Origin of the sequence: Pantoea sp. SM3, from assembly GCF_000963995.1 — a bacterium.
GTDB lineage: Bacteria > Pseudomonadota > Gammaproteobacteria > Enterobacterales > Enterobacteriaceae > Pantoea > Pantoea rwandensis_B.
Genome location: NZ_JZRD01000031.1, coordinates 1 through 57,671 on the forward strand (window position 1 = coordinate 1; position 57,671 = coordinate 57,671).

At 52.4% G+C, this 57,671-nt stretch carries 47 protein-coding genes; 26 read left to right on the forward strand and 21 right to left on the reverse strand.

What is annotated here, in order from left to right:
• Positions 1–49 precede the first annotated feature (49 nt).
• Positions 50–2,179: a helix-turn-helix transcriptional regulator gene (locus VI01_RS17050; protein ID WP_045816012.1), complete on the reverse strand. Its 2,130-nt coding sequence runs from the start codon at positions 2,177–2,179 to the stop codon at positions 50–52.
• Between the two features lie 345 nt (positions 2,180–2,524).
• Here VI01_RS17050 and VI01_RS17055 point away from each other — a divergent pair, with 345 nt between their 5' ends.
• The 4 genes from VI01_RS17055 to VI01_RS17070 are packed head-to-tail and all read left to right on the forward strand — an operon-like array spanning position 2,525 to position 8,140.
• Positions 2,525–4,060 (forward strand): N-6 DNA methylase, encoded by a 1,536-nt coding sequence (locus tag VI01_RS17055; protein ID WP_045816013.1) that lies wholly within the window; start codon positions 2,525–2,527, stop codon positions 4,058–4,060.
• Entirely contained in the window at positions 4,060–5,673 is a 1,614-nt protein-coding gene (locus tag VI01_RS17060) for a restriction endonuclease subunit S (protein ID WP_045816014.1), read from the forward strand. Before VI01_RS17055 ends, VI01_RS17060 begins: the two co-directional genes overlap by 1 nt.
• A gap of 20 nt (positions 5,674–5,693) precedes the next feature.
• Positions 5,694–7,301 carry an AAA family ATPase gene (locus VI01_RS17065; protein WP_045816015.1) on the forward strand — a complete coding sequence of 536 codons (1,608 nt, stop codon included), beginning with the start codon at positions 5,694–5,696 and terminating at the stop codon, positions 7,299–7,301.
• The gene (locus tag VI01_RS17070; RefSeq protein WP_045816016.1) at positions 7,298–8,140 is read left to right on the forward strand and encodes a hypothetical protein; all 843 of its coding nucleotides are present in this window, start codon (positions 7,298–7,300) and stop codon (positions 8,138–8,140) included. The genes VI01_RS17065 and VI01_RS17070 overlap by 4 nt, the downstream gene beginning before the upstream one ends.
• A gap of 549 nt (positions 8,141–8,689) precedes the next feature.
• On the opposite strand, the gene VI01_RS17075 is transcribed toward VI01_RS17070, so the two are convergent.
• From VI01_RS17075 to pth, 4 genes are all read right to left on the reverse strand, one after another.
• Positions 8,690–10,393 (reverse strand): DUF262 domain-containing protein, encoded by a 1,704-nt coding sequence (locus VI01_RS17075; protein ID WP_045816017.1) that lies wholly within the window; start codon positions 10,391–10,393, stop codon positions 8,690–8,692.
• Between the two features lie 304 nt (positions 10,394–10,697).
• Positions 10,698–11,891, reverse strand: a complete 1,194-nt coding sequence (locus VI01_RS17080; protein WP_045816018.1) for an integrase arm-type DNA-binding domain-containing protein — start codon at positions 11,889–11,891, stop codon at positions 10,698–10,700.
• Positions 11,892–12,105: 214 nt separating this feature from the next.
• Complete coding sequence (gene ychF / locus VI01_RS17085; RefSeq protein WP_034824290.1) at positions 12,106–13,197, reverse strand: redox-regulated ATPase YchF; 1,092 nt, start codon at positions 13,195–13,197, stop codon at positions 12,106–12,108.
• Between the two features lie 111 nt (positions 13,198–13,308).
• Positions 13,309–13,896: an aminoacyl-tRNA hydrolase gene (pth, locus tag VI01_RS17090; protein ID WP_038646426.1), complete on the reverse strand. Its 588-nt coding sequence runs from the start codon at positions 13,894–13,896 to the stop codon at positions 13,309–13,311.
• Between the two features lie 258 nt (positions 13,897–14,154).
• Here pth and ychH point away from each other — a divergent pair, with 258 nt between their 5' ends.
• Positions 14,155–14,430 carry a stress-induced protein YchH gene (ychH, locus tag VI01_RS17095; protein WP_045816019.1) on the forward strand — a complete coding sequence of 92 codons (276 nt, stop codon included), beginning with the start codon at positions 14,155–14,157 and terminating at the stop codon, positions 14,428–14,430.
• Here ychH and VI01_RS17100 read toward each other — a convergent pair.
• From VI01_RS17100 to lolB, 4 genes are all read right to left on the reverse strand, one after another.
• Entirely contained in the window at positions 14,427–15,602 is a 1,176-nt protein-coding gene (locus VI01_RS17100; RefSeq protein ID WP_045816020.1) for a GGDEF domain-containing protein, read from the reverse strand. The genes ychH and VI01_RS17100 overlap by 4 nt on opposite strands.
• Positions 15,603–15,826: 224 nt before the next feature.
• On the reverse strand, positions 15,827–16,774 hold the full coding sequence (gene prs / locus VI01_RS17105) for a ribose-phosphate diphosphokinase (RefSeq protein ID WP_034824282.1): 948 nt from the start codon (positions 16,772–16,774) through the stop codon (positions 15,827–15,829).
• A 137-nt stretch (positions 16,775–16,911) separates the two neighbouring features.
• Complete coding sequence (ispE, locus tag VI01_RS17110; protein WP_045816021.1) at positions 16,912–17,769, reverse strand: 4-(cytidine 5'-diphospho)-2-C-methyl-D-erythritol kinase; 858 nt, start codon at positions 17,767–17,769, stop codon at positions 16,912–16,914.
• The gene (gene lolB / locus VI01_RS17115; RefSeq protein WP_045816022.1) at positions 17,766–18,389 is read right to left on the reverse strand and encodes a lipoprotein insertase outer membrane protein LolB; all 624 of its coding nucleotides are present in this window, start codon (positions 18,387–18,389) and stop codon (positions 17,766–17,768) included. Before lolB ends, ispE begins: the two co-directional genes overlap by 4 nt.
• 217 nt (positions 18,390–18,606) lie before the next feature.
• Between lolB and hemA the strand changes: the two genes are divergently transcribed.
• Genes hemA through kdsA form a run of 6 tightly spaced genes read left to right on the forward strand, consistent with a single transcriptional unit; the run spans position 18,607 to position 23,918 of the window.
• Entirely contained in the window at positions 18,607–19,863 is a 1,257-nt protein-coding gene (gene hemA, locus VI01_RS17120; RefSeq protein ID WP_038646436.1) for a glutamyl-tRNA reductase, read from the forward strand.
• 41 nt (positions 19,864–19,904) lie between these two features.
• Complete coding sequence (prfA, locus tag VI01_RS17125; protein WP_038646438.1) at positions 19,905–20,987, forward strand: peptide chain release factor 1; 1,083 nt, start codon at positions 19,905–19,907, stop codon at positions 20,985–20,987.
• Positions 20,987–21,817 carry a peptide chain release factor N(5)-glutamine methyltransferase gene (gene prmC / locus VI01_RS17130; RefSeq protein ID WP_045816023.1) on the forward strand — a complete coding sequence of 277 codons (831 nt, stop codon included), beginning with the start codon at positions 20,987–20,989 and terminating at the stop codon, positions 21,815–21,817. Before prfA ends, prmC begins: the two co-directional genes overlap by 1 nt.
• A gap of 14 nt (positions 21,818–21,831) precedes the next feature.
• Positions 21,832–22,230 carry a SirB2 family protein gene (locus VI01_RS17135; protein ID WP_045816024.1) on the forward strand — a complete coding sequence of 133 codons (399 nt, stop codon included), beginning with the start codon at positions 21,832–21,834 and terminating at the stop codon, positions 22,228–22,230.
• Positions 22,227–23,036, forward strand: a complete 810-nt coding sequence (gene sirB1, locus VI01_RS17140) for an invasion regulator SirB1 (RefSeq protein ID WP_034824266.1) — start codon at positions 22,227–22,229, stop codon at positions 23,034–23,036. Before VI01_RS17135 ends, sirB1 begins: the two co-directional genes overlap by 4 nt.
• Positions 23,037–23,063: 27 nt before the next feature.
• Positions 23,064–23,918 (forward strand): 3-deoxy-8-phosphooctulonate synthase, encoded by an 855-nt coding sequence (gene kdsA / locus VI01_RS17145; RefSeq protein WP_038646441.1) that lies wholly within the window; start codon positions 23,064–23,066, stop codon positions 23,916–23,918.
• A gap of 69 nt (positions 23,919–23,987) precedes the next feature.
• On the opposite strand, the gene chaA is transcribed toward kdsA, so the two are convergent.
• Positions 23,988–25,079, reverse strand: a complete 1,092-nt coding sequence (gene chaA, locus VI01_RS17150) for a sodium-potassium/proton antiporter ChaA (protein WP_038646443.1) — start codon at positions 25,077–25,079, stop codon at positions 23,988–23,990.
• Between the two features lie 367 nt (positions 25,080–25,446).
• Here chaA and chaB point away from each other — a divergent pair, with 367 nt between their 5' ends.
• Entirely contained in the window at positions 25,447–25,677 is a 231-nt protein-coding gene (gene chaB, locus VI01_RS17155; RefSeq protein ID WP_038646446.1) for a putative cation transport regulator ChaB, read from the forward strand.
• Between the two features lie 239 nt (positions 25,678–25,916).
• Positions 25,917–26,585, forward strand: coding sequence for a gamma-glutamylcyclotransferase (locus tag VI01_RS17160; protein ID WP_038646448.1), 669 nt, complete (start codon positions 25,917–25,919; stop codon positions 26,583–26,585).
• Here the strand turns inward: VI01_RS17160 and VI01_RS17165 are convergent, their stop codons facing one another.
• From VI01_RS17165 to VI01_RS17200, 8 genes are all read right to left on the reverse strand, one after another.
• Positions 26,586–28,004 carry a serine/threonine-protein kinase gene (locus VI01_RS17165; RefSeq protein ID WP_045816026.1) on the reverse strand — a complete coding sequence of 473 codons (1,419 nt, stop codon included), beginning with the start codon at positions 28,002–28,004 and terminating at the stop codon, positions 26,586–26,588. It abuts the gene before it with no gap.
• A gap of 65 nt (positions 28,005–28,069) precedes the next feature.
• Positions 28,070–29,020, reverse strand: a complete 951-nt coding sequence (locus VI01_RS17170; RefSeq protein ID WP_045816027.1) for a hypothetical protein — start codon at positions 29,018–29,020, stop codon at positions 28,070–28,072.
• Between the two features lie 14 nt (positions 29,021–29,034).
• Positions 29,035–29,811, reverse strand: a complete 777-nt coding sequence (locus VI01_RS17175; RefSeq protein ID WP_045816028.1) for a PP2C family serine/threonine-protein phosphatase — start codon at positions 29,809–29,811, stop codon at positions 29,035–29,037.
• Positions 29,808–30,923 carry a type VI secretion system-associated FHA domain protein TagH gene (gene tagH, locus VI01_RS17180; RefSeq protein ID WP_045816029.1) on the reverse strand — a complete coding sequence of 372 codons (1,116 nt, stop codon included), beginning with the start codon at positions 30,921–30,923 and terminating at the stop codon, positions 29,808–29,810. The genes VI01_RS17175 and tagH overlap by 4 nt, the downstream gene beginning before the upstream one ends.
• 33 nt (positions 30,924–30,956) lie before the next feature.
• Entirely contained in the window at positions 30,957–31,655 is a 699-nt protein-coding gene (tagF, locus tag VI01_RS17185; protein WP_038646459.1) for a type VI secretion system-associated protein TagF, read from the reverse strand.
• 13 nt (positions 31,656–31,668) lie between these two features.
• On the reverse strand, positions 31,669–33,783 hold the full coding sequence (gene tssM, locus VI01_RS17190) for a type VI secretion system membrane subunit TssM (protein ID WP_045816030.1): 2,115 nt from the start codon (positions 33,781–33,783) through the stop codon (positions 31,669–31,671).
• Complete coding sequence (gene icmH, locus VI01_RS17195) at positions 33,783–34,997, reverse strand: type IVB secretion system protein IcmH/DotU (protein WP_045816031.1); 1,215 nt, start codon at positions 34,995–34,997, stop codon at positions 33,783–33,785. The genes tssM and icmH overlap by 1 nt, the downstream gene beginning before the upstream one ends.
• Before the next feature lie 85 nt (positions 34,998–35,082).
• Positions 35,083–35,574, reverse strand: a complete 492-nt coding sequence (locus VI01_RS17200) for an SH3 domain-containing protein (protein ID WP_197079601.1) — start codon at positions 35,572–35,574, stop codon at positions 35,083–35,085.
• Positions 35,575–36,054: 480 nt separating this feature from the next.
• On the opposite strand from VI01_RS17200, the gene VI01_RS17210 reads away from it, so the two are divergent.
• From VI01_RS17210 to VI01_RS17255, 10 genes are all read left to right on the forward strand, one after another.
• Positions 36,055–37,275, forward strand: coding sequence for a nitrate regulatory protein (locus VI01_RS17210; protein ID WP_045816033.1), 1,221 nt, complete (start codon positions 36,055–36,057; stop codon positions 37,273–37,275).
• Positions 37,276–37,540: 265 nt separating this feature from the next.
• Positions 37,541–38,797, forward strand: a complete 1,257-nt coding sequence (locus tag VI01_RS17215; RefSeq protein WP_369801882.1) for a CmpA/NrtA family ABC transporter substrate-binding protein — start codon at positions 37,541–37,543, stop codon at positions 38,795–38,797.
• 11 nt (positions 38,798–38,808) lie between these two features.
• Positions 38,809–39,684, forward strand: coding sequence for a nitrate ABC transporter permease (ntrB, locus tag VI01_RS17220; protein WP_045816035.1), 876 nt, complete (start codon positions 38,809–38,811; stop codon positions 39,682–39,684).
• Positions 39,685–39,694: 10 nt separating this feature from the next.
• The gene (locus tag VI01_RS17225; protein WP_045816036.1) at positions 39,695–40,483 is read left to right on the forward strand and encodes an ABC transporter ATP-binding protein; all 789 of its coding nucleotides are present in this window, start codon (positions 39,695–39,697) and stop codon (positions 40,481–40,483) included.
• Positions 40,484–40,493: 10 nt separating this feature from the next.
• Positions 40,494–44,561, forward strand: coding sequence for a nitrite reductase large subunit NirB (nirB, locus tag VI01_RS17230; RefSeq protein WP_075564114.1), 4,068 nt, complete (start codon positions 40,494–40,496; stop codon positions 44,559–44,561).
• Positions 44,558–47,161: a nitrate reductase gene (locus VI01_RS17235; protein WP_045816037.1), complete on the forward strand. Its 2,604-nt coding sequence runs from the start codon at positions 44,558–44,560 to the stop codon at positions 47,159–47,161. The genes nirB and VI01_RS17235 overlap by 4 nt, the downstream gene beginning before the upstream one ends.
• 11 nt (positions 47,162–47,172) lie before the next feature.
• Positions 47,173–47,994: a uroporphyrinogen-III C-methyltransferase gene (cobA, locus tag VI01_RS17240; protein ID WP_045816038.1), complete on the forward strand. Its 822-nt coding sequence runs from the start codon at positions 47,173–47,175 to the stop codon at positions 47,992–47,994.
• An 87-nt stretch (positions 47,995–48,081) separates the two neighbouring features.
• Positions 48,082–49,233, forward strand: coding sequence for a flagellar biosynthesis protein FlhB (gene flhB / locus VI01_RS17245; RefSeq protein WP_034828621.1), 1,152 nt, complete (start codon positions 48,082–48,084; stop codon positions 49,231–49,233).
• Positions 49,226–51,313, forward strand: a complete 2,088-nt coding sequence (gene flhA, locus VI01_RS17250; RefSeq protein ID WP_045816039.1) for a flagellar biosynthesis protein FlhA — start codon at positions 49,226–49,228, stop codon at positions 51,311–51,313. Before flhB ends, flhA begins: the two co-directional genes overlap by 8 nt.
• A 2-nt stretch (positions 51,314–51,315) precedes the next feature.
• On the forward strand, positions 51,316–51,720 hold the full coding sequence (locus tag VI01_RS17255; RefSeq protein ID WP_045816040.1) for a flagellar protein FlhE: 405 nt from the start codon (positions 51,316–51,318) through the stop codon (positions 51,718–51,720).
• Positions 51,721–51,755: 35 nt separating this feature from the next.
• Here the strand turns inward: VI01_RS17255 and argS are convergent, their stop codons facing one another.
• Both argS and VI01_RS25850 read right to left on the reverse strand, forming a co-directional pair.
• Positions 51,756–53,486, reverse strand: a complete 1,731-nt coding sequence (gene argS, locus VI01_RS17260; RefSeq protein ID WP_045816041.1) for an arginine--tRNA ligase — start codon at positions 53,484–53,486, stop codon at positions 51,756–51,758.
• Positions 53,487–53,654: 168 nt separating this feature from the next.
• Positions 53,655–53,777, reverse strand: coding sequence for a hypothetical protein (locus VI01_RS25850; protein ID WP_007889544.1), 123 nt, complete (start codon positions 53,775–53,777; stop codon positions 53,655–53,657).
• 319 nt (positions 53,778–54,096) lie between these two features.
• On the opposite strand from VI01_RS25850, the gene VI01_RS17265 reads away from it, so the two are divergent.
• Entirely contained in the window at positions 54,097–54,651 is a 555-nt protein-coding gene (locus tag VI01_RS17265) for a VOC family protein (RefSeq protein WP_045816042.1), read from the forward strand.
• On the opposite strand, the gene VI01_RS17270 is transcribed toward VI01_RS17265, so the two are convergent.
• Entirely contained in the window at positions 54,648–55,787 is a 1,140-nt protein-coding gene (locus VI01_RS17270) for a MalY/PatB family protein (RefSeq protein WP_045816043.1), read from the reverse strand. The genes VI01_RS17265 and VI01_RS17270 overlap by 4 nt on opposite strands.
• An 85-nt stretch (positions 55,788–55,872) precedes the next feature.
• On the opposite strand from VI01_RS17270, the gene cutC reads away from it, so the two are divergent.
• A complete protein-coding gene (gene cutC / locus VI01_RS17275; RefSeq protein WP_038646489.1) occupies positions 55,873–56,625 on the forward strand; it encodes a copper homeostasis protein CutC in 753 nt (250 codons plus the stop codon).
• 168 nt (positions 56,626–56,793) lie between these two features.
• Positions 56,794–57,654 carry a hypothetical protein gene (locus VI01_RS17280; RefSeq protein ID WP_038646491.1) on the forward strand — a complete coding sequence of 287 codons (861 nt, stop codon included), beginning with the start codon at positions 56,794–56,796 and terminating at the stop codon, positions 57,652–57,654.
• The last annotated feature ends 17 nt before the right edge of the window (positions 57,655–57,671 follow it).

The following is a 57,671-nucleotide window of genomic DNA, read 5'->3' on the forward strand; positions in this document are numbered from 1 at the left end:
CAAATGACCGCCATAAAGCTAATAACACCTTTCACAATTATCTCGATTGTTATTCATCAGTAACGAGCAACGATTCAACCCGATTAAGAGCTAAGTTCCATTCGCGTTGAATCATTGACCACAGTTCATCCTCTAATTGCTTTTTCTCAGGATTTTTAAACCAGTTTCCACTATGCGAAACAATTCTAACCTTATAGCCACTTCCCAGACCCCACTCTCTCTGGCAACTGGTCCAGAAATCTCTATCCTGCTTTAACTCTTCACGGAAGGAGGTTTGGCCCATGATCTGGATTTTTGTAAGCAATTCATCATAGGCTGTCTGAAGTAAGCGCTGGGATTGCCCAAGTAATTCTGCTGCCTCTTCTAGATCAGGAGTGACGGCCATGTTCTGACAAATTTCAGTAAACCCTAATACTGCAGAGTGAAGTGATTGAACTGCAATTTTTCTAGCCCCGTATCCTAAATGATGACCGAAGTTCAAGTTGTACCAATCACCATCTCGATTTACAGAAGCTCTTATTGTTGCGGCGTAAGCGTGACCCAATTGCTCAATAAGACTATCTTGAACGCGTAGATTCAAATGTTCAGGTGAACGATGACGATTTATCCAAGTTCTCAATTGTTGAGCTGCTTGACGGATGACTTCTTGGGTTTGCGCCTGCTCATAGTTTTGCAGAAGAACTTTGGCGTTGCTGATAATTTCGTCTAATTGTTGACCGAAAGATCGGCGTACATTGTCCAATTGATCTGAGAGGAAAGATTGGAACAGTGCTGGATCATCCTGACGAGAATCAAAGAAGCCAACTGCTAATTCAGATAATCCTAGAGGAGCTAAACTCATAGATATTTGTTCATGTTTTAGCTCATAGCCCTCTTCAACACTCTCAACTTTCAATCCTACTTCATCTTTTACTTCAAGTGCTTCACCAGAACGAGGGAGGACTAGTAAAGCTGCTTTTTGGATAAGATCGCGAACACCAGCATCTTTGGCTCGCTCTAGCAGTAATCTGGCCTCCGCTGCTGGGGCATTGTTAAAGCCAGAACAAAGGATTGCCAGCGTATGAGGATCATAAAGCAGGCCTTCAAGGTCAGATCGTGCAGCGGTGCGATCAATGCCTTTAGTATCAATGAAGCGAACCGATAGATCATTAATAGGAAGCAACTGCTTCGGTACAATTACCTCTATACGAGCAGGGAGTGTAAACTCCGGATGACGCCCATTATTAACTTCCTCAAATGTATCTTTTAACCAATTTAAAGGCTCTTTTCCTGTGCTGGCATCGTACCAGACATCTCGACGGTCACGGCGAGGCAGTTCCATTCTAGAAAGTATTTCGACTACAACCTCGCGGGTGCTTCCATGTGTTTTCGCAAGCTCTTTAGCTTCATCGCTACGGACAACTTTTCCGTCTTCTCCCTTGCTTTTACTAATGCGTAATCCTGCTAAGTTACGAATAGCCCTTTCTATTTCTTTTGAAATGCCCTGTGATTCTTCTCCGGTAATGCCTTGGGAGACATTTCCTTTAATATATTCTGCAAAATCAGATACATGGGAGCGAATGGCATCATCTGATGTTGGTTCAATTAGAAGACCGTAACCCGGCCCCTGTCTTAGATGTACTTCACAAACAGTAATACCGCCAGCACCAGCCTCAAGTACGGGGGCTAGAGGGCTTGTTTCAGTCACTGATACCTCAAGACCTGTAAGTCTGCAGATTGCAGTAGATTTGCCAATACCAATACTTCCTATAAAAGCAACCTGATGCTCGCGTTTGAGCAACAGGCTTGCTGAAGCCTTTAGCTCATCTACGTAAGTAGATAAACGACGTTCAAAAGCATGCTTCGTATCGGGCCTTTGGGCTAACTCTATTAACTGTTTAGCTACTTCTTCTGCAGACCATAAAAGATCTTGATCTGGATGATCCAAGCTTGGACGTTCCATTACCTGCCAGTCTCGCTCGATAATTGTGCGTAGTCTTAGGGCTTCTGGAGTATCTATAGCCTCTAATAACATGGATAGCTCGCCGGCATCAACCGAACGATCTCCGCTTTCAATACGAGATAAAACTGCTGCACTCCAAGTTACCTTACGGGCAAGTTCAGCTTGCTTGATACCGGCACGCTCACGAACGAGTGTTAGATGCTGACCCAACTCTAAAGGGGAAATATTTTTTTTCATCACAGTGCTCCATTTTTAATGATGAAATGATGCAGAAACGTTTCACTAAAATCAATCGAATATAGTGAAATGCTTTTTTGGCATGGCTGGATTGATTTTATATCATTGATAAATAATATATTTATATTTTATAGTGAGATCTTGATAGCTACATCATAACTATGGGGGCCGCTAAATTACCATCCATAGATTGGTAGGTTGCCAACACGCTAAGTGTTGATGTTAGGAATTATTCAGGCCACACAGATTTGAGAAGATTACTGAAAATTATTTGTATCTTTTCATGATGTTATGGTGTAAGGTCGTTTATAATGAGCATATTTTTATCCAGAGTTAATTGACATTATGAAGCAAGAAACAATCGTTCAAAAAATTTGGAGTCTGTGCAATATATTGAGAGGTGATGGAATCACTAATTATCAGTATGTGTCCGAACTCAGTTATCTGCTTTTTCTAAAAATTGCTCAAGAGAATGGAACTGAAAAGCTTATACCCAAGGGCTATCGATGGGCCGATTTAGAGTCCCATGAGTCAGCAGGATTATTAGGTTTTTATCAGGAAATGCTCACTCACTTGGGTGCATATGTAAAAAATCAAATTATCAGAGATATTTACGCATTCCCAACTACTGTTTTTTCTCATTCGGAAAATTTAAAAGCAGTTATTGACGGTATTTCTAAAATAGAGTGGCACCAAGTAGGAAAAGATGGATTTGGTGATGTATACAGCGGGTTGATCGACAAAAGTGCGCAGGATACTCGTTCTGGAGCAGGGCAATATTTTACTCCACGATCCTTAGTCAACACTATAGTTAGACTAATACAGCCAAACCTTGGAGATCTAATACAAGATCCAGCAACAGGGAGTGGTGGTTTTTTAATATCCGCAGATAGTTTTGTTCGACAGAAGAATACAATTGAACAATATAAAGACAATCCTCCAAAATACCAAGGGATTGAAATAGAGAAAAACACACGGCGTATTTGTCTCATGAATACTTTCTTGCATCAATTAGATGCAAAAATAGTTTATGGTGATGCTCTGACAGATGATGCTGCTGAATTAGATGAAGCCGATATAATTATAGCTAACCCTCCTTTTGGGAATAAGGCTGGAGGGCAAAGGACGCTACGAAGCGACATTCCTTATTCAAATACAAATAAGCAGTTCGCATTTTTGCAGCATATTTATTTAAAGTTGAAAGCGGGAGGGCGAGCTGCAGTTGTATTACCTGATAACGTTTTATTTGAATCAGGTATAGGTGCTGATATTCGTAGGGACCTAATGAATAAATGCAATCTGCATACTATATTACGCCTGCCAACTGGTATCTTTTATGCCCAGGGAGTTAAAACTAACGTACTTTTCTTTACTAAGGGCTCTGCTAAGGACAAATACCAACGAGAGAACTGTACTGAAAAAGTTTGGGTGTATGATCTTCGTACAAATATGCCCAGCTTTGGAAAAAGATTGCCTTTTGGCAATTCTGAGATTGGTTTTTCGCCAGTAGATTTCGGCACAGATCCCCACCTCGGTGCATTTGAAAGAGTGTTTGGTGACAGCCCCGATGGGACCAGTGAGCGTAAAGAAGGTGAGTATAGCTTTGGCGCAAAGGAGACAGAGATTGACAAGGCAAGCTTATTAGAAAGCGCAGAGATAGGTCAGCACTTGAAAAATTCTCGCTGGCGCAGCTTTACTCGTGAGTGGATTGAAAAAGTCAAAGGTGATTCGCTAGATATTTCTTGGTTGAAAGATAAAGGTAGCGTATACGCAGCTGACTTGCAGGAGCCTGAAACATTTGCACGAGAAGCAAAGGAAGAATTAGAAATTGCATTGCATGAGCTTGAAAGTTTGTTAGCGATATTGGAGGGAGTGAAGTGATGGTGTTACCTACATCTTGGCGAAAAACTACGCTTGGAGAGGTATTATTATCTGTTGTTGGTGGCGGTACTCCAAGCAAGTCGAACGCAGAATATTTCAAAGGGAATATTCCGTGGATGAGCGTTAAGGATATGAGAAGTATTATCATTAACGACACTATAGACCACATCTCAGAAGATGCCGTCAATGATAGTAGTACGAATATTATTCCAGCGGGAACGCCAATCATTGCAACTCGTATTAGCTTGGGTAAGATCGTCAAAGCTAATTTTGATTCAGCTATAAACCAAGATTTAAAAGCATTGTTTCCTGCAAGTGGTGTTAATTGCGATTACCTAGTCGGCTGGTATAGATCTATTTCTCGACTAGTTGAAGGGCTTGGAACCGGGACCACAGTCAAAGGAATCCGCTTAGAAGTTCTTAACTCTCTTGAATTCCCTCTCCCCCCTTTGGTTGAGCAAAAAATTATCGCTGAAAAACTCGCGACGTTATTAACACAGGTTGAAACAATCAAAGATCGTCTTGAACGTATCCCTCACATGTTAAAGAGATTTCGCGAATCTGTATTGAGTGCAGCTGTTAGCGGCAAGTTGACAGAGGCATGGCGGGGAGGTGAGTATTCCCAAAAAGGATATCCTGAAAATTGGACCGAACTAGGTTTAAATGATGTTGGAGAATTAGCTAGAGGAAAATCTAAACATAGACCTAGAAATGATCCTAGATTGTTTGGTGATAACTATCCATTCATACAAACAGGAGAAGTTGCCAACTCCAATGGTTATATTTCTAAGGCGGGAAATTATTATAGTGAGTTTGGGCTTTCACAGAGTAAGCTATTCCCCAAAGGTACTCTTTGTATAACAATTGCTGCTAATATTGCAGACACTTCGATTCTTGGGATTGATGCGTGTTTCCCTGATAGCATTGTGGGCTTTACACCGAAATTGGAAATGTGCAATGTTTTATTTGTCAAGTATCTGATTGATGTAAATAAGTCTAATCTTGAGAACTTTGCTCCTGCCACAGCTCAAAAAAATATTAATTTGAAAATACTTAATGCGATGAAAATTCCCTTTCCATCTTTAGACGAACAAAACGAAATAGTTCGTCGTGTTGAAGAGCTTTTGTCCTTTTCTGATGCTATTTTACAAAAAAGTAGCTCTGCCTTACTGCGCGTCAATAAATTAACCCAATCCATCCTGGCCAAAGCCTTTCGTGGTGAGCTTACTTCTGACTGGCGCATAGCCAACTCTAAACTTATTTCAGGCGTTAATAGTGCTGACGCTTTGTTGAAAAAAATAAAGATTGAGTGTGAAGTTTTTAAAAGCCAGCCAAAGCCAAAGCGCACTACAGTAAAAAAGACAAAAGGTAGTGGTATGAGCAAAAAAAATCTCACCGTGGTCGACGCTTTAAAACAAGCTGGAAAGCCTCTTAGCGGTCAGCAATTGCTATCGGCGACTGGATACCCCAGTGATGTCAATACTGAGCAATTGGAACGGTTTTTTTTGGATATTAGAGATGCTCTTGTATTAAAAAAATCCATTGTAAAACTTGATCGTGATGAAAATGGTCAAGACTGGTTCACTCTATCTGTGACAACTCTCAACGATTGAAGCAAAACTAAGGACAGTCCATGAAAGTTGACAAGTTGCATATTCGCTCACGCTTTAAAAACCTAGAGAATGTGCTGGTAGACTTCGACGAAAATCATTTAATGACTGTGGTGGTAGGACGTAATGGCTCCGGTAAATCCAACGTTATCGAAGCATTAGTATCTATATTTCGCAATCTTGACTTAGGTGAAGCGCCAATTTTTTCTTATGAGTTAGATTTTCAACTTGGCAAGGAGGGGGGGACTAAGTGGTATGACGTAAAAGTCGATGCTGATCCAAGTCGCGGAACGTTAGCTAAGCAATATCAGGTGTTTGTCAAAGATAAACATAGTAGTCAAACAGATTATAAGCTTATCCCCTTTTCTAAAGTTAAACGTGATAAAAACACTAAACAAGCTGAGTATCTTCCTAACTTTCTGTTCGCCTACTATTCAGGTCCTTCAGATAGATTAGAAAAATATTTCCGAAAACATCGTGATGATTATTATCGGGAGTTACTTTATAACAAGCTTGATCTGAAAGATGATATTAGAACCCTATTTTATGCTAAGTCTTTCCATAGCCAATTTGTTTTAATGGCTTTTTTTCTTAGCCCTAAATTCGAAAAAGAACGCATTTTTTTAAAGAGAGAACTCGGTATTGAAAGCCTTGACTCAATACATTTTGTTTTAAGGCGGCCTGCGTGGGAAAGAGATAAAGATGACATGTTTTGGGGGGCTGATGGTGTCGTCCGAAAATTCATTGATTTAATTTACCCCCACGCTTTAGCTCCGTTAAAGATTAACCGAAATGAGGGTACTAGTCTTACGGGAAAAAAACAGAAAAATGACTTCGTTCATATATTTCTTCCTTCTGTAGAGGCTCTTCATGAAATAGCAAAACAGTTAACACCGAGCGTTTTTTTTAAAATGCTTGAAAGTACAGTGCTTTCTGAAATTATCTCGGAAGTTCATGTCCGGGTTAAAGTAACTTACACTCAAGAACCAATAACATTTCAGGAGCTCAGTGAAGGCGAGCAACAATTACTAACTGTATTGGGATTACTTCAGTTTACAGGCGGTAAAGACTCATTATTTTTGCTTGATGAGCCTGACACACATCTTAACCCTTCATGGGCTGTGAAATATCTTAAATTCTTGCGAGAATTTGTACCTAATCATGAAACTTGCCATTTATTGATGGTCACTCATCACCCTCTAGCCATTGCTGAACTGAAAAAACAACAAGTTCAAGTAATGTGGCGTGATGAAAAACATTGTGTACATTCGCAAGAACCTTATCTAGATCCCCGTGGCGCGGGCTTTATGGGCACACTTACTGAGATTTTTGGTCTAAATACAACATTGGACTTAGAGACTCAAAAGTTATTGGACGATAGGAACGAACTGTCCCATATTGAAGCACGAACTACAGCTCAGAATACCCAATTGGATATTCTCAATGATGAACTAAATAGGTTGGGCTTTTCATTCGAAAACCGAGACCCATTATATAGCGATTTTCTTTTAGCATGGAAAGATCTTACGTACAGTGATAAACCACCTTTGACTCCCGATGATGCAGCTCACAGACGAGAAGCAATGAAAAAAGTTATCCAAATACTTCAAGCTAAAAAGGTTGGCGAATGATTTATATCAAACGAGATGCATCGCTGATTCCAGAAAAGGTATTTGATGTCGCTCAACGCGCTCAAAATGAGTTGGAAAGATTACCAGTCGAGCAAAGAAAAGATTTTATTAAAAAAAAGTCTCATATATGGAGAGGCTTTGCTAAATATTTAGCCAAAATGTCTTATGGAAAATGCTGGTATTCTGAGGCTAAAGATGCAGGTGCAAATTTTGACGTAGATCACTTCAGACCTAAAGCAGAAGCAAAAAGAGAAGAAAATTTAATCGATGCAGAAGGTTATGCATGGCTTGCATTTGACTGGGAAAATTTCAGACTATCAGCTCAGAACTGTAATCGTCTAAATACCGATCTGTCTGGTATTACCGTAGGAAAAGGAAATTGGTTCCCACTTCTGACAGGTAGTTCTAAGGCAACTTGGGATAATCGTTGCATAACTGATGAAAAAGTAATGCTTCTAGATCCAGTAGTTCAAACCGACCTCACTTATATAGACTATGACGATAGTGGTAGATTCACTTCAAGCAGGCACTGTATTGGGCAGGCAGCATTAAGAATTCAACAGTCAGCAATTATTTACGGCCTTAATTTTGAGAGAATGCGTGAGGCACGATTTCAGATCATGAAAGAAGCAAAAGAGCTTCTTGAAACTATACACCAAAGCGTTGCGGATTTTTATCTTATGGGTGATGAGGCACCTATGAGAACAATTGAACGTCAAATTGAACAGCTAAAGGCAAAAACCCGTGCTGATGCACCATTCAGCCGTGCAATAAGAGCTCAGCTTATAAAACTTGGAGCAGAAGACTATTTGATTGACAGAAGTTTGGACGTGGCATGATTGAAGTTTTTGCCTGACTTTTTTAAGAGCATTATATTTGCTTTTAATTTTTATTAAAATTAGGGCGGGGGGGGTGTGATCAATATTTAACGGTTGTTTATGACATCCATTTTTCTTAGGTTGAAAGTGTTCAACAGTGACTCTTTTTATTTTTTTCACTTTCTGAGAATGGAGTTATTGGTTATTTATTGTTTAAGTGTGTAATCATTTTGTGCTATGCATTTTTATGAGCCTGAGTTTGCAAGTCGATAGTTATTTTTTTTGTTTTTCCTAATTAGCTAGTTTTAGGTGTATCACATTTTTTTATTTAGTGCCTGGTTATTTCCTTTGCGGGGCTTAGGGTGAATATGTGATGGTATTTATCAATATGGATAAAAGAATACCCTAGTGACATGCTAATGGCCAAATTGAAAGGATTTTTCTATTTATCCTAAGTTTATAATGGTTGTTATACATTTCAATGATGGCATCTTTTGTTAAAAAGTCAGAGTAAAATCTCCCTGACTCCATAAGTTAATTAATCAATGTTTATCCGGTTTTTTCAATCGCTCATTGCATCTCAAGTTGCCAATGCTTTTGTAAAACATGTAGTAAAAGTTTTTGCCGCTTCGTTAAAATTTCTGGTGTCCATTCCATTTCAGACCTCACTTCTTGGGTTAAAACGAAAGGAGATGCGACTCCTTTTCCCTTAAAATAAACATTTTTTTTTGTAGCAAAATCATAGTTGCTAGCAGCTGGATTCTTGCGAATGTGTAAAGGGACCAGATTAGCGAGACGGTGTGTCCAATAATCTCGTTCTTCAGCGTCAGGAAACCAGTTCATCCACTCTGATGTTAGAGGAGGATTTTGCGGTAAGACATGTTCTAAAGAAAGATAGTCGAAAACCTGTTTTTTACTGCCATCACTGACTAATGCTTCAAGACGTAAAAATATCGTCATTCTGGCTTTGGTGAGCTTGCGGTAAATATCACCATCAAGGGCAGAGATAAAGTCCCTCTTTTGTAAGTCAGTAAGATCTAATGCCTGGAGAACGTCAACCTCTCCTTGATATGCTTTTGGCTCAATCTCCTTAATTAGCGCAGCGAAAGTGTCAATACGCTCATTAATACCAACTTTTGTAACAAGCAGGAAAAAGGTCAAACGTTCTAATTTTTTCAAAAAAAGCATGAGGTTTTTGGGATGATGTCTAAATCGTTTGAAGTAGACTAATGCTGGAGGTACCCAATCTTTGAAATCAACGCGATTTAGCCATGACAGATAATCATTTATAGTTTCGGCATGTTCAATTGCCTCAAAATCAGCGTTTCGTATAGAACTCCACACCTCAGCGTAAGGCATAATAACATTGTCAATTAAAGCTGCAGGAGTATTGTATTCGGGGACATATTCCTGAAACTCTCTGACCAATATGAATTTTTGCTTTTTCTTCGCATAAATACTGCGAATATGGCTAAACAGATCACTAAATGCCTCTCGCCCCAACGAACTTTCAATACGACTCCACTCTTTAGCATAAATGCGGCTTTTGATTTCTCCTTCCTTAGTACGGAGTAGCCCGAGTATTTGTGCTTTGATGATATCGATCGGAGCCAGATCTAATCCTCTATTATTAAGTACGGAGAAGATGCGATATGCGGCATCGAGGTCTGGAGTAGAAATGACAACCAACGAGCAATCATTAGCTAAAAATTTCCATAAAGCAATAAGGTCGGCTTGTGGCAGCACCCTTGCTTTATTGAGGAGTAGAGTTGTATTCTCACGATATCTAAGGCGGCTGTCTTCGAGTTTTTCTGTGCTTGCTACCAATTTTTCAATACCACCCGCCTCTTGAATATTAGCGCGAAAGAAGTCGGCATCTTCCTCTCTGGCTATCAACCTGTATTCGTTTTTCTCCCCTAAGCTGAACTTTCCTTTTTTGTAGAGAAAATCGGTGATGTCGTCGGCAGCCTCTGGCATCACTGCACGCAGAACAGCGAATAATATTGTAAGTGTAGAGAGACGTTGTTGCCCATCAACTACGAAGGACTTAGGTTCCCGATCATTTTTGATCAGAACGATGCTACCTAGAAAGTATTGGCTATTTGCCCCTGAAACTCGTGTGTCTTGCATCGAAGAGTACAAATCATCGAACAATTCTGAAGCTTGCTCAGTTGTCCACGCGTACGGGCGTTGATAATCTGGTATTTCGAATTGATAGCTGCCTTCAAATATTTCACGAATTAATTTGTCATGGGCTTCAAGAGTTTTTGCCATTTGAATTTTCTCTAAATTTAATACTCGTTTCAAAGTACTTTTTTATGTGTTTCTAAAGTTATTTCAGGGTAAGCATAAACTAAAATTAACATTGAGATAGGAGTGTTTAGGGATTTTTTGTGGCCTTCGGTACTAAACTCAATTATAGATTTTTCAGCGTAATCCTTACACTTTCAGCGATGAAAAGGCATCAAGACCGTTACTAACTCTTGTGGTTAATTTAGTGTAGGTTAAAGTGCTGCTTTTATTAATTATATTAAATAATTCTTTATTTATCATGCATAACACACCAATGCATCATCGTTTACGAAACAGTAGTCTTGCTATCAGCGCATCTTACCCATTCATCAAGCTTATCAGCCCATCCCTGCATCATCACTTTACGCTCATCAAGATAAGTTGCATGGTTGTATGCGCGGCGAACATTATTGGTATCAGCATGGGCAAGTTGAGCCTCGATAGCATCAGGTCGATAGCCCATCTCGTTTAAACGTGTACTGCCTGTTGTTCTGGTAGCATGTGGGCTATAAATACCACCCCAGCCGAGGCTTTTCAGTAGCTGACGCAGAGAGTGTGATGTCATTGGCCCTAGCGGATTATCTCTGCCTGGAAATAGATGCTGACGATGCCCGGTTAATCCTTGCAGCGTTTTGAGCATTTTGACTGCTTGGTAGGGAAGGGGAATAACATGTTCCTTACGAGCTTTCATGCGCGTTGCCGGAATGATCCATAATGCGTTATCAAGATCGAATTCGGCCCATGCTGCTTCGGTGGCTTCGGCTGGACGCGCTAGCGTCCACCACATTAACCACATGCAATAATTAACCTGGTATGAGCCGCGACTGTTGTCAAAACACCCTAATAACTTCCCGATTTGCTGCAGAGACAATGCCTGTTTGTGCTGCGTTTTATTTGCCGGGATCGCCTTACGTACTGGCCAGACAGGATCGCTATCAGCTCTGAGCGTCGCTACTGCTAGCTCAAAAACCGATGAAATGGTGCGGCGGGCTTCAGCGGCAACGGACGGAGCACCGCGCTTAGCAGTTTCCTGAAGAATTTTTAAGATGTGGTGCGGGGTTATTTCCCTGACTGGGAGCTTTCCTATTGCGGGGAAAACCACACGTTTAAGCATATCTAGTCGCCGCATTTTGGTGATTTCGGCCCAGTCTTTCATCTGCAACCACTCTTTAGCAACTAGCTCAAAGGTGTTGGATGCGTCATTGACCTTGCGGATCTTATCTAACTGGCGAGCCTGAGTAGGGCTAACTCCATTCGCGACTTGTTTACGCGCTTGCTCGCATTTCTCGCGAGCTTCGGCAAGTTTAACCGTCGGGTACTCACCCAGCGCAAACATGCTGGATTTACCGTTAAATTTAAACCGATAGCGCCACGCCTTTTTGCCATTAGGTTTAACTTCGAGGTATAAGCCATTGAAATCGTTTAGACGATAGAGCTTTTCTTTCGCTTTTGCTGTGCGGCATTGAGTATCAGTGAGCATAACGATTCCTTGTATATTTATTATACCGTTATTGTACTCACTAAAAATAAAGATGGAAGTTTGATGTACTCACCTACGTACTCATTTTTGACTGCGCTTCTACGGAATCATTTGAGACGCTATGAAACGACAAATCCACGCAAATGCGTGGATTTAATCATTTTTTGTGAAAGTCATGAGATTGAATGAAACCTCATGAGACAACACATGTTATTTAGACGTTGAACAGGAAGTTCATCACGTCGCCATCTTTCACGATGTACTCTTTACCTTCCGAGCGCATCTTGCCGGCTTCTTTCGCGCCTTGCTCACCTTTGTAGGTAACAAAGTCATCAAACGCGATGGTTTGTGCGCGGATAAAGCCTTTCTCGAAGTCGGTGTGAATTTTACCGGCAGCCTGCGGCGCGGTGGCACCCACAGGGATGGTCCAGGCACGTACTTCTTTCACGCCAGCGGTGAAGTAAGTTTGCAGGTTGAGCAGGGCATAACCTGCACGGATCACGCGGTTCAGACCCGGTTCTTCCAGACCCAACTCCGCCATGAATTCGTCACGTTCTTCGTCATCCAGCTCAGCAATGTCGGATTCAACGGCTGCGCACACTGGCACCACCACTGAACCTTCGGCTTCCGCAATCGCACGCACCTGATCGAGGTACGGGTTATTTTCAAAACCGTCTTCGTTAACGTTGGCGATATACATGGTTGGCTTCAGGGTCAGGAAGCTCAGGTAGCGGATGGCCGCTTTCTCGTCTGCATCCAGTTTCAGCGCGCGCAACATGCCAGCTTCGGACAGGTGCGGCAGGCACTTCTCTAATGCAGCCAGTTCAGCTTTAGCATCTTTGTCGCCGCCTTTGGCTTTCTTCTGGCAACGCTGAATGGCACGTTCACAGGTATCCAGATCGGACAGCGCCAGCTCAGTGTTGATGACGTCAATATCTTCCGCCGGGTTCACTTTGCCGGAAACGTGAATAATATTGTCGTTCTCGAAGCAACGCACCACGTGGCCGATAGCTTCGGTTTCACGGATGTTGGTCAGGAACTGGTTACCCAGACCTTCACCTTTGGATGCGCCTTTCACCAGACCGGCGATATCGACGAATTCCATGGTGGTCGGCACAACACGCTGCGGCTTAACGATTTCGCTCAGCTGATCGAGGCGCAGATCGGGCATTGGCACCACACCGGTGTTAGGCTCGATGGTGCAGAACGGAAAGTTGGCTGCTTCGATACCCGCTTTGGTCAGCGCGTTGAACAGGGTGGATTTACCGACGTTCGGCAGGCCCACAATACCGCATTTAAATCCCATGGTCTGATTACCTTTCTCACTGAGTGTGCGGCACTGACTGGCAGCGCCGACAGATTCAAAAAATTTCGCGCATTATACACAGAATTGCCTTCTGCGGCGCGGGAATTGGCCTTAGCCAGCCTTGAACGCATGCAGGCGGTTCATCGCCTTGATTTTGTCTTCTTTCAGCCACAACTCAGTACAGCGCACCGCTTCATCCACGGCATCATCAATCAGCTTTTGCTCGCTGGCTGGGGGTTTACCCAGCACGAAGCCGGTGACTTTATTACGATCGCCGGGATGGCCGATGCCAACCCGCAGGCGATGGAAATTGTTGTTATTGCCCAGCTTACTGATGATGTCTTTCAGACCGTTGTGTCCGCCGTGACCACCGCCCTGTTTAAATTTGGCGATGCCCGGAGGCAGATCCAGTTCATCGTGTGCCACTAAAATCTCTTCCGGTGCGATGCGATAAAACGTCGCCATCGCGCCCACCGCTTTGCCGCTGAGATTCATAAAGGTGGTGGGCACCAACAGGCGCACATCTTCACCCGCCAGTGACAGGCGCGCGGTATAGCCGAAAAATTTTGGCTCTTCTTTTAACGACTGATTATGTCTTTCGGCCAGCAAATCCACATACCAGGCACCCGCGTTATGACGCGTTGCGGCGTATTCAGCGCCGGGATTGGCCAGCCCCACAATCAGTTTAATGCTGCTCACGATGTTTATCCTGTCTTGCTGCGGAAAGGGCGATAGTTTACTGCCTGCAAGCGGCGATGACAAAGGGTGCTGAGCACAGATGATACCTCTGAGTGACTTATCAATTTCTATCGAAATCAAGCCTCTGGCCGTAAAGAAATGTCAGAGATTGTGAAGGATGTGTGATCCTGTCCGCAACTTAACCTGCGGTCATTGCCTAAACTTATGACAAGTTAACCATACGTGCTGTTTTGCTTTTTCATAAGGATGGGGTGAATCATGAAACGTCAACAATGCCGCTATTTAGGTAATGGCCTGATGTGTTTAGGTTTACTGACGATGGTGTTAGGCGTCGGCTATTCCATTATTAATCAGCTGCCTGCGTTAAACCTGCCGCAATTCCTTGCCCATGGTGCCATGTTCAGTATCTTTGTCGGGGCACTGCTGTGGCTGGTCGGCGCGCGTGTCAGTGGACGTGAGCGTGTTGAAGACCGTTACTTCTGGTTGCGCCATTACGGTGACAAACGCTGCCGCCGCGATCACTCCTCACATTAAGAGAGAGCCGCTTCCTGCATAGGCTGTAACTGCATGAAATAACGCTCGACGCGGTTACGGCCACTGGCTTTGGCACGATACAACGCTTCATCTGCCAGCCCGAGTAAAGTTGGGAAGGTGTGATCGCGATGATGAGCGGTGGCATAGCCAATACTCACCGTGTAGCAAACATCGTTAGGCTGTGAGAGCTGCGTGGCCAGTCGGATTCGCTCACACACACGTTCCGCAGCTTCACTATCGCCGGGTATAATCGCCGCAAACTCTTCGCCACCTAAACGGGCGAAGTGACCCTCTGCGGGTAATAACGCCTGCACCACCTGACAAAAATCGATCAATACGCGGTCACCCTGCAGATGGCCGTAACGATCGTTGATGCCTTTGAAATGGTCGAGATCAAACAGCACGGCCGAGTAAACCAGGGGTTGCGGATTACGCGTGTTGCGTAACACTAATCTGTCGGCTTGCTCGAACAGGGCGCGACGATTCCAGACGCTGGTCAGGGGATCGTGAAGCGAAGCGCGTTTGTGAGCTATCTGCGTGCGTTCGTTGACCATCGCCAGAATGGTAAAAGTCAGGCCAATCACAAACAGAATGGACTCCAGAATCACATAAACCGAAAAACTCGAGCCTGCTATTGCGCCGCGCACTGGCGTAGCGATGGCGTCATCAAGGAAGATACGCGCCACGTGAAACAACAGATGGATCCACAGCAACATCTGCGCGGGCCAAAAAGTCACTTGCAGGGCATCGCGCGATTGCCATAACAACCTTATCAGTGCGCCAGTGTATATGATGCACAGCAGGCACAGCACTAAAACGCGTTTAGGCTGACTGGCATAAAACTGTGGGAACGTGCAAAGAATGGCCCATAACAGTGCGCCTGCTAACCAGCTGAAGCCTAAGGGTTTATTGCAGAAAGCACGAAAAGCATTGAGCAGATTGCCGTAGGCCAGCAGCATCACCACGTTGCCGACAGCAATAGGGAGAAAAACAAAGCCAGCACTGCGCAGACTGCTGAGGAAGACCGCCATCAGGGTCAATGTGAGCGCCAGCGTAGTGAACCCCAGCACGCGATCGTACTGTGCACCTACCCAGGCGAACACCAAAATAATGCTCAAAAACCCCAGCACATAGAGCTCGCAAACAAACAGCGTGTAGATGTCGAGAGTCATAGTGGTCGGAGTTCTCAGAAAAAAGTGTGGAGAAAATACCACTAATCAATGGCCCGCTAAAGCTAAGCATCGCATGTCGTTTGAAAAGAGTGTAAGGCAGGGAGAATAGCGAGTTTTAACGAAATTTATCGCGAAAATATCTGCGCAGAAAGCGGCTTAATCGGTAAATGAAGCGGATGGTCAGAAATAAAAACCGGGCGCGGGGCCCGGTTTCATGCAATGTATTAATGTTCGAACATTGCGGAGATGGACTCTTCGTTACTGATACGGCGAATCGCTTCGGCCAGCATGCCAGAGAGCGTTAAGGTACGCACGATTGGCAACGCTTTCATCTCGTCTGACAGTGGAATGGTATCGCACACGATAACCTGATCGATCACTGACTTACGCAGGTTTTCCACCGCGTTGCCAGAGAAGATGGGGTGAGTCGCATAAGCGAAGACACGTTTCGCACCGCGTTCTTTCAACGCTTCAGCTGCTTTGCACAGCGTACCGCCGGTGTCGATCATATCGTCGACCAGTACACAGTCACGACCCGCCACGTCACCGATGATGTGCATCACCTGAGAAACGTTCGCACGCGGGCGACGTTTATCGATGATAGCCATGTCAGTGTCATTGAGCAGTTTAGCAATAGCACGCGCACGCACGACGCCGCCGATGTCCGGGGAAACCACAATCGGGTTTTCCAGGCCAATCTGCAGCATATCTTCCAGCAGGATTGGGCTACCGAACACGTTATCAACCGGGACATCGAAGAAGCCCTGAATCTGTTCGGCGTGCAGATCAACCGTCAGAACACGGTCAACACCTACGCTGGAGAGGAAATCGGCGACCACTTTGGCGGTGATAGGCACACGAGCAGAACGCACGCGGCGGTCCTGACGGGCATAACCAAAGTAAGGGATAACAGCAGTAATACGACCAGCAGAAGCCCGACGCAACGCGTCGACCATCACAACCAGCTCCATCAGATTATCATTGGTGGGGGCACAGGTGGACTGGATGATGAAAATATCACCACCGCGTACATTTTCGTTGATCTGTACACTTACTTCACCATCACTGAAACGGCCGACAGCGGCGTCTCCGAGGCTAGTGTAAAGGCGGTTGGCAATACGTTGTGCTAGTTCCGGGGTGGCGTTACCAGCAAATAGCTTCATATCAGGCACGAGAAGAACCTCAGGCTTGGCGTCCAGAGAATGAACGTTTCAAAAGTAACCGGCGAATACTTTTGAAGTCGTTCATACGTGTGTGTTAATGCGTCACGTGCAGTGCCTGGAACAGGGTGGCACTGTCACGCAAACGCTTAGAGCCCGGAAAGGGTACGTTGCAACGGCGAGTGATTAAGCCCGCGAGCCACAAATCCGTTAATCCATTTCGGGGCAAGCTCCAGCACCTGACGAGCAGCGGACTCGGTGTTAAATTCAGCAAACACACAAGCTCCCGTCCCGGTCAGGCGCGACGGCGCGTATTCTAGCAGCCAGGAAAGCAGCGCATCAACCTCGCGAAAACGTTTTCTTGCCACAGCTTCACAATCATTGTGAAAAGGACGCTGTAACAGTTCATCTAATGTGCGTATCGGTGAATTGCGCGTCAAGTCAGGATCGCGAAAGATATCCGGCGTGCCGATGCTGATGCCAGGATGCGCCACCAGATACCATTTTTCTTCCGGTTCGGCGGGCTGAATCTCTTCGCCAATCCCTTCAGCAAAGGCAGCGTGACCGCGCACAAACACCGGAACATCGGCACCGAGCTTGATACCCAGCGTGGCTAACTCATCCACGTTAAGACCGGTTCTCCACAAATGGTTGAGCGCCACCAGCACGGTCGCGGCGTCAGATGAGCCTCCGCCGAGACCGCCACCCATCGGCAGGCGTTTCTCCAGCGCAATTTGCGCACCCGCGTTTTCGGGCAGCGTACCGCGAACGGCCGCTGCCTGTTTTAACATCCGCGCCGCCCGCACGATCAGGTTCTCGTCGTCGGCAACGCCCGCCAGAGGCGTTAACAGCGTAATGTTCCCGCTGCTATCAGGCGTGATTTCCAGCGTGTCGCCGTGATCAAGAAACTGAAACAGCGTTTGCAGATTGTGGTAGCCGTCAGCACGACGGCCAGTAATGTAGAGAAACAGATTCAGTTTTGCCGGAGCAGGCCAGGTGGTGATCATTGCGTGGTCCAACTATCCATGCGCAGTTTGATACGCTGACCACCTTCTGTCAGTTCCAGGTTGGCCGGCAGCGGTGGATTGACCTTGCTGTCATAATCAGCGATGTTCACTTTCCACTGCTGGCCATTACGGCTGTAATTCACACTCTGCAACTGATAGCTGCTGTTGAGCTGATAATCCTTGGCATCACCCGGCAGACCCATCATCCACTGACGCAGATTCGCCAGTGGGATATCCATGCCGGTCAACTGTGAAATCATCTTCTCAGCGTCATTGCTCACATAGCGCTTGCCTTTGTTATCGACGATTTGCACCACCGAACCCTGCGCATCAAGTTGCAACTCGGTGCTGCCCAATGGATTAGTTAATAACAGACGATAGCGATCGGCGGCAGTTTGCTGCCAGTTAAAGCGCGCATAAACTTTTTGCTTGTCAGAGAGATAAGCAAAGGCGCCACGCGTTTGATATTGGCTGATTTTCTCAACGGCTTGTTGATGCTGCTGCCATTGCGGTGAGGTGGTGCTGGGGCCTGGACCTTGTGGTTTGTTGATGCTACAAGCAGCCAGCAATACGCTGGCAAGGGGCAAAAGGCGCAACAGCTTGCGCGGGGGCAAATGCATCACGTGGTCGTCTCCTCAGACACGTTTTTACTTCGTAACCGGTAACGCTAACCATCCAATACTATGCCGTCAATGCCGATGTAAGGATAATTGCGCACGATCAGTTTAATCTTATTACAGTCATAGCCTTTGTATGGCTTTTCTTGATCTGTGGCATCTTGTAGAATGCGCCTCACAAAGCCCTGACAAATATTGGGACATCCCAACCCGAATCACCATGACGCTGCTTGCTCTCGGAATCAACCACAAAACCGCACCTGTTGCGCTGCGCGAACGCGTTGCGTTTCTGCCAGACACGCTGGATCAGGCTCTGAATAGCCTGCTATCTCAGCCGATGGTTCAGAGTGGTGTGGTGCTCTCAACCTGTAATCGTACTGAACTCTATCTCAGCGTAGAGCAGCAGACAGATTTGCAGGAGAGGTTGGTGCGCTGGTTGTGCGAGTATCACGATCTGCGTGAAGAGGATGTCCGCGCCAGCCTTTACTGGCATCAGGACAACGCCGCCGTCAGCCATCTGATGCGCGTGGCCAGCGGTCTGGATTCGCTGGTATTGGGCGAACCGCAAATTCTCGGCCAGGTGAAAAAGGCCCATGCTGATTCTTCGCGTGACCATGCGCTAAGCAGCGAGCTGGAACGCATGTTCCAGAAAACCTTCTCCGTCGCCAAACGTGTTCGCACCGAAACTGAAATCGGTGCCAGCGCGGTCTCTGTCGCCTTCGCCGCCTGTTCTCTGGCGCGTCAAATCTTCGAATCACTCAGCACGGTAAATGTGTTGCTGGTGGGCGCCGGGGAAACCATCGAGTTAGTGGCGCGTCATCTGCGTGAACATAAAGTGCAGAAGTTGATGATCGCCAACCGCACGCGCGAGCGTGCACAGTTGCTGGCCGATGAAGTGGGCGCCGAAGTGATTGGGTTGGGCGATATTGAAACGCGCCTCGCCGATGCGGATATCATTATTTCTTCTACCGCCAGCCCGCTGCCGATTATTGGCAAAGGCATGGTGGAGCGCGCGTTGAAAGCACGTCGCAACCAGCCGATGCTGCTGGTGGATATCGCCGTACCACGTGATGTCGAACCTGAAGTGGGCAAGCTGGCGAACGCCTATTTGTATAGCGTCGATGATCTGCAAGCGATCATCGAGCAGAATATGGCACAACGCAAAGCCGCTGCCGTCCAGGCCGAAAGCATTGTTGTACAGGAAAGTGGCGAATTTATGGCGTGGCTGCGTGCGCAAAGCGCGGGCGACACCATTCGCGAATACCGCTCACAGGCTGACGACGTGCGTGCCGAGTTGCAGGAGCGTGCGATTGCCGCGCTGCGTCAGGGCGCGGATGCCGAGAAAGTCTTGCAAGAGTTAGCGCACAAGCTGACCAACCGTCTTATTCATGCACCAACCAAATCACTGCAGCAGGCCGCGCGCGATGGCGACAGCGAACGCCTGCAGATCTTACGTGACAGCCTCGGTTTAGAGTAATCTGATCTGTCACGACCTATCACTGGGATACCCTCTATTACATGAAGAGCTCTATTGTTGCCAAGCTGGAAGCCCTCCAGGAACGCCACGAAGAAGTTGAAGCGTTGCTGGGCGATGCCGGCGTCATTGGCGATCAGGAACGTTTTCGCGCGTTATCACGCGAATATGCACAGTTGACCGATGTGACCCGTTGCTTCCGCGACTGGCAGCAGGTGCAGGAAGATATCGAAACGGCTGAAATGATGCTCGACGATCCTGAAATGCGCGAAATGGCTAACGAAGAGTTAAAAATCTCGCGTGAGAAGCGTGAAGGTCTGGAGCAGCAGCTTCAGGTGCTGCTGCTGCCGAAAGATCCTGACGATGAACGTTCCTGCTTTGTTGAAGTGCGCGCCGGAACAGGCGGTGACGAAGCGGCGATTTTCGCGGGCGATCTGTTCCGTATGTACAGCCGTTATGCTGAAGCACGCCGCTGGCAGGTTGAGATCATCAGCGCCAACGAAGGTGAGCACGGCGGCTACAAAGAGGTAATCGCACGTATTCATGGTGAAGGCGCTTATGGTCGCCTGAAGTTTGAATCCGGCGGTCATCGCGTTCAGCGTGTACCGGAAACCGAATCACAGGGCCGTATTCATACCTCTGCCTGTACCGTGGCGGTGATGCCGGAATTGCCTGAAGCAGAAATGCCAGAAATCAACGCGGGCGATCTGAAAATCGATACCTTCCGTTCTTCAGGGGCTGGTGGTCAGCACGTTAACACCACCGACTCGGCGATTCGTATTACCCACTTACCCACTGGTATTGTGGTGGAGTGCCAGGACGAACGTTCGCAGCACAAAAACAAAGCCAAAGCGCTGGCGGTGTTAGGTGCGCGTATTCATGCCGCCGAAACCGCTAAGCGTAATGCGGCAGAAGCCTCAACCCGCCGTAACCTGTTAGGCAGTGGCGATCGTTCCGACCGCAACCGCACTTACAACTTCCCGCAGGGACGAGTGACCGATCACCGTATTAACCTGACGCTATACCGCCTGGATGAAACCATGGAAGGCAAGCTGGATACGCTGATTGAGCCGATTGTGCAGGAGTATCAGGCCGATCAGCTGGCCGCGCTGGCTGGACAGGATTGATGATGATTCGCCACTGGCTCAAGCACGCAGTGGTCGCGCTCTGTGGCGGAGACAGCCCGAAACGGGATGCGGAGATTTTGCTGGGGTTCGTAACGGGAAAATCACGCAGTTGGCTGGTGGCGTTTGACGATCACGAACTGGACGCCTCTCAGCTTGCCCTGCTCGATGCGCTTCTGGCGCGTCGGGTAAACGGCGAACCGATTGCGCATCTGGTGGGCGAACGTGAGTTTTGGTCGCTGCCGCTGCGCGTTAATGATGCCACCTTGATTCCACGACCGGACACCGAAGTGCTGGTGGAGCAGGCGCTACTCCGCATACCTGCAACCGCATCCTCCTTACTCGATCTTGGCACCGGCACGGGTGCTATCGCGTTAGCGCTGGCGAGTGAACGTCCTGACTGCCAGGTGCTGGGCTGCGATCGAATCCCACCTGCTGTAACGTTAGCTGAAGAGAACGCTCAGCGACTGCATATCAGCAATGCACGTTTCCTGCTTAGCCACTGGTTTAATGACATTCCCGCTCAGCGTTTCGATGTCATCGTCAGTAATCCTCCTTATATCGACGCCGCCGATGAACATCTGCAGCAGGGAGATGTGCGCTTTGAACCGCTCAGCGCACTGGTCGCCGACGAGGCCGGGCTGGCCGATTTACGTTTGATTATTCACCGTGCCCCACAGTGGTTGCAGCCTGGCGGCTGGCTGTTGCTGGAGCACGGCTGGCAGCAGGATAAAGCGGTGCGCGAGATCATGACGCAGCACGGCTACCAGCAGGTCAGCAGCATTAACGATTATGGCGGCAATCCGCGCGTCACACTTGGGCAATTTTTTTGATTTGAGGAAGCACCATGGCAAGCTGGTATCCGCTGGTTAAACATTTTCACCTGCTGACGGTAGCGTTGACGATCAGCTTGTTTCTGCTGCGCTTTTACTGGTTAACCACCGGTTCAGCGATGCTTCAGCGCCGCTGGGTACGCATTGCGCCGCATATTAATGACACCTTTTTACTGCTCAGTGGCGTGTGGCTGGTGGTGATCACACACTTTTATCCGTTCTCACCACAAGGAAGCTGGCTGACGGAGAAGCTGTTAGGGGTTATTATCTACATCGCCTTAGGTTCCGTGGCATTGAGCCGTCGCCCACGCAAGATGGGGACACGTTGGATCGCTTGTCTGATTGCAATCGTAGCACTGCTGTTTGTGATTAAGCTGGCGATGACCAAAATGCCGTTATTGGGGATAGCATGACCTCGCCAGAGCTAGTTGATTACAGTGAAACACCGTTGAGTGAAGCGGTGATTGGCGCAACCTGCGCCATACGCAATGATTTTTCTGCCCCATCCGTTCAGCAACAGCTGGCGGCATTAGTTGAAGAAGCACGGGAATACGTCAGCAGCGAACAGGATGCCGACTTGCAACTGGGCAAGTTGCTTGAATTGTTTTATCGCCAGTGGGGCTTTGGTGGCGCCAGCGGCGTCTACAATTTGTCCGATGCGCTGTGGATCGATAAAGTGCTGAAGAGCCGACAGGGCACCGCCGTATCGCTGGGGGTGATTCTGTTACACATCGCCGACGAGCTGGAGCTGCCGCTGATCCCGGTGATTTTCCCCACTCAGTTGATTCTGCGTGCAGACTGGCTGGACGGTGAAATGTGGTTGATCAACCCTTTCAACGGCGAAACGCTGGATACACATACGCTGGAAGTGTGGCTGAAGGGCAATATCAGCCCGACCGCGAAGCTCTACAATGATGATCTGGATGAAGCCAAAACCATCAACGTGATGCGTAAAATGCTGGATACGTTGAAAGCGGCGCTGATGGAAGAGAAGCAGATGGAACTGGCGCTCAATGTCAGCCAAGTACTGCTGCAAATTGATCCCGATGACCCTTATGAAATCCGCGATCGGGGGTTAATCTACGCTCAGCTTGAGTGTGAACATATCGCACTGACCGATTTGACCTACTTCGTTGAACAGTGTCCAGAAGACCCGGTCAGCGAAATGATTAAAGTGCAGATTCACGCAATTGAACAGAAACAGGTGACGCTGCACTAAGCGTCATCTCGACAATAAGGAAAGGGCATGACTCAGAAAGTAGTAAATATCGGCGATATCAAGGTCGCAAACGATCTGCCATTTGTTCTCTTTGGTGGCATGAACGTGCTGGAATCGCGCGACCTCGCCATGCGTATTTGCGAACACTATGTAAAAGTGACCGACAAACTCGGTATCCCTTACGTGTTCAAAGCCTCTTTTGACAAAGCTAACCGCTCTTCCATCAAATCCTACCGTGGTCCGGGTCTGGAAGAGGGCATGAAGATTTTCCAGGAGCTGAAACAGGCGTTCGGCGTGAAAATCATCACTGATGTGCATGAAGCTTCACAGGCGCAGCCGGTGGCGGATGTCGTTGATGTGATTCAGCTGCCTGCGTTCCTGGCGCGTCAGACCGATCTGGTGGAAGCGATGGCGAAAACCGGTGCAGTCATCAACGTTAAGAAACCGCAGTTCGTTAGCCCAGGCCAGATGGGTAACATTGTCGACAAATTCGCGGAAGGCGGTAACGACAAAGTGATCCTGTGCGACCGTGGCAGCAACTTCGGTTATGACAACCTGGTTGTCGATATGCTGGGCTTCAACGTGATGAAGAACGTCACCAACAACAGCCCGGTGATTTTCGACGTGACCCACGCACTGCAGACGCGCGATCCATTCGGTGCGGCTTCAGGTGGACGTCGTGCGCAGGTCGCTGAACTGGCTCGCGCGGGTATGGCGGTGGGTATCGCCGGTCTGTTTATTGAAGCGCACCCAGAGCCGAACAGCGCGAAATGCGACGGTCCATCCGCGCTGCCGCTGGATAAGCTGGAGCCATTCCTGGTGCAGATGAAAGCGATTGATGATCTGGTGAAGAGCTTCCCGGAACTGGATACCAGCAACTAATTGGGCTATCCAGATGTAAGAAAGGCGCCGATGGGCGCCTTTTTTTGCTTTGAATCTGAGCGTCGCACGCTACAGCATAATTGTCAGTAAATAGCCGGCGAACAGAGCCAGATGCGCGGCGCCGTTCAGCACATTGGTACGCCCGGTTGAGAACGAAATATGGCACAAAATCAGCGCGGCACTCATGATCACCATATGTGGTGGCTCAAGACCAAATATCAGCTGCTGACCGGTCAGGGTAGCGATGATGCTCACCGCCGGCACCGTCAGGGAGATGGTGGCTAATACCGAACCAAAGAACAGGTTCATCGCGCGCTGTACCTGGTTCATTAACACCGCTTTGATTGCCCCTAACCCCTCCGGCGACAGAATCAGCAACGCCACCAGGAAACCGGTGAACTGCTCAGGTGCATTGAGTTCTGTCAGCAGATGCTCCAGCGTGTTGGCGTTCATCTTGGTCACGCTGATCACGGCGATCAGATGAATGATCAACCATACCGTGTGCCACAGTGAGCTATGCGCGGAAGGTTTACCGTGATGCGGGTCGCCATCGTCACCGTCATCCTCATGCTCATAAACAAACAGGCTCTGATGTGTTTTGGTCTGAATCAGCAGGAACACGCCGTACATCGCAGCGGAGATCGCGGCAATGATCAGCGCCTGAGCCGTGGTGAAGTTACCGCCTGGCAGCGCATTCGGAAACACCAGCACCAGAATCGCCAGCGGGAAGATGGCAATCATGTACTGCTTTACGCCCGCCAGATTGACATATTGGGTGGCGAATTTGCGTCCGCCGAGCAGCAGCGCAAAGCCCACCAGACCGCCGGTCACAATCATGATGATGGAGTAGAGCGTGTCGCGCATTAGCGCGGGTGCGGCATCACCGGTGGCCATCAAGGCGGAGATCAAACTGACCTCCAGAATCACTACGGAGAGGCTCAAAATCAGCGAGCCATAGGGTTCACCCAGGCGGTGTGCCAGCACGTCAGCATGACGTACCACGCTGAAAGCACTGCAAAGGATGGCGACCAGCGCCAACAGGTTGATGCCGATAACCGGCAATAATGCCGTCTGACCGCCAAAGAAGCTCAGCACCGTCAGCGCGACAATCGGGAAAATCAGTGAGTACTCGGTATGTCGGGTTTTCTCATGTGTAGCCATTCACCATCCTCTCCGGCAAAAAGAACAAAACAGGCGATCAGTGCCTGATAAATATAATGACTTTTCTGACGCAGCGCAGTGTAACTTTTCAACAGTTGTGTTTCAGGCTTTTTACGCGACTTTACTTAGTCAGGTTTTTAATGCTAACACGTCAAAATTAGGTGTTATCAACCAATAACATCTAATTTTCATGCTGTTGAAAAATAGTAATGTCACTCTTTTGATAAAATGATGCCTGTTTTTACCTGATTGGAATGCGGTTTATTGGCGCTTTGGGGGTTAAAAAAACCTTGTGTAACTAAAGTACATGTTTGCAATTTTTCCGCTATCTTCCAGACTTAATAGGATCCATAAATCAGGAGGAATCATGCCGTATTCATCCAATCGTGAATTGCCTGACAGCGTGCGCCATGTCCTGCCAAATCACGCTCAGACCATTTATCAAAAGGCGTTCAATAGCGCCTGGGATCAGTATAAAGATGAAGAAGACCGCCGTGGTGATGAATCACGTGAACAGGTTGCGCACAAAGTTGCCTGGGCAGCAGTCAAGCATGAGTACGCCAAAGGCGATGACGACAAATGGCATCCTAAGCACTAGCCACACTCGCGGGTCATAGCGACCCGCTTCACTGTTTTCATTCCCCCTATTCAAGTTATCTGCCAGGCAGCCGATGCTATTTACAAAGAATTTCCCCTTTGTGATCGGGGTCAATCTTGAAACTTTTGTTAAAAATGCATTAATGTCTTCTCTTAAGTCGACGCAACGCGTGTTGCCTGTAAGACATCATCTTTGAGGAGCCGAACCGACAGGATGTCAGCGCAGTAGAGGAGGTCGCATTGTTAACCCGGGAATTTCTTTTAAAAGCGGATTGTAAAACATCGTTTGGCGATATCGACGAAGCGCTGCTGTGGAGCTGTGAAAAGCGTGCCGCGTCACTCGCTGCCACACTGGCTTGTCGCCCTGACCAGAGCCCGGTGTGGATTTTTGGCTATGGCTCCCTGATGTGGAACCCGGTTTTTGAGGCGGAAGAAGTGGCTTCCGGACGACTCGAAGGCTGGCATCGTGCTTTCTGTCTGCGTCTGACCGCCGGCAGGGGCACGGTATCGACGCCCGGTCGAATGCTGGCGCTAAAAGAAGGCGGTTCAACCAGCGGTCTGGCTTTTCGTTTACCTGAAGCGCGGCTGCATGACGAGCTGGAGCTGCTGTGGAAGCGCGAGATGATCACCGGCTGTTATCTGCCCACCTGGTGCGAACTGGAACTGGACGATGCTCGCAAAGTGACGGCGTTGGTATTTATCATGGATCCGCGTCACCCGCTGTATGAAGCAGATTCCTGTCGCAGCACCATCGCACCGTTGATTGCCCAGGCCAGCGGACCATTGGGCACCAATGCTCAGTATCTCTACTCCCTCGAACAGGAGTTGGGTAAACGCGGCATGCAGGAAGACGCGTTGACGCGTCTAGCCGCTGAGGTGAGGGCGCTGCAGCAATCTGCAGCGCGTTAACTACGGTTTACCCGGATTAATCAGCCAGGTTCCGGGTTTGTCGATGGTCAGTGATTGACTCATTACCTGGCTGCCATTTTGCACTTCAATTCGATAACTTCCCGCCGCCAGATTGAGTGAAGCAAAGCCACTGCTGGTGGGTTTCACCTCCTTCGCTTCGCCGTTGAGCAGCACTTTCTCGCCCTCCTGCAAGCGCAGATAGACGGTTGCCATACCTGGCGCGCTGGCTGCCGCACTCTGACTCGCCACCGGCGCTGAGGCAGAAGGGGTCGCGGCTATCGGAGCGGTTTCACTGTGGCGATTGGTTTTCCACACCACCACCACCACGGCCAGAATGGCAATGGCCGCGGCGGCGACCAGACCAGGCGAAAGGCGACGCACGTTGCGTGGCGTGACAGGTTCAATCGCCGCCGCGGCATGATTCACCGCCATCACCTGCGGTTCAGGCACCGGCACTACGGCGACGGGTTCAGGCGTTGGGGCTTCTACGGTGACCGGGAAGGTGGTGACCAGTGCTTCAACGTCACTCACCGGCAAATCGATCAGGCTGGCAAACGCATCAATACTCTGCGGACGGTCACCGGGTTTCATTGCCAGCGCACAGTCGATAGCATGCAGTAGCGGCAGCGAATAGCCTGCTGGCTTGCGTTCAACCAAGGGTTGATAGTTATCCTCGATGCAGCGCACCACGCTGACAGGCGGCGCGTGGCCGGTAATCAGATTGTGCAGCACCGCGCCTAGCGCATAGATATCGGTCCAGGGGCCTTGCTCTACCTCACCTTCTTCGCTGTATTGCTCAATCGGGGCAAAGCCGGGCTTCAGCATGATTTCGGTTTCATCAGAGAGATTGCCGATCTCCTTGCGAGCTGAACCAAAATCGAGTAACACCGGCAGCTGATTTTCCTGGATTTGGATGTTATCCAGCGAAATATCACGGTGCAGATAACCGGCGGTATGGATGGTATTAATTGCGCCAAACAGCGGCGGTAACAGCCGACGAATCCAGGACTCATCGATACTGTCCGGGCTGGTCACCTGCCACTCTTTTAATGTCATCCCGCTGTAGTAGAGTGTGCCCATGTAGGCGGTGCCGTTCTCTTCCCAGAAGCGCAACACGTGCAGCAGGCCGGGATGATTGAAGCGTGCCAGCAGACGGGCTTCCTGAATAAAGCTGTTACGTCCGGCATTGAACAGTTTCTGGAAACGTTCGCCGCGCAACTCCAGTGACAGATCCGCGGCACGTACTGCCAGCGAGACGGGCATGTACTCTTTGATGGCGATGGTGCGTTCCAGCTGATGGTCCCAGGCACGGTAAACAATGCCAAAGCCGCCGCCGCCAATCACTTCCTTGATTTCAAATTCATTAAACCGGTAACCCGCAGGCAGGGCATTCGGTGTGTGGTTTTCGTTTGCCGACATAGTGAACTCTCTGAACACGTCCTGTAGCGCCTGCCAGTCTGTTGACGTCAGGCGACGACCGCTAATTAATTAATGTTACGCCAGGCACCAATCGCCGGATCGGCAAGATCCGCATGCAGGGTGTCAATCAGTAACACAGTCACTTTTTGCTGTGGCATAAACTGCGACGACCAAAGGCCGCGTAAGGTTTCAACCCGACTCTTCACCGTGTCACTGTCTTGACCTGCTGTCTTATCCATTTTAATCAGCAGATTGCCGGTGAAGCGCCACACATGTTGCTGGCTATCGAACGGCAGCACTAACCAACTCTCTTCGGCGTCCGGACGCGTCACGATCATGCGCTGTTTGTTCACCGCCACCACTTCCAGTGCCGGGCCGCTGAGCTTGAGGTTGGCAATGGGGTAGCCCTGATAGAAATTCACCGCCAGCGAGCGGGTTTTGTCACCACTCATCAGCGTTAATTCACTCGGGCCTTCAAGCCAGCCATCCGTGGAGCAGTGCTGCTGCGGGTTATCCGGAATAAATAGCGAGTCGCCGTTTTCGTCCCAGGAGGTGCGGAAATGACAACCCGCTGGTAGGGTAAAGTGCTGCAATGGGGTGCTGTCTGCCGGGCGTGAGAGATCCAGCGGGGCGGCATTGCTGGCACTGGCACTGGCGGTCGCATCGTTAATCACGATGGGTCGCCAGTTCTGTAATTTTGCTGCGCTGCCGTTGGCCAGCACGCTGCCGTCTTTATTGGTCATCTGCCACGGGATTTCATCCAGCGTGCCGCATTGATTCGCCAGCAGCGTGCCAACGCGCGGCAGGAAGCTGGTCAGAATGCTGGAATCAGTGCTTTTGCCGGAAACAATACGCAACGGCAAGGTCTCTTTGCACCAGTCGTTGGGTGAATTGCTGGCCACATTATCGATGTAGACTTCAAGCGACAGACTCGGCGAATAGACCACACGATAATCATCAGCTTGCGCATTTAGAGCCAGCAACAGGGTCGCTAAGCCCGGCAACCACACTTTCATAAGGGTCCTTGGGATCAATAACGTGTCGGCAGAAAACGTGCCGCATCAGCCTGGGAATAAAGCAGCGTCGCTTCCTGCGGTTCGCCAATCCAGATGGCCAGAGCGCTGAGATTGTCGCTTTTTACACTGCGGTTAACGGCTTGTTCCATCAAAGTCAGCCACTCTTCGCAGGCATTGACCATGCGCAGGGCTTGTTCCATCTCGTGAGTGGTCAGATTGAGCCAGAACCCGTCGGTGCAGACGAGAAACGCATCGCCATCCGTCAATGAAATCACTTCACTAAAGGTGGCTGGACGTGCAGGCTCAACGCCGAGCGCATTATAGAGTAAATTACTGTTAATTCCGGTATTTTCATAGCCTGCTTCCCGCAGCTGCTGGGCCAGACTATGGTCACGTGTCACCTGACTCAACACCCCATGACGGAAGTGATAAACCCGGCTGTCACCTGCATGCGCCCACCATGCGCGCTGTGTCTCGCGGTCAATAAACAGCGCGGCCAGCGTGGTGCTCATGCGAGCATATTTCGGATTTTTTCCCTGCGCCTCAAGCAACACCTGCTGACAGTGCTCAATCGCTGCGCGTGTGCTTTCGGGCGTGAACGTCGGGCTGTTGTGTAACTGTGTCAGTAGCGTATCCCGCACGATTTGCGCCGCTTTATCACCGCCAGGCAAACCGGCCACACCATCGCAAACCAGAAAGCAGGCTTTGTGCTCATCCAGCTCGGCCCCGGTGCGATCCTGGTTTTCATCGCGCATTCCCTGCTGGCAACGGCTGGCAAACATCATTTTCATGCGTCTTCGGTCCGAGTCTGGGAATCTTTATATTGATTCACTTCCATGTCATACGCGTGCAGGAAGGCTTCACCAAACAGGGTATGGAAGTCATCTTCAATTTCACCGGCAGTGCGTTGGTAGTGGCGTGAAAAGTAATCCCACAAGGCCGCCTTACGGCCGCCGTTAAACGGTAGCTTAGGCAACACGCCATCTTTACGTGCCTCTTCTTCCAGCCGTTGCGGATTGAAGGATTGCAGCATCGCCGCGATGATCGCGCGGATGCCAGCGATCATACCCAGTTGATGCGCCTGCAAATCCACCAGCGCATCGCGCACCGCCGCTTCTGGCGGCATAAAACCGGGCATTTGACTCTGATAAATCTGCATCAATACCGTTTTGCCCGAAGGCAAAATTTTAAACGGATTGTTTGCTTCATTGAGGATCATCGTCATATCGGCTTTCACGCCGCGTTTGAGGATCGAACGGGAAGAGAGGAGGGCAACAGTGCCTTGCGAGAACAGGCTCAGCATGCGGCCCGTCACGCGCATCTGCTCTTCGGTGATCGTCGTGAGATGGCCATTATTCAACCCCATGCCTTCCAGCAGCGCGGCCATCAACTTGTCCTGATCCGCATGCGGCAACGTGGCGGGAGCCGAAGGAGCATCACTTTGTGGATCAATACCCAGGCGTGGGTCATTACGGCGCTCCGGACGCGCCGCAGTGGGTTCCGGCACCACGTCGAATGCCTGCTGCATACCGAGTGGATCGGCCGCACTGTCCGCGAAGAACGTGAGCGGGTCATCCTGCTGGGTGCTCTGGCAGGCAGGATCGCGCACCTCAAGGCCATAATCGCCGATTTGCAGTGCATCACCATGCTGTAATTGCACTTGTGAACCGCGCTGTAGCGCCACGCCGTTCAATACCACTGAGGTCACACTGCCCTGATTGGTCAGACGGCACTCACCTTCCGGGGAGATATGCACCAACGCCTGCAAGCGTGAAATGGCGCGCGATTCGTCAGGCAGTACCAGATCGTTATCCTGACTGCGGCCAATGGTTCCCCCAGGCGGTTTGAAAGCAACCGTCTTTGCTGGCACATCCGTATTGCACTGCACAATGGTAAATTGCATGAGTCATCCTGTTAACAAGGCAAACGCTGCGGCTCATTCAAACATGGGTGGATAGAGGCCGTTGCGTCCCGGCTGTGCACCTGCCGCCGGGTTAAACAGTAACGCAAAAAGTTGCGCGGTGAGCGGCCCACTGTGTTTATGTGTGGCGTGGGCAAAACCGTCACTGCGATTACTCCACCAGTAGCTAATGTGCTGCTGGGGATCAAATTTATCCGCCACTTCACGCCAGCTCAGCGTACAGGGCAGATCATCAAAACCAATCACATCCATAATATCGCTGCGCTGATTATCCGGGACCACCAGCGGCGTCACGCGTTGCATCTGCTGCTCCAGCGCATCGGGGTTCAGCCGGTCACGCACGCCGCGCAGTAGCAGCGTGCCCAGCTCCTGAAACCAGTCGCCCGACATGGCCAGCTGAGCGCTGTGCCAGTGGCTGAGCGGAAAACTTCGCAAGGCCAGCAGCGGCCAACTGCGCCCTACGCGATCGCACGAGGGCATCAGGCAGCCCATCTGCACCTGCTGACGCAGCGGCGACAGCGGCAGAACAAAATTCCAGACAGGTGCGCGCAGAAACAGCTGAGTGGAGGCATCGGGTTGCTGATGCCAGTGCATGAGCCCCTGTTGAAACCAATGGCTCCAGGGCGTCACGGTATTCTCACTCAGGCGCTGGCGCAGGAAATCGCCGGTGGCCGGCAATTTGCCGTACCAACCCGGCGCGGTGTGCGTCGCCATGGTTACCTCACCATTACTCACTGTGTCCGGTCAATCGCTGCGAAGCCCGCTGTGGTGCAATCGCCAGCGAACTGCCATTCGCACCAGCAATTTTCAGATTTTCTGCAAGCTTGCGCATCATTAGTGCGTTATCCCGCGCATAAGGTGACGACTGAATCTGCTGATCCAGAAGCTGGCTAAGATGCCAGTCAAGCTGCTGCAAATCCCGGGCGCTGACATCATCTGGCAGATTGCGTTGAAGATTCTGCATCAGCCAGGCACGCAGGAATTCGCCGTCATAATTGCGCGGCTGATACAACATCTGATAGGCACGCAGCGCATTGCGGCTGTATTCATTGTCGTTACCGGGGTCATCGCGCAGCAAATTGGTGATTTGCTGGGCCACACGCGGTAACAGCAGAGACTTAAGCGCATTTTGATAAAGCACCCATGCCGCATCGCTTACCTGGTTGCCACGATACAGACCCACGCGCATGCTAAGCGGTGGATTGTCGAGGGAAAAGCGCTCCGACAAAGGCAACTTCACCAGGTTATTTAAGAAGGGTAGCAGATCAAAGATATTATCGGCTGGCTGATGAATCACCTGCTGACTCTGACGAGTCATCGGCTCAATACGCGCGGCGACCTGGTTAAGATATTGCTGGTTCTGGAAATAGCTGGCCAGCCATAAACCGGAGAGCAAGAGCAGTGCACCGGTCAGCGCACCGTAGCCAATCCAGTGAAACAGGCGGTTGCGGTATTCCCAGTGGCGGTTGCTGCCCGCCAGGCCACTTTCGCGGAACACCAGATCGCTCAGCAGGTCACGGATAAAGAAGCTCTGGCCTTTGTTGCCAGGGATGGGATTATTACGAGTCACGCTATCCCAGGTTGCGAAGCTACTCTCACCGGTGTGCGGCAACTGCAGCTTACGGTTGAGTTCGCCCATGATGCGGTCAAACGGTAAGCCTTCCTGCGTGCCGCTGGTAAAGAATAAGCCGCGCGCTGACCAGGCAATCTCATCCTCATGGCGCGAGAACACCACATCAAGGTACTCATTCAGCAGCGGGCGCAGGGAGCTGAACTCTTGGGGAAACAGGAAACAGTCTGCACGCAGGGTGAGATCGCGTTCGTTTGCCATCACCGTCGGCAGTTGCTGCTGCAGGCGCTGTTCTAAACGCTGATATTGCAGGCTAAAGCTGTTATGCCAGTCATCTTTGTGCGGTTTGCCGGGTTCCCATGGGAAGGTGAACCCCCAAATGGCGTCGCGCTGTGGTTTGCTCAAGCCTTCGTTAAAGCTTAAAAAACCTTTCAGCAGATCGGTCTTGGTCACCATCACATACACCGGGAAATGAATACCGGTTTGCTGATACAACTCCTGCATGCGGCTACGCAACGCGCTGGCCTGCGCATGACGTGCTTCCGCGGAATCGGTGAGCAGATCAGCCACGCTGATGGTCATGATCACGCCGTTGATCGGCTGGCGTGTGCGATAGCGTTTCAGCAGGTTAATGAAACTCTGCCACTCGGCGCCATCACGCGCACGCTGGCTCTCCTGCAGGGCATATCGCCCTGCGGTATCGATCATCACCGCGCTGTCGGTAAACCACCAGTCGCAATGACGCGTGCCGCCGACGCCGCGAATCGCCGCTTTGCCGAGGCTATCAGTCAGTGGAAACTCCAGTCCGGCATTAAGCAGGGCGGTAGTTTTGCCCGCGCCGGGCGCCCCAATCATGACATACCAGGGCAGCTGGTAGAGATAGTGGCTCTGAAAGCGTGCCAGCCAGTTCTGCTGATGACGACGACCAAACTGTGTGCGTTTCAGACGCAGTGCTGCTTCGCTGAAGCGCTGAGCCAGCAGCGTATCAGTGGCCTGACGATCGGACAGCTCTTCGTGACTCATCTCCTGCAAGCGGTTGAGGAGTTTACTGTTAAACCAGCCACGCCAGATCGCCGGGATAAACTGGAACAGCACCCAGCAAAAGAACAGCAAACCGACCAGCAGTTGACGAGGAAACACCGGCTCAAGCGGGCGGGTGTCTCCCCAGCTCCACAGCGGGCCGAGCATCCACAGCACACAGCTTAAGGCGGTGACACCAATCAGGCTCCACAGCAGGCGGTGGGTTAACAGATGTTGCAGCGATGCGCGCATCACTCACCTCCTGGATGATTGCCCAGAGTTTCCGGCGCGGCAAACAGGGTGATCTCCACACGCCGGTTGCGCGCGCGGTTTTCATTGCTGTCATTGGGCAGCAACGGATTACTGTCGCCGCGGCCTTCCGCTTTCACACTGTGCCCTTCAGCCAGTTGCGGATTCAGCAATTGGGTCACGGCGCGTGCGCGCGCGAAGGAAAATTCATAGCTTGAGGCAAAACGCCCATCCACCGGGCTGTTATCGGTATACACCGACACCAGTACCGTGCCTTTAACGGTTTTCATGGCGCTGGCAACGTGCGCCAGCAGCGCGCGACCGACCTGATTGACTACGGTACCGTCCGGGGAGAAGAGTTTATCGGCAGGTATGATCACTTTACTGCCAAATGCGCCATCGCTGACTTCCAGCTGACCGGCGGCGATCACATCATTCAAACGCTGATGCAAATCCAGCAACGCCTGAGGTGAGGTAGGTCGACGGCCAGGCATAATTTGTGGCAGCGGGGTTTGATAGATGGCGCGCAGCAGCGGCTCGGCCGCATTGCCCAGCCGCCAGTTCAGGCCGCTGTAAATCAGGCAGGCAATCAGGGCCGCTAGCATCGCGCAGGCCCAGAGCGGCACCATCGGACGGGTTAAGCGACTGACCAGAGGATGCACCTCCACCAGTGGCGCGGCCGGGTTAGCGGTCGACGGGCGGGTTTCCTGGATCAGTTGAGCGAGACGTTTACGAATCCCTTCACACTGTGCACGGCCAGCATCGCTGCCGCGATAACGGCCTTCATAGCCCAGCAGCAGGCAGTAATGAATCAGCTCCAGCAACCAAAGATGTTGCTGCGGGCTTTGCGAGACGCGGGAAAGTAGCTGAAACACTTTTTCGCCGCCCCAGCTTTCATTATGGAAAGTGACCAGCATGCCGTTCCCTGACCACACACCACGCGTACCCCACGGGGTTTGCGCGGCGGCTTCATCCAGTACGCTGCATAAGCAGTAGCGTGCACCAATAATCATCTCAAACGGCAAACCGGCTTGCTTGCAGCGATGTTCGAATTGGCGGATCTCTTCAATCAGTAACTGACGTAAACCGGCGGGATCGTCATGCGTAGCAGCCTGCCGTATACGGACAACGGCATTCAATATCGGTGCTGCGGCATTAAGCAAAAGGTTATCGTTGCCCGCGACAATGCCATCGCGGACAACAGAATCCTGGGTCATTAAATATCTTTTTTCCTGGCAATGGCGCCAGGGAGCGTCCACAGAGTGCGACCTTGCTGTGAACAATCTGCGCCATATTGCATTATCAGTCTAGGATCCAGGTCGCGGTATCGTTGTTGCGGCAAGCCTTGCTGGCACCGCCAACGGCCACGCAGACCTGTTTAGTACGGCGGGGACGTGGACGGTCGCTACGCACGGTGGCGTCATAACGGCTACTTTCAACCCCGGCTTTCGGCGGGATGTAACCAATCAGCTGTCCATTGGGTTCATCGGCAACGGCTAACCAACTGTGGTCGACACGTCCTAGTACTTCAAACGGTTTCGCGTTATCGAGATAACGAACAACCTTGCCGCCATAATCAGGCGTGGTCATCACCGACGCCGCATAGAGTGCGCGGAAACTCTCATTAATCGGCGTGAATTCGCCTGGCGCTGCCACCGCATGACGGTGGACTAGCTTGACGCCATTGACCTCACTGGTGACCAGGGTGTCATCAGTCATCGGCGGTGGTGGCGCTTTACAACCCGCCAACGTCAATACTGCCAGCAGAGTGAGCAACAGACTCTTATTCACCATGAACCTCAAATTTCATCAGATTAGCTGCAGATTAGTATGTGGCACACGCATCTAAGGCGGGCAGGGTATGCAGCGGGAAAGCCATAAAAAAACAGTCAGATTACAGAAAGATAGTGCTGTGCTCAGTCTACCTAAGACTTTTGAGAATTCAATCCATTGCATAGCGAGAAAACCCGTGCTATCAGGCGAAAATAGCGCATATCAGGGGGATAAAAAACCTGTGCCTGTAGTGATAGATAAGCTGAATTTACTTATTTAGTCGTGTAAGCGTGTGACGCAGGCGATAAAGCCGCAGAGCCGCAGAAAGATGTCTCGGCATTGGTAAGTAATATTAATATTTCCTTAAGGTTGAAAAAAGATTGCGCAGGTAAACAATTTTCTTACTTTCGGAATTTCCGCGCGCATTTCCGCCAGTGCTAAAGCCAGTCCGGCACGGCTTTTGCTTAAAATCGTTATGTCTATTTTGCACGAGAAAACGTGATGAGCCGGGCCCTAGAGTATTTGCATGCCAGCCGCGCCAGCGAAATTGCCAGCTTGCGACGGCTAATGCGCACAGGCGAACAGATTCTCGCCATCAGTGAGTTGATTCACGTGCTGCAACGTGAACGCGGCGCCAGCAACATCTGGATTTGTTCAGCCGGGCGGCTGTTTGGTGATGAGCTGGACGCGCGCGCGCGTGAGGTAGAGCAGCGTCAAAAAATTGCCTTAACAGTCCTGCCGGAAGCGGTGGCACAGCCGGGTTACAGCCGTTTCTGTATGCTGATTGCTGCAGCACTGCAGTCGTTAGAGAGTCTGCCATCACTACGTCAGCATATTCGGGAGGGCCAATACAGCCATGCAGAGGCGATGGAGGGCTTTAATCACATTATTCGTACCTTACTGAATCTGGTCTTCGAGGCCACGGATACCGCCAGTGAGCCCGCAATTTCCCGTGCACTGATTGCGCTCTTTAGCTTTATGCAGGGTAAGGAGCTGGCGGGGCAGGAGCGCGCCACGGGGTCTGCCGGTTTTGCTGCCGGGCAGTTTACCCCGGAACAGCGTCAGCGGATTCAAATGTTGATCGCCGCTCAGGAGCAAAGCTTCGCAACCTTTAGTCAGTTCGCGGATACGCAAAATCAGCAGCAATGGCTGTTGATGGCGGATGCGGACAGCCAGATTGAGCGTCTGCGTCGCATTGCCTGCACCGGCGCGCAGTGCGGTGAAAATGGTGTGTTGCAATGGTTCACGCTGCTGAGCCAACGTCTCGATCAAATGAAACAGATCGAGGATGGGTTATGCAGCACATTAATGGCGTGTTGCCAGCGTGCCATTACTACCAGCGAACAAGCTGAACCGCAACACCTGGCGACCAATCAGGACGCGAGCTTCTCCTTGTATGTCGCAGGCGCCAACTGGCTGGGTGAACAGGAAGCAACGCTGGACAGTAACGGCCTTGCCCCTCAACTCGGCCGCTCGGTGTTGTCGCTGATCCGTGAGCAGGCGCAACGTTTACAGGCGCAGGCGGATGAACTTGCCACCATGCGTGCTTCTCTGGATGAACGCAAAATCATCGATCAGGCCAAAGGATGGCTGATGCAGCAGCACGGTTTTAGCGAGCAAGATGCCTGGCAAGCGCTGCGTAAAAGCGCCATGAATCAGAACAAACGCATGCTGGATATTGCGCAGGCGATCCTCGCCGTGGCGGCGACGCTGAAGCCATAACCCAAAGTAGGTAGCTGCACAAACCTTGTGCGTATTGTGCGTCAGGGCAGTGCAAAGCGTGGTCAGATCCCTGCGTCATGCCCGCGGTGATATTGATTTTTTCAGTGAAAAATTTTCTGGCACAGGCTTTGCACTAATTCATAGACATTGCGCATTTGTTTCGCCAACGGCGGTGAAGCGAGTGCTTTGGATAAAGGCGTCCGGCCCCATGTTTTAACGACATGCGGGAGGACGCCTTTTTTTATTTCTCTTTTTCAGGAAGCGCATGATGAGTAAAACGCGGTTTGCAGTCTCACGTCGTCAGTTCCTGCTGGGTAGCGCGGTGGTGGGGAGCAGTTATTTACTGCCAGGCTTACGTAATGCGGTGTGGGCCGCCGGTTCAGATGCGCCCGAAAAGAGCAGCGTGCGCGTCGGCTTTATTCCACTCACTGACTGTGCTCCGGTGGTGATGGCGTCGGTTAAAGGTTTCGACAAAAAATACGGGCTGACGTTACAACCGAGTAAAGAAGCCAGCTGGGCGGCGGTGCGTGACAAACTCACGGCCGGTGAACTGGATGCCGCGCACGCGCTTTACGGCATGATCTACGGCTTACAGTTGGGTGTGGCAGGGCCACAACACGACATGGCCAACCTGATGACGCTGAATAACAACGGTCAGGCCATCACGCTCGCTAATCAATTGAAAGAGCAGAAGATTACAGATGCTGCCAGCTTGCAAAAGCTGATCGCCAGCCAGGCCAAAGGCACTTACACCTTTGCGCACACTTTCCCCACCAGCACCCACGCGATGTGGCTCTATTACTGGCTGGCAAATGCCGGCATCGATCCGTTTGAAGATGTGCGCACCGTTGTGGTGCCACCGCCGCAGATGGTGATGAACATGAAGATGGGCAACATGAGCGGATTCTGCGTGGGCGAGCCATGGAATCAGCGTGCCATCAGCGACAACATCGGTTTTACCGCCACCACTACACAGCAAATCTGGCCCGATCATCCGGAAAAAATTCTCGCCACCCGTGCGCAATGGGTCAAAGAAAACCCCAATACCGCGCGTGCGATGACGGCCGCGATACTGGAAGCCGCGCGCTGGATCGATGCTTCTGATGAAAACCGTAAAGAGACCGCTGCTGTGTTAGCCGGGCGGGCATGGATCAACACCAAAGTTGAAACCTTAGAAGGGCGCATGCTCGGCCAGTACGAAAACGGACTGGGCCAGCAATGGCAGGATGCCCATGCCATGCGTTTCTTCCACGATGGCGAAGTGAGCTACCCGTGGCTGTCTGACGGCATGTGGTTCCTGACACAAATGAAGCGCTGGGGCATGGTGAAAACCGCACCGGACTACGCTGCTGTTGCCCGTCAAATCAACCGTATCGACATCTATAAGCAGGCTGCCACGGCAGTCGGCGGTATTTCTGTTCCCGCCAGCGAAATGCGCAGCAGCACGCTTATCGACGGCAAAGTGTGGGATGGCAGCAACCCTGCCGCCTATGCCGACAGTTTCACCATTAAACGTAGTTAAGTGAGGTCAGCATGAAATCTGAAGCCCGAACGCTGAACGCCGCGACGCCTGCCGTCGCTCAACCGGCGCAGGTGATTGCGCTTAACGTGCCAAAGAAACCGCGCGCACGTCAGCGCTGGCTGCGACCGCTGCTACAGCGACTGATTCCGGCGAGTTGCGGCGTCATTCTGCTGCTGTTTGTCTGGCAACTGGCATCAATGTCGAGCAAAGGCTTCCCAACGCCATTTGCCACCTGGCAGGCGGCCGTGACGTTGTTCGCCGATCCCTTCTATAACAACGGTCCTAACGATCAGGGTATTGGCTGGAACGTGGTGGCCTCACTACAACGCGTGGCGGTGGGCTTTGGTTTGGCAGCGCTGGTGGGCATCCCAGCCGGTTTCCTGATTGGCCGCTTCACCTTTGTGGCGCGCATGTTTAATCCAATCATCGCGCTGCTGCGTCCGGTCAGCCCACTGGCATGGCTGCCGATTGGTCTGCTGCTATTTCAGCGTGCGGAACCCGCTTCAAGCTGGACCATTTTCATCTGCTCGATCTGGCCGATGGTGATCAACACCGCCGAGGGCGTGCAGCGTATTCCGCAGGATTACCTCAACGTCGCCCGCGTGCTGCAACTCAACGAATGGACGGTGATGCGGCGCATCCTGTTCCCGGCGGTATTGCCCGCGGTGCTCACCGGCATGCGCCTGTCGATGGGCATCGCCTGGCTGGTGATCGTCGCCGCCGAGATGCTGACCGGCGGGCTCGGCATTGGTTTCTGGATCTGGAACGAGTGGAACAACCTCAATGTGGAAAACATCCTGATCGCCATTGTGGTGATTGGCGTGATCGGGCTGTTGCTGGAGCAGGCACTGATGCTGCTGGCACGTCGTTTTAGCTGGGATAAATAGGGAGCCGATGATGAATCCGATTATTCGCGTACAACAGGTGAGTCAGCGTTTTAATACCGCCAGCGGTGAATTTCTGGCTCTCGATAACGTGAGCTTTGATATCCACGCGGGCGAAACATTGAGCCTGATTGGTCACTCCGGCTGCGGTAAATCCACTTTGCTCAACCTGATTGCCGGCTTAACCCAACCCAGCAGCGGTGTGCTGCTGTGCGAAAACCGTGAAATCAGCGGCCCCGGCCCCGAGCGTGCGGTGGTGTTCCAGAACCATTCACTGCTGCCATGGCTCACCGCGTATCAAAACGTCGAGCTGGCGGTGCAGCAGGTGTTTAAAGGGCAAATGAGCAAGGGCGAGATGAGTGAGTGGATCGAACACAACCTCAATCGTGTGCAGATGGGCCATGCCATGCACAAGCGCCCCTCGGAAATCTCCGGCGGCATGAAACAGCGTGTGGGTATTGCACGTGCGCTGGCGATGAAACCGCGCGTGCTGCTTTTAGATGAACCCTTTGGGGCTCTCGACGCCTTAACGCGCGCGCACCTGCAAGACAGCGTGATGCGTATCCAGCAGGAGCTGAAAACCACCATTGTGCTGATCACCCATGACGTAGATGAAGCGGTGTTGCTGTCGGATCGCGTGCTGATGATGACCAACGGCCCGGCGGCGCAGGTTGGCGAGATTCTCACGATGGATCTGCCGCGCCCACGTTCCCGCGTGGCGCTGGCGGATGAGCCGCGCTACCACCAGCTACGCCAGCAGGTTCTGCATTTCCTCTACGAAAAACAGACGGCAGTGGCGTAAGGAGCGGGCGATGGTACAGCAGCTGGTGGTGATTGGTAACGGGATGGCGGCGATGCGCATGGTGGAAACCTTGTTGCAACGGGCGCCAGGCTGCTATGCCATCACGGTGATTGGCCGTGAAGCACAGGGCAATTACAACCGTGTGCTGCTGTCACCGGTGCTGTCTGGGGAAAAAGACTTCGCTGACACGCTGATCCACACGCCGGAATGGTATGTCGCACACGACGTGCAACTACTGATGGGTGAAGAAGCGCTGCAGGTGGATCTCATTGCACGGACGGTGTTCACCGACCAACGCACGCTCCACTGGGACAAGCTGGTGTTCGCTTGTGGTTCACAACCCCGAATGCCGGACCTGCCGGGTGTTGAGCGCCCGCAGGTGTTGGGATTTCGCACCTTGCGCGATGTCGACACCATGCTGGCGCAGGATGGACCCGTGGTGGTGCTGGGCGGCGGATTGATTGGCGTGGAAGCGGCTGCGGCGCTGCGTCTGCGCGGTCGCGACGTCACGCTGCTGCATCACCGTCCATGGCTATTAGATCGCCAACTGGATCAACAGGCAGGCGCGCTCTTGACCCAGCATCTCACCCAACGCGGGATCCACTGCCGCCTTGGCGTGTCGCTGCAATCGATCCATCGCGCTCACGTTACGCTCACCGATGGCACGTCACTGCCTGCTCAGCAGGTGGTGATGGCGATTGGCGTCGTGCCTGAAATCGCACTGGCACAGCAGGCTGGCGTGCCGTGCCAGCGTGGGATTCTGGTCAACCGCCAGCTGCAAACCTCGGTCGCTAACGTCTATGCACTGGGCGAATGCTGTGAAATCGACGGTGAAACCTTTGGTCTGGTGGCGCCTTGCCTCGCTCAGGCTGAGGTGCTGGCGGCACAGCTGGCCGGCGAGCCAGTGGCGGATTTTTACCATCAGGAGAGCGGTACGCGGCTCAAAGTCACTGGCATTGAGATGTTCAGTGCGGGCGACATCCGCGAAGGTGAATCCATCATCAGTTTTGACCCTTTCGACGGCCACTATCGCCGTCTGTTCTTACGCGATGGCGCACTGCGCGGCGTGCTGCTGTTTGGTGACAGTCAGGGCGCCAGCATGCTGCTAACCCAATTACAACAGGCGGAACACGTAGGCATTCACGCGCTGTTCGGTCTGGATAATCCCTTAACGCAGCCTGGTGCTGCAGGAAGCAATGTGATGAGCAAACCTATTCTCGCCGTGGTGGGCCACGGCATGGTCAGCCACCATTTTCTTGAGCAGCTGGTGAGTCGCGAACTGCATCACCACTACCATGTCGTGGTGTATGGCGACGAACCTCAAATGGCGTATGACCGTGTGCACCTGACGGAATACTTCACCGGAAAAAGCGCCGACGATCTGTCACTGGTCAGCGAGAACTTCTTCGCGCAACACGGAATAGAACTGCGCACGGGGTGCGAAGTGCTGGCGATTGATACCGACAAGCGCAGTCTGCGTGATGCCAGCGGAGCAGAACTGGCGTGGGACAAACTGGTGCTGGCCACGGGTTCCGTACCCTTTGTACCACCGGTGCCGGGACGAGAGAGCCCACGCTGTTTTGTCTATCGCACGTTAGCCGATCTGGATGCTATCGCGGCCTGCGCCAACCAGGCCACGCGCGGTGTGGTGATCGGCGGTGGTTTACTCGGGCTGGAAGCGGCTAACGCGCTCAAGCAACTGGGACTGGAAACCCACGTGGTAGAGTTCGCTCCGCGTCTGATGGCGGTGCAGCTGGATGACGGCGGCGCGCAGATGCTGCGCGGCAAAATTAGCGCACTGGGCGTGCAGATCCACACCAGCAAACAGACCGAAGCGATTGAAAGCCAGCCGGACGGCAGCGTGCAGCTGCGCTTTGCCGATGGCAGTGTGTTAGAAACCGATCTTATTGTGTTCTCCGCAGGCATCCGACCTCGTGATGCACTGGCGCGGGCGGCGGGTATTCAGCTCGGCGAACGGGGCGGCATTGCCATTAACGACGGCTGTGAAACCAGCGTCGCAGGCGTGTATGCGATTGGCGAGTGTGCGCTGTGGCAGGGACAGATTTTTGGGCTGGTCGCGCCGGGCTATCAGATGGCGCGGGTGCTGGCAGCACAGCTGGCGCAGGAGGAGCTGGCGTTCAATGGCGCGGACATGAGCACCAAACTCAAACTGCTTGGTGTAGAAGTGGCATCGTTCGGTGATGCGCATGGCCGTACCGCAGACAGCCAGAGCTATCACTGGACCGACAATCCTAAAGGCATCTACAAAAAGCTGGTGGTGTGCAAAGACAGCAAAACATTGCTCGGCGGGGTACTGGTCGGTGACAGCGGTGATTACAGCAACCTGTTACAGATGATGCTCAACAAGATGCCACTGCCGAGTGAACCCGAAAGCCTGATTCTGCCGCAGTTGGCAGGCGCGCCCTCTAAAGCACTGGGCGTGGCCGCGTTACCGGAAACCGCACAAATCTGCTCCTGTCATAACGTCAGCAAAGGCGATATTTGTGCAGCGGTGCAGGGTGGTTGCGGCGATATGGCCGCGATCAAAAGCTGCACCAAAGCCGCTACCGGCTGTGGCGGCTGCAGCGCACTGGTGAAACAGGTTATGGAACTGGAGCTGGCGAATCAGGGCGTGGTGGTCAAAAAGGATATCTGCGAGCACTTTGCCTACTCAAGGCAGGAGTTGTATCACCTGATTCGCGTCGGCAAAATCACCACCTTTGATCAACTTATTAAGCAACATGGTCGTGGCCATGGCTGTGAAGTGTGCAAGCCGCTGGTGGGCTCGCTGCTGGCTTCGTGCTGGAACGAGTATCTGCTTAAGCCGCAGCATTTGCCGTTGCAGGACACCAATGACCGCTACTTTGCCAACATCCAGAAAGATGGCACTTACTCGGTGGTGCCACGTGTGCCTGCCGGGGAAATCACACCCAAGGGGCTGATTGCGATTGGTGAAGTGGCGGCACGCTACGATCTCTATACCAAGATTACTGGCGGACAGCGCATCGATCTGTTTGGTGCACGACTCGAACAGTTGCCTGACATTTGGGAAACCCTCATTGCCGCGGGCTTTGAAACCGGCCATGCCTATGGCAAATCATTGCGCACCGTGAAGTCCTGTGTGGGGTCGACCTGGTGCCGTTATGGCGTACAGGACTCCACCGCGTTCGCTATCGCGCTGGAGAACCGCTACAAAGGGCTGCGTGCCCCGCACAAGATTAAAATGGCGGTGTCGGGCTGTACGCGTGAGTGTGCGGAGGCACAGAGCAAAGACATTGGGGTGATCGCCACTGACAAAGGCTGGAACCTTTATGTGTGTGGTAACGGCGGCATGAAACCGCGCCATGCCGATCTGTTCGCCAGCGACCTGGACGATGCGACACTGCTACGTTATGTCGACCGCATTCTGATGTTTTATGTGCGCACCGCCGACCGTTTACAGCGCACCAGCGTGTGGATGGAGAACATGGAAGGTGGGCTCGATTACCTGCGCAGCGTCATTATCGAGGATGCCCTCGGCATTGGCGACATGCTGGAGCAGGAGATGCAAGTGGTGGTGGATCGCTACCAGTGCGAATGGCAGAGCACGCTACAGGATCCCTCCCGTCGTGCACTGTTTCATACCACGATTAACAGTCAACACATGGATGAGACCCTCAACTATGTGCGTGTGCGCGAACAACGCCAACCTGCCGCCATGGACATCATTCCGGTCACCAACGTGCCTGCCGAACCCTGGAGTGAAATCTGCGATGTGACCGCCATTCCTGAGGCTGCGGGCATGGGCGCACGACTGGGAAGCCAACGCGTGGCGCTATTCCGTTTTGGCGAAGCCTTTTACGCGCTAGAGGATATCGAACCGGGCACGCAAGCCAGCGTGCTGTCTCGCGGCATTCTGGGTGATGTTGCGGGTGAGCCGGTGGTGATCTCCCCGCTTTACAAGCAGCGCATACGTTTACGTGATGGGCAAAGTTTAGATAACGCCGAACATCAACTGCGCTGTTGGCCAGTGCGCGTGGAGGGCAGCAAAGTATGGCTGGGCCATCAGCCCATTCTTGCGCTCGCGGCGGCATCATGAAAACCACCTGCCCATATTGTGGCGTCGGCTGTGGCGTGGAGGTTAAGGCGCCGGATCAGCCGGTAAGCGGTGATCTGCAGCATCCGGCGAACTTTGGTCGCCTGTGTGTCAAAGGATCTGCGTTAGGTGAAACGCTGTCTCATGAGGGGCGTTTGCTTTGGCCGCAGATCCATGGCGAACGCGTCAGCATGGATCAAGCGCTGGATCATGTTGCACAGGGCTTGCGCGATATTATCGACAAGCATGGCCCGCAGGCCGTGGCGTTTTACGGTTCCGGCCAACTGCTTACTGAGGATTACTACACCGCCAACAAGCTGGTGAAGGGCTTTATCGGCGCCGCCAATATCGATACCAACTCACGGTTATGTATGGCATCGGCGGTGGTGGGTTACAAACGCGCATTCGGTGCCGATGCCGTGCCCTGCTGTTATGAAGACATCGAGCAGGCGGATATGGTGGTGCTGGTGGGTTCAAACGCGGCGTGGGCGCATCCGGTGGCGTGGCAGCGCCTGGTGCAGGCGAAAACCGATCGACCAGAAATGCAGCTGGTGGTGATCGACCCACGTCGCACCGCCAGCTGTGATATCGCCGATCTGCATCTGGCTCTGCAGCCGGGATCGGACAGTGCGCTCTTCGCCGGGCTACTTAACTGGCTGAACGAGAATGAGGCGGTGGATGAAACGATGCTGCCGCATCTGGCGAACGTCGAAACCACGCTGGAGGCCTGCAAAGCGTGGGATCTGGCCACGGTGGCCGTCGCCTGTCAACTTAGTGAGCACGCTATTCTCAGCTTCTGGCAGCGGTTTGCTGCACAACCACGCGTACTCACGCTGTGGTGTATGGGCATTAATCAGTCACAAACCGGCAGTGACAATAACAATGCAATTATCAATGCGCATCTGCTGAGTGGAAAAATTGGCTATGCAGGCGCGGGTCCCTTTTCATTAACCGGACAGCCGAATGCCATGGGCGGGCGTGAGGTCGGTGGCTTAGCGAATCAGTTGGCGGCGCACATGGGGTTCAGCGCAGAGGAAGTGGATCGCGTCAGTCGCTTCTGGAACAGCCCTCATGTGGCGCGTCAGCCCGGTTTAACCGCGGTTAATCTGTTCAATGCGATTGATCGTGGCGAAGTCAAAGCGGTGTGGATCATGGGCACCAATCCGGCGGTGTCGATGCCGGAAGGCAATCGTGTCGCTCAGGCATTGGCCAGGTGCGAATTGGTGGTGGTATCGGAAGTGAGCGCGCGCAGTGATACCGCTGATTTAGCTGACGTATTGCTGCCTGCGCAAGGGTGGGGCGAAAAGAACGGCACGGTGACCAATTCAGAACGCCGTATCTCACGTCAGCGCAGTTTTATCGCCCCAGCCGGCGAAGCGAAACCTGACTGGTGGTTACTGGCGCAAGTCGCTCAGCGTCTGGGATATACCGAAGCCTTTGCCTGGCAGCACCCCAGCGAAATTTTTGCGGAACATGCCGCACTGTCTGGCTTCGAAAACCATGGCCGCCGCGCCTTCGATATCAGCGCACTGGCACATATTACGCGAGAACAATATGACCAGCTCGCACCCGTACAGTGGCCGCTGAATGACCGCGCGCCGACGGGCACCGCACGGCTGTTTGCCGATCGTCGTTTCTTTCACGCGGATGGCAAAGCACGTTTGCTGCCGCCCGCCATTCCGGTTAAGACGCTGACCAGCTCGCATTATCCCTTACTGATGAACACCGGGCGCATTCGTGATCAGTGGCACACCATGACGCGCACCGGCAACGTGCCACGCCTGATGCAGCATTACGATGAGCCTTTTGTCGCGCTGCATCCGCATGATGCTGCGGCGCACGGCTTGAGCCAGGGCGACCTGACACGCGTACAGTCTGCGCTCGGCTGGTGGAGCGGCCGCGTAGTGATCGACAGCGGGTTAGTGCGTGGTCAGCTGTTTATCCCGATGCACTGGACACGCCAGTTTAGTGCACAGGCAAATGTAGACGGCTTAGTGGCGGCTCACTGCTGTCCTGACTCTGGGCAACCTGCGTTGAAGCAGACCGCCGTGCGTTTGCAACCGCTGCGTCCGGCATGGCAGGGATGGCTGTTCCTGCCTGAGGTGATAACGCCGCAGCCAGTGCTGTATTGGTCGCGTGCGCCGCAGCAGGGGGCACAGCGTTATGTGCTGGCGGGCGAGGCGCAGGCAGAGGATTGGTTAATGCAGCTCCCCACGATGCAGGAACTGCAGTGGCAACAGGCGCGGGCGGGACAGCAGCTGCACATGCTGGGCTGGCGCAATGGTCGATTAATGTGTGCGTTTTATGCAGCTCCCTGGCTGCCAGAGATCGATCATGGCTTTGTAGCGCGAGCCTTCACGGAAACACCCTCTTCTCCACAGCAGCGCCATGTGCTATTAGGCGGACGTCTCGCATTGGGTGAAAGCCAGGGGCGGACGATTTGCAGCTGTTTCGGCGTGGGTGAAGTGGCAATCCGTCGGGCGATTGTACAGGGCTGCGATTCTCCAGCGGCACTCGGTGCAGCGCTGAAGTGCGGCACCAACTGTGGCTCCTGTATTCCGGAGCTAAAAACCTTACTGGCAACCCTGCGCGTGGCGCAGTAGCGGAGAGCATCATGACTCAGGCGATTGGGCGTCTCGATAAACTGTTCAACCCCCAGAATGGAGAGGCGACGCCAGGGGGTGTCTGGCTGGTGGGGGCCGGGCCGGGCGATGTCGAACTGCTGACGGTAAAAGCGTTGCGTTTGATCAAAAGCGCGGACGTGGTGGTGTATGACCGCCTGGTGAGCGACGCGATCATGGCTGAAGTCCCGTCCGGTACGCTGGCGATTGATGTCGGTAAAAAGCCGGGCAGCCATGGCCTGAAGCAGGCGCAGATTAATCAGCTGCTGGCGGATCTGGCGGCCAGTGGTCGATCGGTGGTGCGTTTGAAGGGCGGCGATCCCTTTATTTTCGGCCGCGGCGGGGAAGAGATGCTGTTTCTGCAGCAGGCGGGCATTGCCTGCCATGTTGTGCCCGGTATCACCGCAGCGGCAGGTTGTGCGGCGGCAAGTGGCATCCCGTTGACGCATCGTGACTGTGCGCAGTCTTTGCGGTTAATCACCGGACATGGGAAAAGCGGTGAGCCACAGCTAGGCGACGCCAGCCTGGCCGCCCCCAATCAGACGCTGGTGTTCTATATGGGGCTGAAATGGAGCGAGAGTATTAGCGCCCAGTTACAAGCCCATGGACGCGCTGCCACTACGCCAGTGGCGATCATTGAAAATGGTACACGGCCTGACCAGCGCGTGATGGTGACGACGCTGTCGGACCTGAGCGCCACTATTGCGCGTGAGCAGGCGCAATCCCCCGCATTGTTGCTGGTGGGAGAGGTGGTACGCTTTTATCGCCAGCCCCATACTGCTGATCTCAGCGCAATTTCACTTATGGCTAAATAAACTCGTATTTTCCCCCCTTAATCCACGCTTTAGCCTTGGCGGGTTTTGGCATCCTATGCTCAGAATTCCTGCCAGCTGAGGTATGTCGTGGCTGAAGAGAGCGACGAGGACAAAACAGAATCGCCCACGGCGCACCGACTAGAGAAGGCGCGAGAAGAGGGGCAGATTCCGCGATCGCGCGAGCTGACATCGGTACTGATGCTGCTGGCGGGCTTGCTGATCCTGTGGCTCGGCGGCGAACTGATGGCTGAACAGCTGGCCAGCATGTTGGCCACTGGCTTTCGTTTCGATCATGCCATGGTGACCGATGACAAAATGATCATCGCCCACATCAGCAACCTGATCGGCCAGGCAGTGATGGCGCTGCTGCCGTTGATGGCAGGCCTGGTGATCGTGGCGATTGCTGCACCGATGCTGCTGGGTGGGATCAATATCAGCGGTAAATCAATCAAGCTGGATTTCAACAAGCTGAACCCGTTGAGTGGTCTTAAACGCATGGTTTCCTCCCAGACCTGGGCGGAACTGCTAAAAGCCATTTTGAAGGCGGTGCTGGTGGGGCTGGTGGGTGGCTGGTACATCTGGTCACACTGGCAGGAGATGCTGCGGTTAATCAGTGAATCACCCATCAACGCGCTTCATCACGGTTTAACCATGATTGCCATTAGCTGTGCGTTGATCATGCTGGGCCTGGTACCCATGGTCGGTTTCGACGTGTTCTGGCAGCTCTACAGCCATTTCAAAAAGCTGAAAATGTCCCGCCAGGAAATCCGCGACGAACACAAACAAAACGAAGGTGACCCGCACGTCAAAGGGCGCATTCGTCAGGCGATGCGTGCGGCGGCCCGTCGTCGCATGATGGCAGATGTACCGAAAGCCGACGTTATCGTCACCAACCCAACGCACTACTCGGTGGCGTTGCAGTATCAGGAAGGCAAGATGAGCGCGCCAAAGGTGATTGCGAAAGGGGCCGGAGATATTGCACTTAAAATTCGTGAGCTGGCAAAAGAACATCGCATTCCGATTTTAGAAGCACCGCCGCTGGCGCGTGCGCTGTATCGACACACGGAAATTGGTCAGTTCATCCCCGGCGCGCTTTACGGTGCCGTGGCGGAAGTGCTGGCCTGGGTATGGCAACTGCGTCGCTGGAAACGCGAAGGTGGCCTGATCCCAACCAAACCAAAACAGCTGCCGGTTCCGGCAGACATGGACTTTGCAGGAGAGAACAGAAACGATGGCTAATCTGGCCGAAAAGCTGCGTTTACCGGGCAACTTTAAAGACACGCAGTGGAAGGTGCTGGCTGGACCGATACTGATCATGTTGATCCTGTCGATGATGGTGCTGCCGTTACCTGCCTTCATTCTCGACCTGCTGTTCACCTTCAACATTGCCTTATCGATCATGGTGTTGTTGGTGGCAATGTTTACCCAGCGTACGCTGGAATTCGCTGCATTCCCGACCATTCTGCTGTTCTCAACGTTGCTGCGCCTGGCGCTGAACGTCGCCTCAACCCGTATTATCCTGCTCGAGGGTCATACAGGGGCCGATGCTGCCGGACGCGTGGTTGAAGCTTTCGGCCACTTCCTCGTGGGCGGTAACTTTGCCATCGGTATCGTGGTGTTCATCATCCTCGTTATCATCAACTTTATGGTTATCACCAAAGGTGCCGGACGTATCGCCGAAGTGGGCGCGCGTTTTGTGTTGGATGGGATGCCCGGTAAGCAGATGGCGATCGATGCTGACCTTAACGCCGGATTAATCGGCGAAGAGGAAGCCAAACGTCGTCGTAGCGAAGTGACCCAGGAAGCCGATTTCTACGGTTCAATGGACGGTGCGAGTAAGTTCGTACGTGGTGACGCCATCGCCGGTATTTTGATTATGGTGATTAACGTCATCGGCGGTCTGCTGGTGGGCGTGGTGCAGCACGGCATGGATCTGGGGCACGCAGGTGAAACCTATACACTGCTGACCATCGGTGACGGCTTGGTGGCACAGATCCCGGCGCTGGTCATCTCTACCGCTGCGGGTGTTATCGTGACACGCGTCAGCACCGATCAGGATGTGGGCGATCAGATGGTCTCCCAGCTGTTCAGCAATCCGCGCGTGTTGATGCTGAGTGGTGGTGTTATCGGTCTGCTCGGCCTGGTGCCGGGTATGCCCAACTTTGTCTTCCTGCTGTTTACCGCCGCGTTGCTCGGTCTGGCCTGGTGGTTGCGCGGTCGGGAGATGAAACCGAAGACTTCCTCGGAACCCACTAGTCTGGTCAAAACGCAGGAGACCCCCGCAACGGTGGAAGCTTCCTGGAAAGACGTACAGCTGGAAGATTCGCTGGGTCTCGAAGTGGGTTATCGCCTGATTCCCATGGTTGATCATCTGCAAAACGGTGAGCTGCTGGGCCGCATCCGCAGTATCCGTAAAAAAGTCGCACAGGAGGTGGGCTTCCTGCCGCCGGTGGTGCACATCCGTGACAACATGGAGTTGCCGCCTGCGCGTTACCGCATCCTGATGAAAGGCGTGGAAATTGGCAGCGGTGATGCCTATCCGGGGCGCTGGATGGCGATCAACCCTGGTACCGCAGCCGGCTCTTTGCCGGGTGAACCGACAGTCGATCCTGCCTTCGGTTTAGCGGCAATCTGGATTGATAGTGCGTTGAAAGAGCAGGCGCAGATTCAGGGCTTTACCGTGGTAGAAGCCAGTACCGTGGTGGCAACGCATCTGAACCACCTGATTGGTCAATACGCCAGCGAGCTGTTTGGCCGTCAGGAAGCGCAGCAGCTGCTGGATCGCGTGACCCAGGAGATGCCGAAGCTGACGGAAGATCTGGTGCCGGGCGTCATCACCCTGACCACCCTGCACAAAGTGCTGCAGAACCTCTTGATTGAGCGCGTTTCGATCCGCGATATGCGCACCATCATCGAAACCCTGGCGGAACATGCGCCGGTCCAGACCGATCCGCAAGAGCTGACCAGCGTGGTTCGTGTGGCGCTGGGCCGTGCGATTACTCAGCAGTGGTTCCCGGGTAACGGTGAAGTGCAGGTGATTGGACTGGATGCCACCTTAGAACGCCTGCTGCTGCAGGCCTTGCAGGGCGGCGGCGGGCTGGAGCCCGGTCTGGCCGATCGTCTGTTAGTGCAGACGCAGGGCGCATTGCAACAGCAAGAGATGACGGGAGCACCGCCGGTGCTGCTGGTGAACCACCCGCTGCGTGCCTTACTGGCGCGATTCCTGCGCCGCAATCTGCCACAGTTGGTGGTGCTGTCAAATATGGAACTGACCGACAATCGCCAGATCCGTATGACTGCCACCATCGGAGGTAAATAACCATGCGTCGTTGGTGCTGGGCATTAATGATGTTACCGATGATGGCGTTGCCGCTCTATGTGGATGCAGCCGGATCCTGGAATGACAGTGCCAGTGGTCCGAGCCTCGGCGTGCGCGGCAACTGGCACACGACGCCGGCTTTAAAAGCACCTTCGCCCGCTGTGGGCACCATCACGGTGGTGAACTGGCGTTACCAGTTGAGCCGTCCAGCCCCCTCGGGGCTGATTGTGCGTTTGTGTGCGACTCAGCGTTGCGTAGAGATTGAGGGCGGCAGTGGTTCAACGCGTAGCCTGGCGAATATTCCGGCTAACGAGACGCTGCATCTGGCGTTCGGTTTTCAGGGGAAGGGGGCGTTACCGCCGGGATTACGAGTGGTGAGCAGTGAAGTGACGGTGAATTACCAATAGCCCATAAAAAACCCGCCGAGGCGGGTTTTTTGTTATTACATACGCTCGACGGTTTCGATACCCAGCGTATCCAGACCTTGTTTCAGCGTTTTAGCGGTCAATGCAGCCAGTTGCAGACGGCTGTTACGCACCTGTTCATCCTCGGCGGAGAGGATTGGGCAGTGCTCGTAGAAGCCAGAGAACAGGCCAGCCAGATCGTACAGGTAAGCACACATCACATGCGGTGTGCCATCACGCGCAACCTGGGTGATCACTTCTTCAAACTGCAACAGACGAGTCGCCAGTTGCGCTTCACGCTCTTCGGTCAGCACGATGTCGCCGCTCAGGCTGTCAGCTTCAATGCCGGCTTTACGGAACACAGAAAGCACGCGCGTGTAGGCATATTGCATGTAGGGTGCAGTGTTACCCTCAAACGCCAGCATGTTATCCCAGTCGAAGATGTAATCGGTGGTGCGGCTTTTTGACAGATCGGCATATTTCACCGCGCCGATACCCACCACTTCCGCCAGATCCTTCAGCTCTTGCGCTGACATTTCCGGGTTTTTCTCGCTGACCAGCGCATGCGCACGCTCAACGGCTTCATCCAGCAGATCGGCCAGCTTAATGGTGCCACCGCTGCGGGTTTTAAATGGACGACCATCTTTGCCCAGCATCATGCCAAACGCATGGTGCTCCAACGGCACAGACTCGGGCACGTATCCGGCTTTACGCACAATGGTCCACGCCTGTTGCAGATGTTGATGCTGGCGCGAATCGATGTAGTAAAGCACGCGGTCGGCATGCAAGGTTTCATAGCGGTATTTGGCACAGGCGATATCGGTGGTGGTGTAGAGGTAGCCGCCATCCTTTTTCTGGATGATCACGCCCATCGCTTCGCCTTCCTTGTTTTTAAACTCATCAAGGAACACCACGGTTGCGCCTTCGCTGGTCACGGCCAGCCCCTTTTCACGCAGGTCGCTTACGATGCCAGGCAACATATCGTTGTACAGGCTTTCACCCATCACATCTTTACGCGTCAGCGTCACGTTCAGGCGGTCATAGACTTCCTGATTCTGGCTCATGGTGATATCAACCAGTTTTTTCCACATTGCACGGCAATATTCGTCGCCGCCTTGCAGTTTCACTACATAACCACGGGCGCGTTCGGCGAAGGCTTCGTCCGCATCATAGGTGACCTTGGCTTCGCGGTAGAATTCTTCAAGGTCCGCCAGCGCGATATCTTCGTGATGCTCATTCTGCTGCTTTTCCAGATAGGCAATCAGCATACCGAACTGGGTGCCCCAATCGCCGACGTGGTTGGCGCGGATCACGTTGTGGCCGAGAAATTCCAGCGTACGTACCGCAGCGTCACCGATGATGGTGGAACGGACGTGACCGACGTGCATCTGCTTGGCGACGTTGGGTGCCGAGTAGTCAATGACAACGGTTTGTGGCTTGAGGCTGCTGACGCCAAGGCGCGGCAATTGCAGAGCCTGCGCGGCCTGGGTAGCCAACCAGTTGCGATCGAGGAAAATATTGATGAAGCCGGGGCCGGCGATTTCGACTTTGCTGGCGATGCCGGCGAGATCCAGATGCTGAATCACCTGTTCAGCCAGCTGGCGCGGAGCCTGACCGAGCTTTTTCGCCACAGCCATGATACCGTTCGCCTGATAATCACCGAACTGCACTTTAGCCGACTGACGAACCTGAGGTTCACAATCCGCTGGCGCACCCGCCGCTACCATTGCCTGACCGACTTTATCGGATAGAAGAGCCTGAATATTCACCGCGTTACCTTCATATGCTGAAAAGGCCCGCCAGTGGCGGCGAGCCGATGCCTTCATCCCGCAACAGCGCGGCGGGACGGAAAAATAAGAGGGGAAGTATACGTGAAATGTTAAAGTGCGTCAGCTTTTAGCATGCGCAATGGCGGGTAACAGCAACCCGCGCGCCGATTAACGGCGACGCGGGTGACGACGAGGATTTTTAACGCTTTTGTCTTCACGCACCTTCCAGTGGCGGGAAATTGCAAATCCCATCAATGCAATCAGGACCGCGACAACAATGAGCATAGACATAGAGCCATTCCTTGTAGTTGTGAAACACAAATTTATAAGAAAGGGTATCAAGCTGCAATTGTTTGCAACTGAAATAAGACTTATCTCATTGTATTAATTATCATTAATATTAACAGTGATTTAAGGTGTTTTCATAAAGTAACTGCTGGACCTGTTTAGGCGAATAATCCTAAAGAGAGGGCCTATTTATGCGGTTTCAGGTCTTTTCCATGATGAAATCGGAGGAATCCGACGACTTTGTCAAGGGGATTCTGAAGCGCTGCTGTTTTTAAATTGATTAAAATAATTGAACTGATATTGATGTATCTGGAGTGTTGAGATGAATTTTCCTGCGGAACTGAGTGATTTAGAACAAGACCTGGCTCGATTTGAGCACGCCTTGCAGCAATTTGCTGAAAGATTAGGGCTGCGGTTATCCGAACATGAGGCCGATCACCTGGCGGTGCGCTGCCATCAGTTCGCAACGGCGGAGCGCTGGAAGGCGGGATTGCTGCAAATGGGCAGTCAGTTTTCCGAAGCGATTATCAACGGGCGTCCGATCTGCTTGTTCAAATTGCATCAGCCGTTAACGCTCGCGGGATGGCAGGTCGATGTGATTGAGTTACCCTGGCCGGGTGAGAAATTGTATCGCCATGAAGGCTGGGAACATGTGGAAATTGTGTTGCGCGGTGAGCCAGAAACATTGGGTATGCGCGCGATGGCCTTGCTCTCCGATCATGCACTGACGCAACCCGGCATTTCGTTTAAAACCAGCGCGCCAAAAGGTGAGCATGAGCGTTTGCCCAACCCGACACTGGCGGTGACGGACGGGCAAACCACCATCAAGTTTCATCCCTGGCGATTAGAAGAGATTGTCGCCAGTGAACAAGGCTAACGCCGTGCCATGACCGCGCTGTGCAATCGGCTCACCGCCTGCTCCAGTGAAGCGCGCGTGCAGCCGAAGTTAAAGCGCACGAAGTTGTCATCCCCAAAATCGCGGCCGGGTGAAAAACCGAGGCCGTGTTTTTCAAAATAGAGAGCGGGACTGGCCACATCCAGCTGGCTGGCATCAATCCAACCGAGATAGGTCGCTTCGGGCGAATTCATGTGCAGTTCGGGAAGTGTATTCACCTGCGCCACCAGCCAGTCGCGATTCGCTCGCAAGTACTGGATTTGCGCCTCCAGCCATGCATCACCTTCACGCCAGGCTGCTTCTGCTGCCACCAGTGCAAGAATATCGACCCCAGGCACAATACCTTCGCGTACCTGTTTAAACCGTTTGCGTAATTCAGGATTGGGGATAATCGCCATTGATGCGCCCAGACCGGCGATGTTGAAGGTTTTCGACGGCGAGATCAGCGTAATGCTGCGCTGTGCGGCATCATCACTCAATGCCGCGAAAGGCGTGTGGCGGGCATCAGGCGACAAAATCAAATCACAGTGAATTTCATCAGAACAAACGATTAAATCGTGTTGCTGAGCAAACGCCAGTTGCGCCTCCAGTTCCTCGCGACGATACACCGTGCCGCCGGGGTTTTGCGGATTGCACAGCATCAGCAAACGTTCATTACCCTGCATCGCAGGCGTATCGAGATCGACGACCCAGCGGTCGTGCTGTAATTGCAGCGGCAAATTGATCTGTTCACGCTCGGCGAGTCTTGAGGCAGCGCGGAACGGCGGGTAAATAGGCGTTGGCGCGACTGTGCGTTGCCCAGCCTCGGTAAACGCGCGGACCGAAAGGTTAAGGCCACTGACGATACCAGGCAGCATAACGATCCATTCCGGCTGAATATGCCAGTTGTAGCGCTGCGCCAGGCGGGAAACAGTGATATCAATCAATCCCGTGGGCGTACCGCCATAGCCAAAAACACCGTGATCGACGCGTTTTTTAATGGCCTCAATAATGCAGGGTGGCGAGCGAAAATCCGTGTCTGCAACCCATAAAGGCAGCACATCACGATCGCCATATTTGTGCCACTTCAAACTATCGCTGTGACGACGGTCTATCCATTGATCAAAATCGAATGCCATAGTGAGGTTTCCACGTAAACTGTCCAATTAAGCAGACTAACTTAAGCCATCCTCTCGAGCCAGAAGTCATGAAAAGGAGCAAGCTATGACGAAACTGGAAATTTGTTGCTACGGCATCGACTGTGCAATGACTGCACAGCAGTCCGGTGCCGATCGCGTGGAACTGTGCAGTGCCCCACGCGAAGGCGGGCTGACGCCGTCAGCTGGCGTGCTGGAAGCCGCACAGCGTGAACTGTCCATACCGGTTCACCCGATTGTTCGCCCGCGTGGCGGCGATTTTTGTTACACCGCACAGGAATTTGAGGTGATGAAATCCGACGTGGCGCTGATGCGTGAACTCGGTTTCCCTGGCGTGGTGATCGGCATGCTGGATGAAGATGCCCATGTTGATATTGTGCGCATGCGGCAGATCATGGCGCTCAGTGATGGCATGGCGGTGACCTTCCACCGCGCTTTTGATTTATGCCACAGCCCCAAACGCTCGCTGGACGTACTGGCGGATTTAGGCGTTGCGCGTATTTTGACTTCCGGCCAGCAGCAGAGCGCGGAAACGGGAATTGCATTGTTGCGGGAACTAAATGAACTGAGCACGGGTCCAATTATTATGGCCGGTGCCGGAGTCCGTTTGAGCAATTTGCAGAAATTTATCGATAGTGGTCTACAGGAAGTCCACAGCTCCGCCAGCCGATTAGTTGCTTCGCCGATGCGCTACCGTAAAGCCGGTGTTTCTATGTGCTCCGAAGCAGAAGTCGACGAATTCAGCCGAACTTGTGTCGACGGCGATGTGGTCGAAGCGATGAAAAGTATGCTGGAAATGACCGCGGTTCGTGTCGCCTGAGTTCGCACCCGTTTTGCCGCGCAGCACGCCAAAACTCTGACGTGATGTTTGCAAGTACCAAACCCCAGCGCATTTGCTGGGGTTCTTTTTATCTGCTGTATAGCCGTTGATAGCGCATTGTTAAAAAAGATGCTTTGATTACTCTATGGCTTAGCGCGGATAACATTCATGAAATCCTACTCTTGTGCTGTTTTAGTGCTGCTGTTCCCCCTGTCTGGCACGGCGCTGGCGGTGAGCACTGCCTGTCCGCCTCTGAGCAAAAACATTACCAGCAGCAACAACTGGATTATGCTGGGGGGTGATGCCAAAGGCGCGGTACGTCAGGTGGTGGCAGGGGAATTTGGTAAAGATGTCGATTCGCAGAAACGCGTACTGGGGCAGTTCGATCAGTGCGGGGATTTGATGGTTGCCGACATTACGTATGACAAGAACGAAGGCAACGTGGTGCTGACCATGGAACAGCACATCGCCCGCGTGCAGCGAGGTTGGGTGGCGGAGTATGCCTACCTGGTCAAAGTGGTAAAAGCGGGCAAAGAGGAAGTGGTGGATAACCGCCAGGGCACCATCAGTTGGCAAATGGGCCAGCATGGCAACATCATCAGTTCGTCCGACAAATTCACCAGTATGGGCAAAGATGGCTTCACCGATACCACCTACCGCTACGATAAACATTTTCGCCTGGAAAAGAGCGTAGCGCGTGGCAGTGATGTGATGACCAACGGAGAGAGCACCTGGCGCTGGAATCCACAAGGGCTGGTCACCTCATCGTCCAGTGCGCGCGGTAAAGATACCTACAGTTATGATAAGCAGTGGCGAGAGCTGCGGCTTAATGGCTTCGCTACCACGCCTGTCAGTACCTTAAGTTCAGTTGATGAGTGTCAGTTATGGGATGAGGTGGGCAACTGTACGTTGAGTTATCTGCATGAAACCGAGGTGTTTGCCAAAGGCACCATCGAGCGTCACCTGAGCTCTGCCTATAAATATCAGTATTGGGATCGCCCGCCAGCCGTGGCGGATGAGGGGGAATAAAGGCGTTTTATCATTGC

Bases quoted from the DNA above. Each gene is read 5' to 3' on its own strand.
- VI01_RS17050 (WP_045816012.1), bottom strand. From the start codon at position 2,179: ATGAAAAAAAATATTTCCCCTTTAGAGTTGGGTCAGCATCTAACACTC.
- VI01_RS17055 (WP_045816013.1), top strand. From the start codon at position 2,525: ATGAAGCAAGAAACAATCGTTCAAAAAATTTGGAGTCTGTGCAATATA.
- VI01_RS17060 (WP_045816014.1), top strand. From the start codon at position 4,060: ATGGTGTTACCTACATCTTGGCGAAAAACTACGCTTGGAGAGGTATTA.
- VI01_RS17065 (WP_045816015.1), top strand. From the start codon at position 5,694: ATGAAAGTTGACAAGTTGCATATTCGCTCACGCTTTAAAAACCTAGAG.
- VI01_RS17070 (WP_045816016.1), top strand. From the start codon at position 7,298: ATGATTTATATCAAACGAGATGCATCGCTGATTCCAGAAAAGGTATTT.
- VI01_RS17075 (WP_045816017.1), bottom strand. From the start codon at position 10,393: ATGGCAAAAACTCTTGAAGCCCATGACAAATTAATTCGTGAAATATTT.
- VI01_RS17080 (WP_045816018.1), bottom strand. From the start codon at position 11,891: ATGCTCACTGATACTCAATGCCGCACAGCAAAAGCGAAAGAAAAGCTC.
- ychF (WP_034824290.1), bottom strand. From the start codon at position 13,197: ATGGGATTTAAATGCGGTATTGTGGGCCTGCCGAACGTCGGTAAATCC.
- ychH (WP_045816019.1), top strand. From the start codon at position 14,155: ATGAAACGTCAACAATGCCGCTATTTAGGTAATGGCCTGATGTGTTTA.
- VI01_RS17100 (WP_045816020.1), bottom strand. From the start codon at position 15,602: ATGACTCTCGACATCTACACGCTGTTTGTTTGCGAGCTCTATGTGCTG.
- ispE (WP_045816021.1), bottom strand. From the start codon at position 17,769: ATGATCACCACCTGGCCTGCTCCGGCAAAACTGAATCTGTTTCTCTAC.
- lolB (WP_045816022.1), bottom strand. From the start codon at position 18,389: ATGCATTTGCCCCCGCGCAAGCTGTTGCGCCTTTTGCCCCTTGCCAGC.
- hemA (WP_038646436.1), top strand. From the start codon at position 18,607: ATGACGCTGCTTGCTCTCGGAATCAACCACAAAACCGCACCTGTTGCG.
- prfA (WP_038646438.1), top strand. From the start codon at position 19,905: ATGAAGAGCTCTATTGTTGCCAAGCTGGAAGCCCTCCAGGAACGCCAC.
- prmC (WP_045816023.1), top strand. From the start codon at position 20,987: ATGATGATTCGCCACTGGCTCAAGCACGCAGTGGTCGCGCTCTGTGGC.
- VI01_RS17135 (WP_045816024.1), top strand. From the start codon at position 21,832: ATGGCAAGCTGGTATCCGCTGGTTAAACATTTTCACCTGCTGACGGTA.
- sirB1 (WP_034824266.1), top strand. From the start codon at position 22,227: ATGACCTCGCCAGAGCTAGTTGATTACAGTGAAACACCGTTGAGTGAA.
- kdsA (WP_038646441.1), top strand. From the start codon at position 23,064: ATGACTCAGAAAGTAGTAAATATCGGCGATATCAAGGTCGCAAACGAT.
- chaA (WP_038646443.1), bottom strand. From the start codon at position 25,079: ATGGCTACACATGAGAAAACCCGACATACCGAGTACTCACTGATTTTC.
- chaB (WP_038646446.1), top strand. From the start codon at position 25,447: ATGCCGTATTCATCCAATCGTGAATTGCCTGACAGCGTGCGCCATGTC.
- VI01_RS17165 (WP_045816026.1), bottom strand. From the start codon at position 28,004: ATGTCGGCAAACGAAAACCACACACCGAATGCCCTGCCTGCGGGTTAC.
- VI01_RS17170 (WP_045816027.1), bottom strand. From the start codon at position 29,020: ATGAAAGTGTGGTTGCCGGGCTTAGCGACCCTGTTGCTGGCTCTAAAT.
- VI01_RS17175 (WP_045816028.1), bottom strand. From the start codon at position 29,811: ATGAAAATGATGTTTGCCAGCCGTTGCCAGCAGGGAATGCGCGATGAA.
- tagH (WP_045816029.1), bottom strand. From the start codon at position 30,923: ATGCAATTTACCATTGTGCAGTGCAATACGGATGTGCCAGCAAAGACG.
- tagF (WP_038646459.1), bottom strand. From the start codon at position 31,655: ATGGCGACGCACACCGCGCCGGGTTGGTACGGCAAATTGCCGGCCACC.
- tssM (WP_045816030.1), bottom strand. From the start codon at position 33,783: ATGCGCGCATCGCTGCAACATCTGTTAACCCACCGCCTGCTGTGGAGC.
- icmH (WP_045816031.1), bottom strand. From the start codon at position 34,997: ATGACCCAGGATTCTGTTGTCCGCGATGGCATTGTCGCGGGCAACGAT.
- VI01_RS17200 (WP_197079601.1), bottom strand. From the start codon at position 35,574: ATGGTGAATAAGAGTCTGTTGCTCACTCTGCTGGCAGTATTGACGTTG.
- VI01_RS17210 (WP_045816033.1), top strand. From the start codon at position 36,055: ATGAGCCGGGCCCTAGAGTATTTGCATGCCAGCCGCGCCAGCGAAATT.
- VI01_RS17215 (WP_369801882.1), top strand. From the start codon at position 37,541: ATGATGAGTAAAACGCGGTTTGCAGTCTCACGTCGTCAGTTCCTGCTG.
- ntrB (WP_045816035.1), top strand. From the start codon at position 38,809: ATGAAATCTGAAGCCCGAACGCTGAACGCCGCGACGCCTGCCGTCGCT.
- VI01_RS17225 (WP_045816036.1), top strand. From the start codon at position 39,695: ATGAATCCGATTATTCGCGTACAACAGGTGAGTCAGCGTTTTAATACC.
- nirB (WP_075564114.1), top strand. From the start codon at position 40,494: ATGGTACAGCAGCTGGTGGTGATTGGTAACGGGATGGCGGCGATGCGC.
- VI01_RS17235 (WP_045816037.1), top strand. From the start codon at position 44,558: ATGAAAACCACCTGCCCATATTGTGGCGTCGGCTGTGGCGTGGAGGTT.
- cobA (WP_045816038.1), top strand. From the start codon at position 47,173: ATGACTCAGGCGATTGGGCGTCTCGATAAACTGTTCAACCCCCAGAAT.
- flhA (WP_045816039.1), top strand. From the start codon at position 49,226: ATGGCTAATCTGGCCGAAAAGCTGCGTTTACCGGGCAACTTTAAAGAC.
- VI01_RS17255 (WP_045816040.1), top strand. From the start codon at position 51,316: ATGCGTCGTTGGTGCTGGGCATTAATGATGTTACCGATGATGGCGTTG.
- VI01_RS25850 (WP_007889544.1), bottom strand. From the start codon at position 53,777: ATGTCTATGCTCATTGTTGTCGCGGTCCTGATTGCATTGATGGGATTT.
- VI01_RS17265 (WP_045816042.1), top strand. From the start codon at position 54,097: ATGAATTTTCCTGCGGAACTGAGTGATTTAGAACAAGACCTGGCTCGA.
- VI01_RS17270 (WP_045816043.1), bottom strand. From the start codon at position 55,787: ATGGCATTCGATTTTGATCAATGGATAGACCGTCGTCACAGCGATAGT.
- cutC (WP_038646489.1), top strand. From the start codon at position 55,873: ATGACGAAACTGGAAATTTGTTGCTACGGCATCGACTGTGCAATGACT.
- VI01_RS17280 (WP_038646491.1), top strand. From the start codon at position 56,794: ATGAAATCCTACTCTTGTGCTGTTTTAGTGCTGCTGTTCCCCCTGTCT.